The organism is Corynebacterium sp. MSK006, assembly GCF_030232385.1.
GTDB lineage: Bacteria > Actinomycetota > Actinomycetes > Mycobacteriales > Mycobacteriaceae > Corynebacterium > Corynebacterium frankenforstense_A.
This window is the reverse complement of the sequence record NZ_JASPJZ010000008.1, coordinates 1-57,671: the sequence shown is the minus strand read 5'-3', so window position 1 is coordinate 57,671 and position 57,671 is coordinate 1. Positions and strand designations below refer to the sequence as shown.

The 57,671-nt window shown below is 72.1% G+C and carries 45 protein-coding genes, 4 tRNA genes and 2 pseudogenes (1 of these 51 running past the window's edge); 18 read left to right on the top strand and 33 right to left on the bottom strand.

The features are described 5' to 3' along the window. The 12 genes and pseudogenes from QQA02_RS06355 to rplJ form a co-directional block, all read right to left on the bottom strand. A protein-coding gene (locus tag QQA02_RS06355; protein ID WP_284863712.1) for a hypothetical protein crosses the window boundary here: on the bottom strand, window positions 1-429 show its 5' portion. 228 nt of this gene lie to the left of the window's left edge; 429 of the gene's 657 nt are visible here — the first part of the coding sequence; its start codon is at window positions 427-429; its stop codon lies off the left edge, out of view. Window positions 430-441: 12 nt separating this feature from the next. Then, on the bottom strand, window positions 442-1,002 hold the full coding sequence (locus QQA02_RS06350; RefSeq protein WP_284863710.1) for a hypothetical protein: 561 nt from the start codon (window positions 1,000-1,002) through the stop codon (window positions 442-444). Window positions 1,003-1,111: 109 nt separating this feature from the next. Next, window positions 1,112-1,297 carry a hypothetical protein gene (locus QQA02_RS11670; RefSeq protein ID WP_350309453.1) on the bottom strand — a complete coding sequence of 62 codons (186 nt, stop codon included), beginning with the start codon at window positions 1,295-1,297 and terminating at the stop codon, window positions 1,112-1,114. A 112-nt stretch (window positions 1,298-1,409) separates the two neighbouring features. Then, a pseudogene (locus tag QQA02_RS06345) lies at window positions 1,410-2,739 on the bottom strand (choline/carnitine O-acyltransferase); the annotation flags it as partial. A gap of 56 nt (window positions 2,740-2,795) precedes the next feature. Next, the gene (locus tag QQA02_RS06340) at window positions 2,796-3,077 is read right to left on the bottom strand and encodes a hypothetical protein (protein WP_284863708.1); all 282 of its coding nucleotides are present in this window, start codon (window positions 3,075-3,077) and stop codon (window positions 2,796-2,798) included. 203 nt (window positions 3,078-3,280) lie between these two features. After that, the gene (locus QQA02_RS06335; RefSeq protein WP_284863706.1) at window positions 3,281-7,288 is read right to left on the bottom strand and encodes a DNA-directed RNA polymerase subunit beta'; all 4,008 of its coding nucleotides are present in this window, start codon (window positions 7,286-7,288) and stop codon (window positions 3,281-3,283) included. Between the two features lie 144 nt (window positions 7,289-7,432). Continuing rightward, complete coding sequence (gene rpoB / locus QQA02_RS06330; protein ID WP_284863704.1) at window positions 7,433-10,927, bottom strand: DNA-directed RNA polymerase subunit beta; 3,495 nt, start codon at window positions 10,925-10,927, stop codon at window positions 7,433-7,435. A gap of 331 nt (window positions 10,928-11,258) precedes the next feature. Then, complete coding sequence (gene pgfA / locus QQA02_RS06325; protein ID WP_284774304.1) at window positions 11,259-12,455, bottom strand: cell envelope lipid trafficking protein PgfA; 1,197 nt, start codon at window positions 12,453-12,455, stop codon at window positions 11,259-11,261. A 10-nt stretch (window positions 12,456-12,465) separates the two neighbouring features. Beyond that, window positions 12,466-13,821, bottom strand: coding sequence for a choice-of-anchor M domain-containing protein (locus tag QQA02_RS06320; protein WP_284863703.1), 1,356 nt, complete (start codon window positions 13,819-13,821; stop codon window positions 12,466-12,468). Beyond that, complete coding sequence (locus QQA02_RS06315; RefSeq protein WP_284863701.1) at window positions 13,755-15,377, bottom strand: choice-of-anchor M domain-containing protein; 1,623 nt, start codon at window positions 15,375-15,377, stop codon at window positions 13,755-13,757. Before QQA02_RS06315 ends, QQA02_RS06320 begins: the two co-directional genes overlap by 67 nt. A gap of 400 nt (window positions 15,378-15,777) precedes the next feature. Next, a complete protein-coding gene (gene rplL / locus QQA02_RS06310) occupies window positions 15,778-16,164 on the bottom strand; it encodes a 50S ribosomal protein L7/L12 (RefSeq protein ID WP_284774298.1) in 387 nt (128 codons plus the stop codon). A 105-nt stretch (window positions 16,165-16,269) separates the two neighbouring features. Next, on the bottom strand, window positions 16,270-16,785 hold the full coding sequence (gene rplJ, locus QQA02_RS06305; RefSeq protein ID WP_284774296.1) for a 50S ribosomal protein L10: 516 nt from the start codon (window positions 16,783-16,785) through the stop codon (window positions 16,270-16,272). A gap of 386 nt (window positions 16,786-17,171) precedes the next feature. Between rplJ and QQA02_RS06300 the strand changes: the two genes are divergently transcribed. The 6 genes from QQA02_RS06300 (at window position 17,172) to QQA02_RS06275 (ending at window position 23,640) form a co-directional block, all read left to right on the top strand. Continuing rightward, on the top strand, window positions 17,172-18,362 hold the full coding sequence (locus QQA02_RS06300) for an esterase/lipase family protein (protein ID WP_284863699.1): 1,191 nt from the start codon (window positions 17,172-17,174) through the stop codon (window positions 18,360-18,362). A gap of 430 nt (window positions 18,363-18,792) precedes the next feature. Continuing rightward, on the top strand, window positions 18,793-19,782 hold the full coding sequence (locus QQA02_RS06295; RefSeq protein ID WP_284863696.1) for a metal ABC transporter substrate-binding protein: 990 nt from the start codon (window positions 18,793-18,795) through the stop codon (window positions 19,780-19,782). Between the two features lie 155 nt (window positions 19,783-19,937). Then, the gene (locus tag QQA02_RS06290; RefSeq protein ID WP_502870980.1) at window positions 19,938-20,657 is read left to right on the top strand and encodes a metal ABC transporter ATP-binding protein; all 720 of its coding nucleotides are present in this window, start codon (window positions 19,938-19,940) and stop codon (window positions 20,655-20,657) included. Then, window positions 20,654-21,598: a metal ABC transporter permease gene (locus QQA02_RS06285; protein WP_284863692.1), complete on the top strand. Its 945-nt coding sequence runs from the start codon at window positions 20,654-20,656 to the stop codon at window positions 21,596-21,598. Before QQA02_RS06290 ends, QQA02_RS06285 begins: the two co-directional genes overlap by 4 nt. Then, window positions 21,595-22,506, top strand: coding sequence for a metal ABC transporter permease (locus tag QQA02_RS06280; RefSeq protein WP_284774286.1), 912 nt, complete (start codon window positions 21,595-21,597; stop codon window positions 22,504-22,506). Before QQA02_RS06285 ends, QQA02_RS06280 begins: the two co-directional genes overlap by 4 nt. Window positions 22,507-22,626: 120 nt before the next feature. Beyond that, window positions 22,627-23,640, top strand: a complete 1,014-nt coding sequence (locus tag QQA02_RS06275) for an Ldh family oxidoreductase (RefSeq protein WP_284863689.1) — start codon at window positions 22,627-22,629, stop codon at window positions 23,638-23,640. Between the two features lie 215 nt (window positions 23,641-23,855). Here QQA02_RS06275 and rplA read toward each other — a convergent pair whose 3' ends face one another. The 7 genes from rplA to QQA02_RS06240 form a co-directional block, all read right to left on the bottom strand. Then, on the bottom strand, window positions 23,856-24,566 hold the full coding sequence (gene rplA / locus QQA02_RS06270; RefSeq protein ID WP_284863688.1) for a 50S ribosomal protein L1: 711 nt from the start codon (window positions 24,564-24,566) through the stop codon (window positions 23,856-23,858). Between the two features lie 70 nt (window positions 24,567-24,636). Further along, entirely contained in the window at window positions 24,637-25,062 is a 426-nt protein-coding gene (gene rplK, locus QQA02_RS06265) for a 50S ribosomal protein L11 (protein ID WP_284774282.1), read from the bottom strand. A gap of 265 nt (window positions 25,063-25,327) precedes the next feature. After that, a complete protein-coding gene (gene nusG / locus QQA02_RS06260; RefSeq protein WP_502870979.1) occupies window positions 25,328-26,221 on the bottom strand; it encodes a transcription termination/antitermination protein NusG in 894 nt (297 codons plus the stop codon). 191 nt (window positions 26,222-26,412) lie between these two features. Then, complete coding sequence (gene secE / locus QQA02_RS06255; protein WP_284863686.1) at window positions 26,413-26,742, bottom strand: preprotein translocase subunit SecE; 330 nt, start codon at window positions 26,740-26,742, stop codon at window positions 26,413-26,415. Between the two features lie 110 nt (window positions 26,743-26,852). After that, a tRNA-Trp gene (locus tag QQA02_RS06250) sits at window positions 26,853-26,928 on the bottom strand. 172 nt (window positions 26,929-27,100) lie between these two features. After that, window positions 27,101-27,172, bottom strand: a tRNA-Met gene (locus tag QQA02_RS06245). 58 nt (window positions 27,173-27,230) lie between these two features. Then, window positions 27,231-27,303, bottom strand: a tRNA-Thr gene (locus tag QQA02_RS06240). A 291-nt stretch (window positions 27,304-27,594) separates the two neighbouring features. Between QQA02_RS06240 and QQA02_RS06235 the strand changes: the two genes are divergently transcribed. The 5 genes from QQA02_RS06235 (at window position 27,595) to QQA02_RS06215 (ending at window position 33,439) form a co-directional block, all read left to right on the top strand. Beyond that, complete coding sequence (locus tag QQA02_RS06235; protein WP_284863684.1) at window positions 27,595-28,536, top strand: sugar-binding transcriptional regulator; 942 nt, start codon at window positions 27,595-27,597, stop codon at window positions 28,534-28,536. Window positions 28,537-28,935: 399 nt separating this feature from the next. Then, window positions 28,936-29,649 (top strand): purine-nucleoside phosphorylase, encoded by a 714-nt coding sequence (deoD, locus tag QQA02_RS06230; RefSeq protein ID WP_284774275.1) that lies wholly within the window; start codon window positions 28,936-28,938, stop codon window positions 29,647-29,649. Between the two features lie 4 nt (window positions 29,650-29,653). After that, window positions 29,654-31,024, top strand: a complete 1,371-nt coding sequence (locus QQA02_RS06225; protein WP_284863682.1) for an MFS transporter — start codon at window positions 29,654-29,656, stop codon at window positions 31,022-31,024. 43 nt (window positions 31,025-31,067) lie between these two features. Then, a complete protein-coding gene (deoC, locus tag QQA02_RS06220) occupies window positions 31,068-31,730 on the top strand; it encodes a deoxyribose-phosphate aldolase (RefSeq protein WP_284863680.1) in 663 nt (220 codons plus the stop codon). A gap of 2 nt (window positions 31,731-31,732) precedes the next feature. Continuing rightward, window positions 31,733-33,439, top strand: coding sequence for a phospho-sugar mutase (locus QQA02_RS06215; RefSeq protein WP_284863678.1), 1,707 nt, complete (start codon window positions 31,733-31,735; stop codon window positions 33,437-33,439). 129 nt (window positions 33,440-33,568) lie between these two features. Here the strand turns inward: QQA02_RS06215 and QQA02_RS06210 are convergent. Then, window positions 33,569-33,653, bottom strand: a tRNA-Tyr gene (locus QQA02_RS06210). A 123-nt stretch (window positions 33,654-33,776) separates the two neighbouring features. After that, on the bottom strand, window positions 33,777-34,706 hold the full coding sequence (locus QQA02_RS06205; RefSeq protein ID WP_284774417.1) for a polyprenyl synthetase family protein: 930 nt from the start codon (window positions 34,704-34,706) through the stop codon (window positions 33,777-33,779). A 295-nt stretch (window positions 34,707-35,001) separates the two neighbouring features. On the opposite strand from QQA02_RS06205, the gene QQA02_RS06200 reads away from it, so the two are divergent. Then, window positions 35,002-36,390, top strand: a complete 1,389-nt coding sequence (locus QQA02_RS06200) for an FAD-dependent monooxygenase (RefSeq protein ID WP_284863676.1) — start codon at window positions 35,002-35,004, stop codon at window positions 36,388-36,390. Here the strand turns inward: QQA02_RS06200 and QQA02_RS06195 are convergent. From QQA02_RS06195 to QQA02_RS06165, 7 genes are all read right to left on the bottom strand, one after another. Next, the gene (locus QQA02_RS06195) at window positions 36,387-37,079 is read right to left on the bottom strand and encodes a demethylmenaquinone methyltransferase (protein ID WP_284774263.1); all 693 of its coding nucleotides are present in this window, start codon (window positions 37,077-37,079) and stop codon (window positions 36,387-36,389) included. The two genes, QQA02_RS06200 and QQA02_RS06195, sit on opposite strands and share 4 nt — an antisense overlap. 156 nt (window positions 37,080-37,235) lie before the next feature. Further along, window positions 37,236-38,504 (bottom strand): glycosyltransferase family 4 protein, encoded by a 1,269-nt coding sequence (locus QQA02_RS06190; RefSeq protein ID WP_284863674.1) that lies wholly within the window; start codon window positions 38,502-38,504, stop codon window positions 37,236-37,238. Window positions 38,505-38,592: 88 nt separating this feature from the next. Next, window positions 38,593-39,048, bottom strand: coding sequence for a DUF3592 domain-containing protein (locus QQA02_RS06185; RefSeq protein ID WP_284774258.1), 456 nt, complete (start codon window positions 39,046-39,048; stop codon window positions 38,593-38,595). Then, window positions 39,048-40,733 carry a 2-succinyl-5-enolpyruvyl-6-hydroxy-3-cyclohexene-1-carboxylic-acid synthase gene (gene menD / locus QQA02_RS06180; RefSeq protein WP_284774256.1) on the bottom strand — a complete coding sequence of 562 codons (1,686 nt, stop codon included), beginning with the start codon at window positions 40,731-40,733 and terminating at the stop codon, window positions 39,048-39,050. Before menD ends, QQA02_RS06185 begins: the two co-directional genes overlap by 1 nt. A gap of 59 nt (window positions 40,734-40,792) precedes the next feature. Further along, a complete protein-coding gene (locus tag QQA02_RS06175; RefSeq protein WP_284774255.1) occupies window positions 40,793-41,533 on the bottom strand; it encodes a hypothetical protein in 741 nt (246 codons plus the stop codon). Window positions 41,534-41,715: 182 nt separating this feature from the next. Further along, window positions 41,716-44,157 (bottom strand): ATP-binding cassette domain-containing protein, encoded by a 2,442-nt coding sequence (locus QQA02_RS06170; protein ID WP_284774415.1) that lies wholly within the window; start codon window positions 44,155-44,157, stop codon window positions 41,716-41,718. Between the two features lie 158 nt (window positions 44,158-44,315). Next, the gene (locus QQA02_RS06165; protein ID WP_284863672.1) at window positions 44,316-45,356 is read right to left on the bottom strand and encodes an o-succinylbenzoate synthase; all 1,041 of its coding nucleotides are present in this window, start codon (window positions 45,354-45,356) and stop codon (window positions 44,316-44,318) included. Between the two features lie 40 nt (window positions 45,357-45,396). Between QQA02_RS06165 and QQA02_RS06160 the strand changes: the two genes are divergently transcribed. Continuing rightward, the gene (locus QQA02_RS06160; RefSeq protein ID WP_284863670.1) at window positions 45,397-46,362 is read left to right on the top strand and encodes a 1,4-dihydroxy-2-naphthoyl-CoA synthase; all 966 of its coding nucleotides are present in this window, start codon (window positions 45,397-45,399) and stop codon (window positions 46,360-46,362) included. Between the two features lie 115 nt (window positions 46,363-46,477). Here the strand turns inward: QQA02_RS06160 and QQA02_RS06155 are convergent, their stop codons facing one another. The 4 genes from QQA02_RS06155 to QQA02_RS06140 all read right to left on the bottom strand — a co-directional run bounded on the left by QQA02_RS06155 (window position 46,478) and on the right by QQA02_RS06140 (window position 50,820). Further along, window positions 46,478-48,142, bottom strand: coding sequence for an ABC-2 family transporter permease (locus QQA02_RS06155; protein WP_284863668.1), 1,665 nt, complete (start codon window positions 48,140-48,142; stop codon window positions 46,478-46,480). After that, window positions 48,139-48,831: an ATP-binding cassette domain-containing protein gene (locus QQA02_RS06150; RefSeq protein ID WP_284774249.1), complete on the bottom strand. Its 693-nt coding sequence runs from the start codon at window positions 48,829-48,831 to the stop codon at window positions 48,139-48,141. Before QQA02_RS06150 ends, QQA02_RS06155 begins: the two co-directional genes overlap by 4 nt. A 196-nt stretch (window positions 48,832-49,027) precedes the next feature. Continuing rightward, on the bottom strand, window positions 49,028-49,696 hold the full coding sequence (locus QQA02_RS06145; protein ID WP_284863665.1) for a response regulator: 669 nt from the start codon (window positions 49,694-49,696) through the stop codon (window positions 49,028-49,030). Next, the gene (locus QQA02_RS06140) at window positions 49,693-50,820 is read right to left on the bottom strand and encodes a sensor histidine kinase (protein WP_284863663.1); all 1,128 of its coding nucleotides are present in this window, start codon (window positions 50,818-50,820) and stop codon (window positions 49,693-49,695) included. The genes QQA02_RS06145 and QQA02_RS06140 overlap by 4 nt, the downstream gene beginning before the upstream one ends. Before the next feature lie 178 nt (window positions 50,821-50,998). Here QQA02_RS06140 and QQA02_RS06135 point away from each other — a divergent pair, with 178 nt between their 5' ends. Beyond that, window positions 50,999-51,451, top strand: coding sequence for a DoxX family protein (locus tag QQA02_RS06135; RefSeq protein ID WP_284863661.1), 453 nt, complete (start codon window positions 50,999-51,001; stop codon window positions 51,449-51,451). Window positions 51,452-51,550: 99 nt separating this feature from the next. Next, the gene (menE, locus tag QQA02_RS06130) at window positions 51,551-52,690 is read left to right on the top strand and encodes an o-succinylbenzoate--CoA ligase (RefSeq protein ID WP_284863659.1); all 1,140 of its coding nucleotides are present in this window, start codon (window positions 51,551-51,553) and stop codon (window positions 52,688-52,690) included. A 19-nt stretch (window positions 52,691-52,709) separates the two neighbouring features. On the opposite strand, the gene QQA02_RS06125 is transcribed toward menE, so the two are convergent. Continuing rightward, the gene (locus QQA02_RS06125) at window positions 52,710-53,576 is read right to left on the bottom strand and encodes a glycosyltransferase (RefSeq protein WP_284774240.1); all 867 of its coding nucleotides are present in this window, start codon (window positions 53,574-53,576) and stop codon (window positions 52,710-52,712) included. Between the two features lie 139 nt (window positions 53,577-53,715). Between QQA02_RS06125 and QQA02_RS06120 the strand changes: the two genes are divergently transcribed. The 3 genes and pseudogenes from QQA02_RS06120 to QQA02_RS06110 all read left to right on the top strand — a co-directional run bounded on the left by QQA02_RS06120 (window position 53,716) and on the right by QQA02_RS06110 (window position 57,584). Then, on the top strand, window positions 53,716-54,672 hold the full coding sequence (locus tag QQA02_RS06120; RefSeq protein WP_284774239.1) for a 1,4-dihydroxy-2-naphthoate polyprenyltransferase: 957 nt from the start codon (window positions 53,716-53,718) through the stop codon (window positions 54,670-54,672). A gap of 4 nt (window positions 54,673-54,676) precedes the next feature. Continuing rightward, a pseudogene (locus QQA02_RS06115) lies at window positions 54,677-55,610 on the top strand (AEC family transporter). Window positions 55,611-55,613: 3 nt separating this feature from the next. Beyond that, window positions 55,614-57,584 carry a hypothetical protein gene (locus QQA02_RS06110; RefSeq protein ID WP_284863656.1) on the top strand — a complete coding sequence of 657 codons (1,971 nt, stop codon included), beginning with the start codon at window positions 55,614-55,616 and terminating at the stop codon, window positions 57,582-57,584. Window positions 57,585-57,671 lie beyond the last annotated feature (87 nt).

Below are 57,671 nucleotides of genomic sequence, written 5' to 3'. Positions count from 1 at the left end.
GTTCGCCCTCGGGTCACGCACCCCGACCCGATCGGCGACGTAGCGGATCGCCTCGTCACGGGCCATCCCGTTGGTGGCCTCCCAGTCCCGTAAGAGCCTCCCGTTGTGCGCGTTCACCTCGGCGCGGGCGGCGAGCTCGGCCTCTTCGTGGGCACGCCGTTGTGCGGCGTTGTACTCCTCGACCTCGTGCGCCCGGGCCTCCTTGCGTCGGCGCCGCAGCCACATCAGACCGAAGATGACCGGCAGCAGGATCAGCGCCACCGTGCTGATCGCCGGTATCGGGTCGATCACCCGCGGCTCGGTGGACAGGTAGGGGCCGTTGACCGCCTCGTCGTAGATCCGTATCGGCATCCCGACGAACGCGCAGACGCCGATGTACGCGGCGAACCAGCACACGAAGGTGAGCACCAGGACCCGCAGCATGGACATCCGGGGCGGCGGCTACTTCTGGACCGGGTCCGGCAGCGGCCCGGGCAGCGGCGTCTTTCTCGGCGGGGTGAAGAAGAGGCCCGTGCGCAGCGCGTCGTCGCGCCACTCGGGCCGCTTCCAGCGCGGGAAGTCCGCGACCACCCGCGCCACCCGCTCGGCCACCATGTCCAGCCAGTGTTCACAGGCCTCCTCGTAGTCCCGGAGGTAGTTCAGCGCCCGCGGCCGGAACTCCCTTGAGTACCCGCGCCCCACCCCGTCGCGCCACAGCGCGTAGTTGATGTGGCTCATGGTCTCGAAGCCGGCGTTCATGTCCGCGTGCATCGCGTCGACCGAGTCGCGGAGGTCCTGCAGCCCCTCGTCGACCCTGTCGAAGCCGTCGCGGACCACGTCCCTCGTCTCGGCGAGCAGTGTCTGGCTGCGCCGGGCGTTGCGGTTCGCGTTGACCGCCGCGGCCGCGTTGATCCCGTTGCCGATCACGCTGGAGGTGAGGAGCCACTTCTGCTTCGACGCCAGATCGCGGGTTGCGCCGGTCATGTCCGCGTAGTAACCGCTCATCTCTTCGTTGGTGGTCACCCTGTCACCTCCGGATCCTCACCGGCGCCCTGCCGGTTCACCTCGGATCATTGTCACACGTAACCGGCGGAACAACCGTCGGGTGCGGGGAACGCTCCCCTCGGACGGGTCAGGCCGCGTCGAGCCCGGTGATGAACCCCGCGAGCCGTCCGGCCGTCTCGCCCAGCGCGTCGAGGAACGCCTCCGGGCGCTCGGTGTCCGCGCTGAAGGTGACCGTGTACTCGACCGCGTCCGCCAGCGGCGTGTAGCAGATCCCGAAGCCGCCGGGCGTGGTCGGCGCGAAGGCGTAGCGCACCACCTGCACGTCCGAGCCGACGGAGGTCGTCGACAGGAAGTCGGTGCGCGGCGGCCAGCCTCGGATCCCGCAGGAACTCGGGGTCCTCCCCCAGCTCCTGCGCCGTCCAGCCGAGCGCCCACAGGTGCCGGTCCACGCCGCGGCCGGTCTTGCAGGCCTTGACCCAGTCACGGTGGGCGTCGAGGGCCGCCTGGAGCCCGGCACGGTCCGCCGAGCCCGCCGGCAGCGTGCGGGCAAACGTGACGGCGGCCGGGGTGACCAGGCGCAGGCACTCGGTGCGCCCGGCGGCGTACTCGCGCATGTCGACGGCCTCGTAGACCGCCCGCACCCGCCCGTAGGCGGCGAGCTGCGCGACGGTCATGACCAGCTGCGCGTAGGCGTCGGCGCTGAGCTTCATGTTCTTCGGCCGCGGCCGTGCCACCCGCCGGATCTCCAGGTCCGGCAGCGCGTGCTCCGGTGCGGCGAGGTCGCGGGTCCACGTCAGCTCCTGCGGCGCCCGATTGCCGACGTCGCGCCCCTCCCCCGCGGCGGTTCCCGCACCGTCGGTGTCGGTTGCGGCGAGCGCGTCTGCCCGGTCGCCGGCGTCGGCGCCGGCGAGCCCGGCCTGGATGTCGGCGACGGTCTGCACCAGCGTGGCGCCGTCGACGGTGGAGTGCTCGACGAGCAGTGCGGCCCAGCCGGAGTCGTCGGCGGCCAGCTCGTAGGTCAGGGGCTTATACGTCCAGTAGTGACCGGTGGCGAAGGCACCAGCGCGCAGCCGGCGGGCCTCATCGGTCACCCCGGCCATCGAGGCGTCTCCGGGGGCGGGCACCGAGACGCAGAAGAGCGCGCGGGAGAGCCGCTCGTGCACGTCCGTGTTGCCGGGTTCGGTGAGCCAGGCGCGGAACCTGTCGTCCCCGCTGCCACGGTAGGAGGCGTCGGTGAATCCGGGTTCCTCCCCCACCCCGTCCGGGGCGGAACCACCGGTGGCCGCCAGGATCCGGGCGAACCCGGCCGCCAGCTCGGCGCGCGGGACGGCCCGGCACGCGGATGCCGCCGCGCAGGCAGTCCCACTGCCCGGCGGCCAGCTCGTTGCCGCGCGCGTCGAAGCGGGCGCCGGTCTCACCGGCGGCCTCGGCGAGGTGGACGCGGGCCGCGGCGTGCACCACCTCGGCGAGACGCTCCACCCCGCGGGAGTCGGTCTCCAGGTTGATCTGGAACGAGACGTTCGAGCTCAGCGGCAGCGGCTCCCGGGTGACCAGGTAGCCGTCCAGCCAGCGCTCGGCGAGCCAGCTGGAGCCGGCGGCCGCGCGCTCGGCGGCGTAGTTCTCCAGGGCCTCCTGGATGCGGGGACCTGCGCCCACGGCGAAGTCGTGGGCCAGACGGTGGGTGGGCGCGGCGTCGTCAATTGCGGCGTCAACGCAGCTCAGGGTGCGTTCGAGCGTGTCGTTGAGGGGCGGCACGGGAAGTGGCTTCACCCGCGCCAGGCTACCGGTTCGAACCCGCGCCGTCCTGCCCGTCAGCGGTTCCGGGCTCCGGGTGCCCCCCAGCCATCCTGCGGGTGCTGCGGCCGGGCCGCGCCCGGGGCCGGACGCCCGTCGCCAGCGTACCAGGCGGCTATGCCGCCCAGCTGCGGGTCCCTCATGGCCGGGTCGTTCTCGCGAAAGCGGCGCTTGCCGGTGCGGCGGGGGTCGTAGCCGCGCGCCGACCAGAGCAGCACGAGCACCAGCACCACACCGCAGGCCGCCAGGAGCAGCAGCACCAGGCCGATCAGCGCGATCTCTCCCCAACCGATGTTCATGGCCGCGAGGGTACAAGGTGGCCGCGGACACTGCACTCTCCAAGCGTCACTCATGCACCACGGTTGTGTGTGGATGTGTATTTTGTGTGAACTTGTGTGGTTTGTGTGTAACGGCCCGGCGGCCCGCCAAACCGCAGGCAGACGCGACGACGCCCCGCCCTCCGCTGGGGAGGACGGGGCGCCGGGCGCGGCTCAGGCGCGGACTACATCTCGAACTCGTCGAGCGGCACGGAGGCGCCGGTGAACTCGCCACCGAAGTCGTCGCCGTAGATCGACTCGCCGAAGGTCGGGATCGGGTACGCGGCGTTGCGCGCCGCCTCGGTCGGCTTGACCGAGATGTTGCGGTAGCGCGAGATGCCGGTGCCGGCCGGGATCAGCTTGCCGATGATCACGTTCTCCTTCAGGCCGATCAGCTTGTCGGAGCGCTTGTTGATCGCGGCGTCCGTGAGCACGCGGGTGGTCTCCTGGAAGGAGGCCGCCGACAGCCAGGACTCCGTGGCCAGCGAGGCCTTGGTGATGCCCATGATCTCGCTGCGCAGCTCGGCCGGGTCGCCGTTGGAGGCCAGGGCCTCCGCGTTGGCGGCCTTCGCCTCCGAGAGGTCCACCAGGGTGCCCGGGAGGAACTCGGTGGAACCGGAATCGATGACGGTGCCACGACGCAGCATCTGGCGGATGATGATCTCGATGTGCTTGTCGTGGATGGACACACCCTGGGTGCGGTAGACCGCCTGGACCTCGTCGATCAGGTGCTTCTCCACACCGCGGCGGCCGAGGACCTCGAGCACGTCGTGCGGGTCGGCCGGGCCACGCAGCAGGCGGTCGCCCACCTCGACGTGGTCGCCCTCGCGCAGCGCGCGCTCGATGGTGGCCTGCGGGTTGGACTCCATCGGACGACGCACCTGGGCCAGGCCCTGGCGCTTCGACAGCTTCTCGTAGACAATGTCGTCGCCGCCGTCGTCCGGCGAGAGACGCAGGGTGTAGAAGTTGCCCTGGTCCTCGAGGTGCACCGTGCCGGCCGCCGAGGCGATCGGGGCGCAGTTCTTCGGCACGCGGGCCTCGAACAGCTCCTGGACACGCGGCAGACCACCGGTGATGTCGCCGCCGACGCCGCCCTGGTGGAACGTACGCATCGTCAGCTGGGTACCGGGCTCACCGATCGACTGGGCGGCGACGATGCCGACGGCCTCGCCGATCTCGACCAGCTTGCCGGTCGCCATCGACTTGCCGTAGCACTTCGCGCACACGCCGGCCGGGGTCTCACAGGTCAGCACGGAGCGGACCTTGATCTCGGTGACGCCACCGTCGACCAGCTTGTTGATGTTGGTCTCGTTGAGGTCGGAACCGGCCTCGAGGACGACCTCGCCGTCCGCGTTCGAGGCGTCGGTGGCCAGGACGCGGCCCGCGACCGTGGTCTCGTTGAGCGGGTGCGGCGCGTAGCCGGTGACGTTGCCCTCGGCGTCGAGGAGCTCCTCGGCGACCGGGACGCGCACGCCCTGGCGGGTGCCGCAGTCCTCCTCGCGGACGATGACGTCCTGGGCGACGTCGACCAGACGACGCGTCAGGTAACCGGAGTCGGCGGTACGCAGGGCGGTGTCGGCCAGGCCCTTACGGGAACCGTGGGAATTGTTGAAGTACTCCATCACCGACAGGCCCTCACGGAAGGAGGTCTTGATCGGGCGGGTGATGTACTCACCGCGCGAGTTCACGACCATGCCCTTCATGCCGGCCAGGGTCCAGATCTGACGCATGTTGCCGGCGGCGCCCGACTTCACGATCATCGGGATCGGGTTGTCGTCCGGGTACAGGGCCTCGACGGCCTCGCCGACCTCGTTGGTGGCGGTCTGCCACAGCTCGACCAGGCGGTCGTAGCGGTCGCGCTCGGTCAGGGCACCCTTGTCCCAGAACTTGCGCTCGATCTGGCGGGCCTCTTCCTCGTAGCGCTCGAGGATCTCGTGCTTGTTGGGCAGGACGAGCACGTCGGCGATGGAGATGGTCACACCCGACCGGGTGGCCCAGTAGAAGCCGGCGTCCTTCATCTTGTCCATCGTCTGCGCGACGGTGATCATCGGGTACTTCGCGGCGAGGTCGTTGATGACGTCGCCGAGCAGGATCTTGCCGGAGCCGCCGCCCTTACGGATCATGACGCCCTCGCGGTACGGGTAGTCCCACGGAAGCAGCTCGTTGAACATGATCCGGCCCAGCGTGGTCTCCGCCAGCCAGGTCTGGCCGCGCTGCCAGCCCTCCGGGAACTGCTCCTTCTCGATCTCCTCCGGCGGACGCAGGTGGGAGATGCGCACGTGGATCGGGGCCTGCAGGCCCAGCACGCCACGGTCGCGCGCCATGATCGCCTCGGCCATGTTGGTGTAGACACCCTCGGCCGGGTGGTCCTCGGACGGCTCGACGTAGCGGCCCTGGCCGCCGAGCTCGTCGGGGCCCTTGTCCATGGTCAGGAAGTACAGGCCGGTGACCATGTCCAGTCGCGGCATGGCCAGCGGCTTACCGGAGGCCGGCGACAGGATGTTGTTCGAGGCGAGCATCAGGATGCGGGCCTCGGCCTGCGCCTCCGCGGACAGCGGCAGGTGCACGGCCATCTGGTCGCCGTCGAAGTCGGCGTTGAAGGCCTCACAGGCCAGCGGGTGCAGCTGGATGGCCTTGCCCTCGACGAGCTTCGGCTCGAAGGCCTGGATGCCCAGGCGGTGCAGGGTCGGGGCGCGGTTGAGCATCACCGGGTGCTCGGAGATGGCCTCCTCGAGCACGTCCCACACCTCGGGGCGCTGACGCTCGACCATGCGCTTGGCGGACTTGATGTTCTGCGCGTAGTCGTGCTCGACCAGGCGCTTCATCACGAACGGCTTGAACAGCTCGAGGGCCATCAGCTTCGGCAGGCCACACTCGTGCAGCTTGAGCTGCGGGCCGACGATGATGACGGAACGGCCGGAGTAGTCGACACGCTTACCCAGCAGGTTCTGACGGAAGCGGCCCTGCTTGCCCTTGAGCAGGTCGGACAGCGACTTCAGCGGGCGGTTGCCCGGGCCGGTGACCGGACGGCCGCGACGGCCGTTGTCGAACAGCGCGTCGACGGACTCCTGCAGCATGCGCTTCTCGTTGTTCACGATGATCTCGGGGGCGCCGAGGTCGATCATGCGCTTGAGGCGGTTGTTGCGGTTGATCACGCGACGGTAGAGGTCGTTGAGGTCGGAGGTCGCGAAGCGGCCGCCGTCGAGCTGCACCATCGGGCGCAGCTCCGGCGGGATGACCGGGATCGCGTCCAGGACCATGCCGGCCGGGTCGTTGCCGGAGCGCTGGAAGGCGGCGACCACGCGCAGGCGCTTGAGGGCGCGCATCTTGCGCTGGCCCTTGCCGTTGGCGATGGTCTCGCGCAGGCTCTCGGCCTCGGCGTCGAGGTCGAAGTTGCGGATCAGGGTCTGGATGGCCTCCGCGCCCATGCCCCCGGTGAAGTAGTCCTCGTAGCGGTCGACGAGCTCCTCGTAGATGGACTCGTCGATGATCATCTGCTTCGGGGCGAGCTTGACGAAGGTGTTCCAGATCTCGTCGAGGCGCTCGATCTCGCGCTCGGAGCGCTCGCGGATGTGCTGCATCTCCTTGTCCGCGGCGTTCTGCACCTTGCGGCGGGCGTCGGCCTTGGCGCCGGCGGCCTCGAGCTCGGCGAGGTCCTCCTCGAGCTTCTTGGAGCGCTCGGCGATCTCGGAGTCGGCGTCGTGCTCGACGTCCTGCTTCTCCAGCAGCATCTCCGCCTCGAGGTCCTCGAGGTCCGCGTGGCGGGCCTCGTCGTCGACGCTGGTGATGATGTTGGCGGCGAAGTAGATGATGCGCTCGAGATCCTTGGGCGCCAGGTCCAGCAGGTAGCCCAGGCGCGAGGGCACGCCCTTGAAGTACCAGATGTGGGTGACCGGCGCGGCCAGCTCGATGTGGCCCATGCGCTCACGGCGCACCTTGGACTTGGTCACCTCGACGCCGCAGCGCTCACAGATGATGCCCTTGTAGCGGACGCGCTTGTACTTGCCGCACTGGCACTCCCAGTCGCGGGTCGGCCCGAAGATGCGCTCGCAGAACAGGCCGTCCTTCTCGGGCTTGAGGGTGCGGTAGTTGATGGTCTCCGGCTTCTTGACCTCGCCCTTGGACCAACGGCGGATGTCCTCGGCGGTGGCCAGGCCGATGCGAAGCTCGTCGAAGAGGTTTACGTCGAACACGTAACTCCCTTTCACCTCCCCTTGGGGGAGGGATTGAAATGGCGGTAAGAGAACTTGGCGGTGTGAGGCCCCTGCCCCGGGTGATTGCCGACGCCGCGTCGGTTGCGCGGTGCGGTTCTCACCCGTGGGCGGGGGTCGCCGTGGTTATGCGATGTCGGCGTCGGAACGCTCGTCGCGGGAGAGGTTGATGCCCAGCGACGAGCCCTCCAGGTCGTCGTCGTCGGAGCCGGAGAGCTCCATCGGCGTGCCGTCGGCGGAGAGTACCTCCACGTTCAGGCACAGCGACTGCAGCTCCTTGAGCAGCACCTTGAACGACTCGGGGATGCCCGGGTCCGGGATGTTGTCGCCCTTGACGATCGCCTCGTAGACCTTCACGCGGCCGACAACGTCGTCCGACTTGATGGTCAGCAGCTCCTGCAGGGTGTAGGCCGCGCCGTACGCCTGCATGGCCCACACCTCCATCTCGCCGAAGCGCTGGCCACCGAACTGGGCCTTACCACCGAGCGGCTGCTGGGTGATCATCGAGTACGGGCCGGTGGAGCGGGCGTGGATCTTCTCGTCGACCAGGTGGTGCAGCTTCAGCATGTACATGTAGCCGACCGAGACCGGGTACTGGAAGGGCTCGCCAGAGCGGCCGTCGAAGAGGCGGGTCTTGCCGTCGCCGTCGACCATGACGTCGCCGTCACGGTTGGGCAGCGAGTTCTGCAGCAGGCCGGCGATCTCGGTGTTGCTCGCGCCGTCGAAGACCGGGGTGGCCGTCAGCGAACCGGCGGGGACGTCGTAGAGGTCCTCCGGCAGCGTCTTGAGCAGCTCCTCGTTCTTCGGGTCGGCCGGGTCCACGTGCCAGCCGGCGGCGGCGAGCCAGCCGAGGTGGGTCTCGAGGACCTGACCGATGTTCATACGACGCGGGACACCGTGGGTGTTCAGGATGATGTCCATCGGGGTGCCGTCCTCCATGAACGGCATGTCCTCCGGCGGCAGGATCTTGCCGACGACACCCTTGTTGCCGTGGCGGCCGGCGAGCTTGTCGCCGTCCTGGATCTTGCGCTTCTGGGCGACGTAGACGCGGATCATCTCGTTGACGCCCGCGGCCAGGTCGTCGTCGTCCTCACGCGAGAAGCGGCGCACGCCGATGACCTTGCCGGTCTCGCCGTGGGGCACCTTCAGGGAGGTGTCGCGCACCTCGCGGGCCTTCTCACCGAAGATGGCGCGCAGCAGGCGCTCCTCCGGGGTCAGCTCGGTCTCGCCCTTCGGGGTGACCTTGCCGACGAGGATGTCACCGGCGCGCACGTCGGCGCCGATGCGCACGATGCCGTGCTCGTCGAGGTCGCTGAGCACGTCCTCGGAGACGTTCGGGATCTCGCGGGTGATCTCCTCGGCGCCCAGCTTGGTGTCGCGCGCGTCGATCTCGTGCTCCTCGATGTGGATCGAGGTGAGGATGTCCTCCTCGACGATGCGCTGGTTGAGGATGATGGCGTCCTCGTAGTTGTGGCCCTCCCACGGCATGAACGCGACCAGGAGGTTGCGGCCCAGCGACATCTCGCCCTGGTCGGTGCCGGGGCCGTCGGCCAGCACCTGGCCGACCTCGACGCGGTCACCGATGTTGACCAGCGGCGTCTGGTTGTAGCAGGTGCCCTGGTTGGTGCGCTCGAACTTGCGCAGGATGTAGGTGTGGCGGGAGCCCTCGTCGTCCATCACGGTGATGAAGTCGGCGGCGAGGTCCTCGACCACGCCGGCGTGCTTCGAGATGATGAGGTCGCCGGCGTCGTAGGCGGCCGGCTTCTCCATGCCGGTGCCCACGTACGGGGACTCGGAGCGCAGCAGCGGCACGGCCTGACGCTGCATGTTCGCGCCCATCAGGGCACGGTTGGCGTCGTCGTGCTCCAGGAACGGAATCATGGCGGTGGCCACGGAGACCATCTGGCGCGGCGAGACGTCGAGGTAGTCGACTCCCTGCGGGCCGGTGACCTGGATGTCGCCGTCCTTGACTCGGACCTCGATGCGCTCCTGGACGATCTCACCGTCGGCGTTGACCGCGGTGTTCGCCTCGGCGATGGCGTAGCGGTCCTCCTCGTCGGCGGTGAGGTACTCGACGGTGTCGGTGACCTTGCCGTCGACGACCTTGCGGTACGGCGTCTCGATGAAGCCGAAGGAGTTCACGCGGGCGTAGGTGGCCAGCGAGCCGATCAGGCCGATGTTCGGGCCCTCAGGGGTCTCGATCGGGCACATGCGGCCGTAGTGCGACGGGTGGACGTCGCGGACCTCGATGCCGGCGCGCTCACGCGACAGGCCGCCGGGGCCCAGGGCCGAGAGGCGGCGCTTGTGGGTCAGGCCCGACAGCGAGTTGTTCTGGTCCATGAACTGCGAGAGCTGGGAGGTGCCGAAGAACTCGCGAATGGCGGCGGAGACCGGGCGGACGTTGATCAGCGAGGTCGGCGTGATCGACTCCGCGTCCTGGGTGGTCATGCGCTCGCGCACGACGCGCTCCATGCGGGACAGGCCGACGCGGACCTGGTTCTGGATCAGCTCGCCGACGGTACGCAGACGACGGTTGCCGAAGTGGTCGATGTCGTCGGTCTCGACGCGGATGGTCTCGCCGTTGGGGGCGGTCATCTCGCGCTCGCCGGCGTGCAGCCGGACGAGGTACTCGAGGATGGTGGCGATGTCCTCCTCGGTCAGCGTCATCAGACCGTCGTGGTCGCCGCCCAGGCCGAGCTTGCGGTTGACCTTGTAACGGCCGACCTTGGCCAGGTCGTAGCGCTTCGGCTTGAAGAAGGCGTTGTCGAGCAGCGACTGGGCCAGCTCGCGGGTGGGCTGCTCGCCCGGACGCTGCTTACGGTAGATCTCGAGCAGGGCCTGGTCGGTGTTCTCCACGCCGTCGTTCTCGAGGGTGGACATCATCAGCTCGGAGAAGCCGAACCGCTCGGTGATCTGCTGGGTGGTCCAGCCGAGCGCCTTGAGCAGGACGGTCACCGGCTGGCGACGCTTGCGGTCGATGCGCACGCCGACGGTGTCCCGCTTGTCGACGTCGAACTCGAGCCACGCACCGCGCGACGGGATGACCTTCACGGAGTGCAGGGGGCGCTCCGTGGACTTGTCGATGGTCCGGTCGAAGTAGACGCCGGGCGAGCGGACCAGCTGCGAGACGACGACACGCTCGGTGCCGTTGACGATGAAGGTGCCCTTGTCGGTCATCATCGGGAAGTCACCGATGAAGACGGTCTGGGACTTGATCTCCTGCGTCTCGTTGTTGATGAACTCCGCGGTAACGTACAGCGGGGCCGCGTAGTTGATGTCCTTGTCCTTGCACTCCTCGATGGAGCACTTCACGTCCTCGAAACGCGGCTCGGACAGCGAGAGGGACATGTTGCCGGAGTAGTCCTCGATCGGCGAGAGCTCGTTGAGGATGTCCTCGAGGCCGCTGCCGACGACGGCGTCCTCGCCGCGCTCGGCCTGCTTGCGGGCACGCCAGTCCGGCGTTCCGATCAGCCAGGCGAAAGACTCGCGCTGCAGATCGAGGAGCCCCGGGATCTCGATGGGCTCCGTGTACTTAGCGAAAGAGTGGCGCTTGGGCGCGCCAGGGATGTCGGCCACTGACTTGGTCTGGCGGGAGACTGCCAAGATGGGTCCTTCCAGCACCTCGTGCGGAGAGCCTGGCCGCCTGGGCGCGGGCGGCGGCATATCCGCTGGTAGATTAGCATTTTTCTCTGCTTTGGAATCCCCGCCCCCGGATAGCACAAAATCACCTTGTCAAATCGCCTCGTAAATTTGAGGCGTCAGCAAGGCGGTGCGGCACCGGCGGCGGATTCCAGCGCAAAGAAATAGCCTATACCACGTATGGCGCTCACGCAAGGACTGTGTTAAGGGTCGTCGGCGCGCGCCCGTGCGCTCCCGGAATGCGAGGTTTTCCCTTCCGGGCGGCCAGCGGCGGTGCGCCGGGAGCGAAGCGCCGGGAGCAGCGCGCCGGCCGCTACTCGGAGCGGGTGACCCGGCGCGCGGCCGGGCGGTCCCCGTCGTCGGCGCTGCGCGCGGCCCGACGGTCCTCACCGTTCCGGCGTCGTCCGCCGAAGACGCCGAAGGAACCGAGGACGCCGAGGAGCGCGACCAGTGCGCCGATGATTCCGAGCGCCCAGGAGACCGGAACGGTCGCGCCGGCGGCGTCGGCCTCGGACGCGGCGTCGAGAAGCTCGGAGACCTGAGAGTCGTCCATGGTCCCGTCGAACTCGAGGACCTCCTGGACCTTCTGCCCGTCCGGGGTGCCGTAGTAGTCGTCGATCTTCTCGTCGATCTTGACCACCAGGCCCGTGGTCTGGTCGACATAGTAGTCACGCTCGGCGGAGTGGAAGAGGTACCCCTTCTCCCCCGTGTCGGCCGGGGCCGCAGGCGCCGGGGACTCACCGTCGGGGGCCTCGCCCTCCGGGTTCTCTCCCTCCGGCGCCTCGGGCTGGGCGCCCTCCTCCGGAGCCGGTGCCTCGCCCTCGGGGGTTTCGCCCTCAGCGGGCTCTCCCTCGGCGGGCGCGGCGGGCGGCTCGGGCGCGGGCAGACGCGTCTCGTTGAAGACGCCGGCGTAGCGCTCGCGCACGTTGGCCGGCTCGATGACCTGGTGGTAGCGGTAGACCTCGCGGCCGTCGATCTCGAGCTCCTCCTGGAACTCCGCCGGGTGGGCCTCACGCAGGGTCTCGTCGAAGACGTCGTAGGTGGTCTGCTGGGCGTCGGCGGGGAACTTCAGCCACACCCCGCCCATGTCGACCTCGGTGGTCGGGCTGGCCAGCTGGTCGCTGAGCAGCGCCGCTCCCTCGGGCCGGCCGGAGAGACGGTCCATCCGCCAGTTCCACACGCCGGCGGTGATCAGGCGGTCCGCGTCGTCCTGCAGGCTGTCGCGCGAGAGCGTCGAGCCGACGCGCACGGAGACGGTGTCATCATCCGAGGGCTCCTCGAGGGTGAGGTGGTACTGGCGCGAGACCGGCGAGTCGAGCACCCGCCCGTCAGGGTCGGTCATCAGCCGGGTGCGCGCGGAGTCGTCGTGCACGGTCCAGGTCTGCTGGCCGATGTCGAGGGGCAGGCGGGCGTCGGCGGGCAGCAGTCGCGGGGCGAGGAGCCCCGCGACCAGCAGCGCGACTCCAAGCCCCACCAGCAGGGCAGAGACGACTCGGGACTTCGGCAGCATGGCCGCGAGTCTACCCGGCGCCCCAGGGGCCCTGCGATGCGCCGCGCGCGGTGTCGGCGTAGCCCTCGCGGGCCTCCCGGGCGGCGCGACGGGCGTTGAACAGCATGATCAGCCCGGCGACGAGCGCCGCGACACCGAGTCCGAGGACCAGGCCGGACCACCAGTCCGGCGTTCCGAGGCTCCCGGTGGCCGCCGCCTCCGCCTCGGCGACACCGGGGCGTGTGCCGGCGCGGTCGACCCGGACGGAATTCGCGCCGCCGTCCTTGCTCTTGCGGTTCTTTCCGGCCGCGTCCTTGCCGTCCACGTCGTCCTCACCGAGGCGGCGCATCCCGCCACCGGAGCCGCTCGACTGCGATGCCTTCGACGCCTTCGGCGAGCTCGACGGCTTAGAGGACTTCGGGGACGCGGGGGACTTCGCCTGAGCCGGCGACTTGTCTGCCTCGGTGACTGAGCCCTTGGGCGCGGACTTCGCCTGCGGCTCCGACCTGGAACCGGTCTTGGCCCCGGAGCTCGACCCGCCGGCCGAGGCGGAACCACCGCCGGACGCGGGCTTTCCACCGGATGCCGGTTTCCCGGTCACCTTTCCGGATCCATTCGCGGATGTCGGGGCGGCGGTCTCGCCCAACACCTTCCCCTTCCGGTTCGTCGAGGTCGGCTCGGCGGCCTTCGACGTCGGCCGGGTCTTGGTGGTCCCGTCCCGGCGCGCGTCGCCCGAGCCGGCGCCGAAGAACGACCCGACCGCCTTGACCAGTGCGTCGCCGAGCTTCTCGATCGCCTTGTTCAGACCGCTGAAGGCCTGATCCAGGCCGTCGGCGTCGTCCGGGGCATCGTCCTTGGCTGCCGCGACCGCCTCGTCACCGACCGCGAAGTGCACCTCGAGGCGCTCGTCGAGATTCTCGCCGGCGAACGTGCCGGTGAAGCTGAAGGTGACCGTGTATTCGCCGGGCTCGGTGAAGACGAATGCCTGGTGGTCGTGTGCGTTGGGACCGTACGTGACACTCGAGTTCTTGTCGTCCGAGTCGAGCTCCACAGTGCTCTTGCCGAAGAGACTCGAGTGCGTGGTGACCATGCGGCCGGGGCCGGTGAACTCCGCGATGCGCACGGTCACCGGGTCGGACTCGCTGACGGCGTTGCCGGCGTCGGTCGTCGAGAAGCCGACCCAGGGCAGGTTGGGGTCCAGGACGTCCGGCAGGACCCAGGCTTTTCCGTCGATGCCCGGGATCTTGCCTCCGACATCTTTACGGGCGGTGTCCGGGACCAGGAAGGTGAAGGTGCCGGAGCCTCGGCGCTGCTCGTTGGTCACGTCCTCCTGGTCCTTGAGATAGACGGAGGGCCTGCCGCCCTCCGCGCCGAGCGCGAGGTCCATGTGCCCGGAGCTGATGGGGTGGCGCCAGCCGGCGGTCGCGTCACCGCTTCCCGGGTCACTCGGGCTCGGTTCCGTGGAGCCCGACTCCCCCGGCTTCTCCGGCTTGGTGGGCTCGCCGGTCTCCTCCGGTTTCTCGGCGCGCTCGGCTCCTCACTCTTGCCCGGTGCGCCGGTCTCCCCCGGCGTCCCGTTGTCGGACGGATCGGTCGACTCGGGTTCGACCGGCTCGGTGATCTCGTTGAGGTCCGTGGTGGTGCCCTCGGGCAGGCCGACCTGCTCGTCAGAGCCGACCAGCCACGTCTGGGTGACCTCCTCGGAGACCCCCTCGGTGCCGTCGGTGTGCCTGCCGCGCACCTTCCAGGTGAAGCTGTAGATGCCGGGTTTACTGAACGTCCAGTTGTAGTGGCCGTGCGAGCCGACCGGCGCGGTGAAGCTCTTCGCTCCCTCGGGCGCGCCGAACATCCGCTCCATCTCCGCGTCACCGAAGCGGCCGAAGAAGTTGTGCACCTGACCGCCCTCCGGCCCGGAGAAGTCGGTCAGCTCGAAGGTGACCTCGCCGTTCTCGAAGTCGGTGGGCACCTCGTACTCGTGAGCCGGGTCGAAGGCGCCGATGCCCGCCCACAGCGGGCGGAAGTTCTGCAGGAACGGCATCCGCTGCGGGCCGATCCAGAGCACGTCGCCGGGCCGGCCCAGGAATCTCAGCGCCGGGTTGTCGGGCAGGCGAAAGCGCGAGACCTCCGTGTCCGAGGTGTCCGCGTCGGGTGCCAGGCGCAGGCAGGATTCCTCGGCGGGCTCGACCTGCTGGCCGTTGACCACGGCCATCGTCAGTTTCCCGCCCTCGTCGCGCGGGTCAGCGGGCGCCTCCGTGGCATCGCCGACGAGCCAGGTGTAGGTCGCCGACTCCGAGGAGACGTCGCCCACGGTGGCCCGCACGGTCATCCGGTAGACGCCGGGCTCGGTGAAGACCCAGTTGGCGTGGGTGTGCGACGGGAAGCCCTGATGGATCACCGAGCCGCTCTCCAGGAGCGTCGACTCGGCGACGGGCCTGACCCCACCGAAGTCCTTCGTCTGGAAGAGGTGCACCTCGCCGGGGCCGTCGATCTCCTCGAACTCGATGTCGACCGCCTCGAAGCCGCCGGCGGCCACACCCAGCGTGTCCCAGCCGGGCCAGAGCGTGTTCTTCTTGGGGTCCGGAGTCTGCGGCAGGAAGTACGCCGGCTCGCCGATCTCCGGCACGTCGGCGACCTCCTCGCTGTAGACCTCGTCCTTCACCCGCAGGAGCACATCGGTCGGGTCGTGGGTGACGTGCGAGCCGGTGACGTCCTCCTTGAGGTTCAGGTGGAGCCCGCCGCCTTCGGCGGTGACGTTGAAGGCGTCCACGTGCCCCTCGGCGAGTTCGACGCGCTCCTGGGCCACCGGAGCGACTGGCGTCACCGGGGCGCCCGCACCCCCGCCCCCGAGGCGCGCCCCGGCGGTCCAGGTCCAGCCGGCGCAGGCGACCATCGCGAAGAGGACCGCCGCAGCCACGAACGCGGGGAGAGAGCGGACTCGGAGCATGGGACTGCCTTTCCGTGCGAGGATGGACGGCTCGTTGACAGTCCGAAGGTAGTCTATTGACACCTGTTTTCATTATTGAAAACCCACCGGTAATCCCCGAACGGGTGAAAACAATTTTCAATACAGTCCCAGAACCGACCCCGGCCCCGACAAAATGTGCACCAGGTTTCCGCGCCACCCGCGTTTCCCCAGGAGAATTTCTCCCCTTCCTCAACTTGGTCCACATTTTGTCGAGCCGGCCGACCCCACCCCGCTCCCCCGCTTACCGCCCACCCCCCCCCAGGCACACGAAAAACCCGCACCCGCCGCGCAATGCGGCGGGTGCGGGTAAAGCGCTCGGTCGGACACTAGGCCGACGCACGCGACGTCGGTAATTGAGCCCTACCGGCCCTGAAGTGGACTACTTCAGGGTGACGGTGGCGCCAGCCTCCTCAAGCTTGGTCTTGGCGGCCTCGGCGTCCTCCTTGTTGGCGCCCTCGAGGACGGCCTTCGGGGCGGCCTCGACGAGGTCCTTGGCGTCCTTCAGACCCAGGCCGGAGACGATCTCGCGGACAGCCTTGATCACGCCGATCTTCTTGGCGCCGGCATCCTCGAGCACGACGTCGAACTCGTCCTTCTCCTCGGCGGGGGCGCCGGCCTCGGCACCCGGGGCGGCGGCGACGGCGGCGACCGGCGCGGCGGCGGAGACCTCGAAGACCTCCTCGAACTCCTTGACGAACTCAGAGAGCTCGATGAGGGTCATTTCCTTGAAGGCCTCGATGAGCTCGTCCTTGGAAAGCTTAGCCATGGCGGGCTTCCTTTCTGTGTTGTTGCCCTCGGCGACCGGTGGCGCGGTGGCCGGTTCGGTAGCGGCGGCCGGGGGCGGAAGGTGTGTGGGGTTGTGAAAAGTGGGTTAGGCGTCCTGCTTGTCGCGGAGCGCACCAGCCAGGCGTGCGACCTGACCGGCGGGCTCGTTGAACAGGCGGGCGGCCTTGGCCAAGTTGCCCTTCATGGCACCGGCCAGCTTCGCCAGCGTGGTCTCGCGGTTGTCGAGGTCCGCGATGGCCTTCACCTGGTCGGGGGTCAGCGGGTTGCCATCCATGTAGCCACCCTTGACGATGAGCGCTTCGTTCGCCTCGGCGAACTTCTTCAGCGCCTTGGCGGCGTCGACGGCCTCACCCTTGATGAAGGCGATGGCGGTCGGGCCGTTGAGGTACTCGTCAAGACCCTCGACACCGGCGTCCTTGGCGGCCAGCTTGAGAAGGGTGTTCTTGGCGACGGAGTACTGGACGTCCGGGCCCAGCGAGCGACGCAGCTCGGTGGTCTGGGCGACGGTCAGCCCGCGGTACTCGGTGAGCACCACGCTGTCGGCCTCCGCGAAACGGTTCTGCAGGGCCTTGAGATCGGCCTCGTTCTTCGGGTTCGCCATGTACTTCGCCTCCTTCCTCGTGAACGTATGCGGTTTGTCCGCCCGGGGTCCTTCCCAAAGGAAAAACCCCGTGCAGGGAGCACGGGGCCACAGGATGTGGGCTCCAAGTGTCTCCTGCGTGGGCCGTCCCGGTCTCCCGGGAACCTTCGACCCGGTTGCCCGGGTGACCGACGGTCTTAGGTGAAACTTGAGCTCGGCGATTTCCGACGCCCGCGCGGGGCGACGCCGCCGTTCAAACTTCGGGTGTGAAGCGTACCCGGCGTTTGCCCCGCGACCAAATCGCGGTGCGGGACGGGGAGTGTGCGGGGTCGTTCCCCTGCCTCGGCGGATCGCCTTATGACCCCGCGCCGGGGCGGCCGGGGCGCTGCGGCGGTAGCTTGGCTGGCATGCAGCGAAGTGGAGACGCCGGAGCCGACGCGCAGGCCGCGGCGAGTTTCCTGGGCACCTGGATCCGCTCGTTCATCCACCCCGACCGCAGCCCGCGCGGCGTCAACCGCTGGGACGAGCCGCTCGAGGGGCGCGTGCCGGTGGTGCTCATCCACGGCACCTGGATGAACTCCTGGAACACCTGGGAGATGCTCGCCCCGCGGCTGGCGGCGGCCGGCCACGCGGTCTTCTGCTTCGACTACGGCCGCGACACCTCGAGCCTGGCCGGGCGGCTGCCCGGGGTGCACGGCACCCGCGGCCTGCTCGACTCGCGCGCCGAGGTCGCGGCCTTCATCGACGAGGTGCTCGATCGCACCGGGGCGCGGCAGGTCGACCTGGTCGCCCACTCGCAGGGCGTGGCGCAGGCGCGGATGTACCTGACGGACTCCGGCGGCGCGGACGCCGAGGACCCGGCCCGCAACCGGGTGCGCCGCGTGATCGGCCTGGGCGGGAGCAACCACGGCACCTACTCGTGGCTGCCCCGGATCCTGGGCCTCGGCCGGGCCGGCGTCGCCGACGCGGAGACCGTCGGCCCCGGCGCCGCGGACGTCGCCGGGCCCGGGGCTGAGCCCGGGCCCCATCCTCGGACCGGCGCCACCCGCACCCGGCGCGGCGAGCTCGGCACGCGGATCCTGCGCCTCATCGGCGGACAGGCCGCACTCGACCAGCTGGTCGGCTCGCCGGCGATGGCGCACCTCAACCGCTACGGCGACACCGTTCCCGGCGTCGAGTACACGATGCTGTGCACCCGCTACGACACCGTGGTGACCCCGTGGCGTACCCAGTTCCTCGAGGCCGGCCCCGGCGCGCGGGTGCGCAATGTGGTGGTCCAGCAGGGCGCGCTGGCCGACTTCAGCGACCACCTGGCCATGCTCTACTCCCCGCACGTCATCGACCTGGTCCTCGAGGCGCTCTCCGATGACGCCGAGGACTACCGGGCCGCCCATCCCGCCGCGGCCGGCACCGTCCTGCCCTTCTTCGGGGCACTCCCCCGCCGCCTGCCGCGGGTACGCCTCCCCCGCCACCTGCCGCGGGTACGCCTCCCCCGCCGCCTGCCGCGCGTGCGCCTCCCCCACCGCCTGCCGCAGGTCCGCCTCCCCCGCCGACGTAGAGCACGTCAGAGTGTGCGACGAGGGGATCGCACAAACTGACGGCCCGATTTTCGACACCCCGCTGACCTGCGCCTTTTCACATAACGGTCGCGGGACCGTCAGAGTGTGCGCCCGCGGCGTCGCACAATCTGACGCTGAGCCAGCACGCCACCGAGCCAGCACGCCACCATCCCAGTGCCCCGCACCACCGAGCCGGCCCGCCACCACCCCAGTGCCCCGCACCACCGAGTCGGCCCACGACCGAGCCGGCCCGCCGCTGGCTGAGGCGGAGCCATCGGCCCAAGCCCACCACCGGCCCAGATCCACCACCGGCCCACGCCCACCACTGACCCAGGTCCACCAGACCCCGCCCCCACCCCAGAGACACACACCACACAGCCCGCTCTTGCCCCACACACAAGAGTTCTTTATATTGAACTTTAGTTTCCTTGGAACTGATTTTCAGTACGCTTTCAGTAGAAAGGCTACCGTGTCTCCCTCACTCACCAGCGAGAACAACCGCAACCGCCACTCCCGCAACCCCCTGCGTGCCCTGGCCGCCGTCCTCGGCGCCGCCGCGATCACGCTGACCGGCTGCGCCGGCGGCGACGCCACCTCCGACGGGGACTCCGACGCTCCCCTGTCCGTCTACGCCACCACCGGCTACCTCGCCGACGCCGTGGCCACGATCGACCCGACCGCGGAGATCACCACCATGGTCGGCCCCGGCGGCGACCCGCACACCTACCAGCCGTCCACCAAGGACATCGAGAAGCTGCGCGACTCCGACCTCGTCTTCTGGAACGGCCTGCACCTCGAGGCCCAGATGGACGACCAGCTGGCCTCCCTCGGTGACAAGCAGCTCGCCGTCGGCGACCAGCTGCCGAAGGACCTGCTGCTCGACTGGCCGGAGACCGACGACGAGGGCAACGCCCTGCACGACCCGCACGTCTGGAACAGCCCGGAGGCCTGGAGCCTGGTCGTCGACGAGGTCGCCGACAAGCTCGCCGAGACCGTCCCGGACCGCGCCGACGAGTTCCACGCCAACGCCGACAAGTACAAGGCCGACATCGACGCCGCCGTCCAGCGCGCCCACGAGCGCCTCGACGACCTGCCCGAGCCGCGGGTGCTGATCACCGGCCACGACGCCTTCAACTACTTCGGCCGCACCTTCAACCTGGACATCCACGCCACCGACTTCGTCTCCACCGAGGCGAAGCTCTCCGCCGCCGAGATCTCCGATCTGGCCGACCTCATCGCCGAGAAGAAGGTCCCGGCCATCTTCCAGGACAACCAGGCGAACCCGCAGGCCATCACCTCGCTGAAGGAGGCCGTCCACGCCCGCGGCTGGGACGTGCGCGTCTCCGACCGCGAGCTGTTCGCGGACTCCCTGGGCGCCGACGCGGGCGTCGACACCTATCTGGGCGCGTTCAACCACAACGTCGACGCCGTCGCCGACGAGCTCGAGGCCGCCCGGTGATTGACGACGCCCGCGCACACGACGCAGCTGCATCCGTCACCGCCGCCGGACGCTCCGGCACATCCGCCTCCCCCACCGACCAGGTCTCGCCCGCGCCCGGCGAGCAGGCCTCGCCCACGCCCGGTACGGCCACCCCGGCCTGCCGGGCCGTCGGCCTGACCGTGGCCTACCGCGCGGAGCCGGTGCTCCGCGACGTCCACCTCGACGTCCCCGAGGGCGTGGTCATGGGGGTCGTCGGCCCCAACGGTGCGGGAAAGTCGACGCTGATCAAGGCGATGCTCGGCCTGGTCACCCCGCTGGCCGGCCACGCGGAGTTCTTCGGCGGCCGGCTCCACGACAACCGGCTGCGGGTCGGCTACATGCCGCAGTCGGCGGGCGTGGACTGGGACTTCCCCGCCACCGTCCACGACGTGGTCACGATGGGCACCTTCGGCGCGCTCGGGCTGTTCCGCCGCCCGGGGCGGCGCCAGCGCGCCGCGGCCGACGACGCCCTCGAGCTGACCGGTATCACCGACCTGGCCGGCCGCCAGATCGGCGAGCTCTCCGGCGGCCAGCGCCAGCGGGTCTTCCTGGCCCGCGCGCTGGTCCAGGAGCCGGACCTGTACTTCATGGACGAGCCGTTCCAGGGAGTCGACGCCCGCAGCCAGGACGCGATCGTCGCGGTGCTGCACCGCCTGCGCGCGGCCGGCCGCACCGTCGTGATGGTCCACCACGACCTGGCCACGGTGCGTCGCTACTGCGACCACGTCACCCTGATCAACCGCGGCGTGGTCGCCTCGGGCCCGGCGGAGGAGTCCTTCACCGCCGCCAACATCCGCGCCACCTACGGCATCGACGACGACTCGGACTCGACGTTCCTGGAGGCGGTGCTGTGACCGTCACGCTCGCCGCGGGGCTGACCCCGCCGGCCGAATTCCTCGCCGACCACACCTTCCGCACGGTGCTGGTGGGCACGACGGTCATCGGCGTGGTCGCCGGCGCCCTGGGCACCTTCGCCTACCTGCGCCGCCAGTCGCTGCTCTCGGACGTGGTGTCCCACTCGGCGCTGCCGGGCACCCTGATCGCGTTCTTGGTCGCCGTGGGTCTGGGTCTCGACGGCCGCAACATGGCCCTGCTCATCCTGGGCGCGGTCGTCGTCGGCACGCTGGCGGTTTTCTGCACGGAGACGATCGTGCGCACCACCAAGCTCGCCGTCGACTCGGCCATGGCGGTCACCCTGACCTCGTTCTTCGGCCTGGGCATGCTGCTGATGCGGGTGATCTCGGACGCGCCGCTGCCCGGCAAGGGCGGCATCCAGGACTACCTGTTCGGCAACGCCTCGGTGATCACGCGCGCGGACCTGGCCGTCTCGCTGTCGGTTGGCGCGGTGGCGCTGCTCGTCGTGGTGCTGCTCTGGAAGGAGTTCGCGCTGCGGACCTTCGACCCGGCCCAGGCCGAGGTCACCGGACTACCCACCCGCGCGATCGACACCGCCCTGTTCGCCTGCATCGTGGTGGCCACGGTCATCGGGGTCAAGGCGGTCGGGCTGGTGCTCATGGTGGCCTTCGTGGTCACCCCGCCGGCCACGGCGCGGCAGTGGACCAACCGGCTGTCGACCACGGTGATCCTCGCCGGCGCGGTCGGCGGGCTGGGCAGCGCGGTGGGCAGCTACCTGTCCATCGCGCTGGGCGACGTGCCCACCGGCCCGCTGATCGTGCTGGTGCTCTTCGCCTTCTTCCTGGTGTCGCTGCTGTGCGCGCCGCACCGCGGCCTCATCGCCCGCGGGGTGGGCCGCGCCCGTGCCCGGCGTCGACTGCTCGCGGAGGTGGCGGCATGAGCTTCTTCCTCGGAACCGCCCTTCTCGCGGTGGTCACGGCCGTGGCCTGCGCGCTGCCCGGCGCCTTCGTCGTGCTGCGCAAGAACTCGATGCTCGTCGACGCCATCGGCCACTCGGTCTTCCCCGGCATCGTCGTCGGCTACTTCTTCACCCGCGACCTGGACTCCCCGCTGCTCATCCTGGGCGCGGCGCTGGCCGGCCTCATCGTGGTCCTGGGCAGCGAGTGGCTCGCGCGCACGGGGCTGCTCTCCGGCGACGCGCCGCAGGGCCTGGTCTTCCCGGCGCTGTTCTCCGCGGGCGTCATCCTGGTCACGCTGAACTTCGGCAACGTCCACCTGGACACCCACGCCGTCCTCGTCGGCGACCTCAACCTCGCCGCCTTCGAGCAGCTGACCGTCGGCGGGGTGCACCTGGGCCCGCGCTATCTCTACGTGATGCTGGCGGTGCTGCTTGTCGACGCCGCGTTCATCGTCGCGTTCCTGCCCCAGCTCACCGTGTCCACGTTCGACCCGCAGTTCGCGCGCACGATCGGCGTGCGTGCCGGCCTGCTGCAGGCGTCGTTCATGTTCCTGGTCTCGCTGACGGTCACCGCGGCGTTCAACGCCGCAGGCGCGATCCTGGTCGTGGCCCTCGTCGTCGTCCCGGCGGCGACGGCGCACCTGGTCACCCGCCGCCTGCCGGCGATGCTGGCGCTGACGGTGCTCATCGCCGCCGGCGGCGCGGTCGCCGGCTTCGGGGTGGCCTACCGGCTGGGTACGGCGACCTCGGCGTCGATGGCGGTCTTCTACGGCCTGCTCTTCGCCGGCGTCGCCGTCGTCGCCCGCCGCCGCGCCCGCGGGCGGGGCCGCAGGGGGCTGCCCGAGGAGCGCACGGGGGCGCTCCTGGAGGAGAAGGCCGTCCGGGCCTGACGGCCGGGCCGGTCGCCGGCTTTGGGGCGAGACACCGGCCGGGCCGGGGTCCCCGTCCGGGTGACCCCGGCCTCCCGGAATCCGCGGCGGAGGGGGCGCGCGCCACGTAGCGTGAGGCGCATGCAGATCTCAGCCGCCGACCTGACCGAACTGTGCCGCGCCGCCGCCCGCGCCCGCGGCGCCGACGAGCCGACCGCCGCCGTCCTCGCGCGCGCCGCCGTGCGCGCCGAGGCGCTGGGCAAGACCTCCCACGGGGTCAGCCACATCTTCGACTACTTCGACGGCATCGCCAACGGCTCATTCATCGCCGACGCCGCGCCCGAGGTCACCCGGCGCGGCGCGATCACGCTCACCGACGCCCGCGGCAACACCGCCGCGGTCGCCTTCGACGCCGAGCTGGACAACTTCGTGCGCTGCGCGCACGAACACGGCGTGGCGGTCTTCGCCGCGCGCAACACCTTCACCGTCGGCGAGCTGGGCGTCTACGCCCACGACCTCGCCGAGCGCGGGCTCGTCGCCCTCGCGGCGGCCAACTGCCGCGCGCTGGCCGGCTGGGGGAAGGCCGAGGGCAAGGTGCTGGGCACCAACCCGCACGCCTTCGGGGTGCCGGCCGAGCCGCGGCCGGTGGTCATCGACCAGGCGATCAGCCAGATCGCCTACATGACCATCCGGGAGCGCGCCGCCCGCAGCGAGGAGATCCCCGAGGGCTGGGCGCTCGACGCTTCCGGCGAGCCGACGCGCTCGGCGCAGGAGGCCGTCGAGGGCGCGCTGCTGCCGGCCGGCTACAAGATGGGCAACATCGGCCTGATGGTCGAGTTCCTCTCCGGCATGGCCGGAGGCAACTGGTCGATGGACGCGCCGTCCTTCCGCGCCGGTGAGCGCCCGGACGTCGGCTTCTTCGTCGTCGCCTTCGACCCGCGGGCCTTCGAGTCGGGCACGGGCGCCGAGGCCTCCTGCGCGGCCGCCGGGGCGCGCGGCGGGCGGGCGAGCTTCGCCGAGCGCAGCCGCGACCTGGTCGCCCGCCTCGAGGAGCTGGCCGGTCCCCTGCCCGGGCGCCGGCACGCCCCGGCCGACCCGGTGGAGATCGACGACGCCCTGCACGCCCGCCTGCTCGAGGCCGCCGGGCGCGACTAGCCGGTTCCGTCCCCTCACGCCGGCGAACACCCTCCCGGATCGCCACGCGGGCACGGACCTGGTTGCACAACAGGTCACCCACCTGCACCCACGCGCGACGCCGGGCGGGCGCAGGCGGGGTGGGGCGGGACGTCGTCAAGCAATAGAGAGCGCCCCCGCCGCCGGAAACGGCGACGGGGGCGCTGAGCGGTGGTCAGCTCACCGCACGAGAGGCGTTAGGCCTGCTCGGTGAAGTCCTTCTGGACGGAGGTGTCGACCGGGACACCCGGGCCCATGGTGGCGGACATCGTGATCTTCTTCATGTAGATGCCCTTGGAAGCGGAGGGCTTCAGGCGGTTGAGCTCGTCGATCAGCGCGCCGTAGTTCTCGGCCAGCTGCTCCGGGGTGAAGGAGGCCTTGCCGATGATGGCGTGCAGGTTCGAGGCCTTGTCGACGCGGAAGGTGATCTTGCCGCCCTTGATCTCCTTGACGGCCTTGGCCACGTCGGTGGTCACGGTGCCGGACTTCGGGTTCGGCATCAGACCACGGGGACCCAGGACGCGGGCCACGCGGCCGACGCGGGCCATCTGGTCCGGGGTGGCGATCGCGGCGTCGAAGTCGGTCCAGCCGCCCTGGATGCGCTCGAGCAGCTCGTCGGTGCCCACGAGGTCGGCACCGGCCTCCTCGGCGGCGGTGGCGTTGGGGCCCTCGGCGAAGACGACGACGCGGACGATCTTACCGGTGCCGTTCGGCAGGGAGACGGTGCCGCGGACCAGCTGGTCGGCCTTGCGCGGGTCGACGCCCAGGCGCACGGCGACGTCGACGGTGGCGTCGAACTTGCCGGTGGCGGTCTCCTTGACCAGCTTGGCGGCCTCGAGCGGGTGGTAGAAACGGTTGCGGTCGACCTTCTCGGCCGCGGCCTGGTAGGCCTTGGAACGCTTGCTCATGGTTGAAAATCCTCTTTCGGATCGTGTGGTCGAATGTGGGCCCTGAGCAGGCCCTGCCACGTGGGTGTACTTACTCCTGGACGGTGATGCCCATGGAGCGGGCGGTGCCGGCGATGATCTTCGCGGCGGCGTCGATGTCGTTGGCGTTGAGATCCGGCTTCTTCTGGGTGGCGATCTCCTTGACCTGCTCCATGGTCACGGAGCCGACCTTCTGGGTGTGCGGGACGCCCGAGCCCTTCTGCAGGCCGGCGGCCTTGAGCAGGAGCTTGGCGGCCGGCGGGGTCTTCAGCTTGAAGGTGAAGGAGCGGTCCTCGTAGACTGTGATCTCGACCGGCACGACGTTGCCGCGCTGGTTCTCGGTCGCGGCGTTGTACGCCTTGCAGAACTCCATGATGTTGACACCGTGGGCACCGAGCGCCGGGCCGACCGGCGGAGCCGGGTTGGCGGCGCCGGCCTCGATCTGCAGCTTGATGAAGCCAGTGACCTTCTTGGCCATCGAAAATCCTCTTTCCTGGTTACCGGGCCGGGCGCGGTTCGATGGTCCGCACCCCACCCGTCCGGATGCCGGGGTGACGCGTACCCGGGCCGGCACCGCGGGCGCCGTTCGGGTGGCGCATGTTCCGGCCACCGGGGAGATGAATAAAGTTCTGGTCGCGCCCGTCGATCCGACCCCCTGCGGGGCGGCGACACGCGCGACCAGTCAGAGTACCGCAGGAGGGGGCGCTCCCCCAAACCGCGGCGGCTGCTGTGGGGCAGGTCGGCTACATGATCTTCTCGACCTGATCCGCAGTGAGCTCCACCGGGGTCTCGCGGCCGAAGATGGAGACCAGGGCCTGCAGCTTGCCGGTCTCGTAGTCGATGTCGGAGATGGTGGCCGAGACACTGGCCAGCGCGCCGGTGAGGATGGTGACGGCCTCGCCGACCTCGAAGTCGATCTGCTGGACCGGCTTCTTCTCCGGCTCCGGCATGGCCACGACCTGCTCGCCGTCCTTGTCGACGGTCTTCTCGCCCTCGGAGGTCTCCTTGGGCATGAGGAACTTGGCCACCTCGCGGTGCTTGACCTTGGTGGCGTTGCCCTCGTTGCCGACGAAGCTGGTCACACCCGGGGTCTCGCGGACGACGGACCAGGCGCGGTCGTTCATGTCCATGCGCACGAGCACGTAGCCGGGGAGCAGCTTGCGCTTGATCTGCTTGCGCTTGCCGTCGCGCAGCTCGGTGACCTGCTCGATGGGCACGACGACCTCGTAGAGCGAGTCCTCGACCTCGAGGGTCTGGGCGCGCATGTCCAGGTTGGTCTTCACCTTGTTCTCGTAGCCCGAGTAGGTCTGGATGATGTACCAGTCGCCCGGCTGCTTCTTCAGCTCGCGGGTGAACTGGCGCAGGCGCTTGCGGTAGGCGGCCTCGGCGTCCTCCTCCTCGTCGGCGCCCTCGGCCAGCTCCGCGGCGGCGGCCTCGGAGGGGGTCGGCTCGGCGGCGTCGCCCTCGCCGGCGGCAGCAGCGTCGGCGTCGACGCCCGCAGCGGCGTCGGCGCCCTCCGCCTCGGCGCCCTCGGCACCCGCGGCCACGTCGGCCTCGGTCGGGGTCGCCTCGGCCTGCTCGGCGGCGGCGTCGACCTCGGGGGTGCTCTCCTTCTGCGCGGTGGTGGCGGCCTCCATCATCGCCTCCTCCATCGCGGTGCGCGGGGCGTCGGCGGAGGGCTCCTGCGTGGGATCGACGGGGTTGACGGAATCAGAGTCGCTCATGTGGAACCACTTTCTTCGCTGCGGATCAGGGGTGGGGGTACAAAAATTTATCCCGCCCTCCCCCAGGTTAGCGGGGGCGGCGGGAGAAGCTGACGGGCTCGATCCTACTTCGAGGTCAGCGCCCACTCAACTCCGGCTCCGGCGAGGAAGTCCACGCCCGCGACCAGCACGGTCAGCACGATCAGGAAGGCGAAGACGACCAGCGTGTAGGTGATCATCTGCTGCGCGGTCGGCCAGATGACCTTGCGCATCTCGGTGACGACCTCGGGCAGGTAGCTGGCCGCGCCGCCGCCGGGGCCGTCCTGCTCCGGGCTCGGCTCGGCACGCTTGGCCACGTAGGAGTCGCCGGTCACGGGGCCGGCACCGGTCAGCTGACGCTTGCCGGTGGGGCGCGCCGGCTGAGCCGGCTTCTGGTTCTCGCGGTCCTCGCTCAAGGCTCTCCTCCTGGACAGGACTCGGTGGACGGATCCAACCAACTATAACAAAGGCGACGGCGCCGACCGCGGGCCAACTTAGTGGTCCTCACGGTCGGCGCCGTCTCACCTGGCAGGGGCGACAGGACTCGAACCTGCAACCTACGGTTTTGGAGACCGTTGCGCTACCAATTGCGCCACGCCCCTATGGCGTGTGCCGTCGCCACGCGGCGACTCGCAACACCCTAGCAGAACCGCCCGGCACGAACCTAACCGGCCCCCGACCCGCACATACGCACCCACGTCGGGCGGCGCGGCGTCGGCGAGCGAAGACGGCGAACGGGCCGACCGGAACTTCCCGGCCGACCCGTTCATTTCGTAGCGATGGCGGGAATTGAACCCGCGACACAGCGATTATGAGTCGCTTGCTCTACCACTGAGCTACACCGCCGCGACGGCGCTGCCCGTTCCCGCACTCACGCGTGGGTCGAGCGGGAGACAAGCAACAGAGCCCCCTGACAGAATCGAACTGTCGACCTTTTCCTTACCATGGAAACGCTCTGCCGACTGAGCTAAGGGGGCACAGCTTCTCGCTTCGGCCTTGGCCGCTGCGTTGAAGCCTGGACCAGGTTAACCCGCGGCGCGCACGATACACAAATCAGCACCTCAACCGACATTTTGACGCCTTCCACCCCGTCGATTTCCGACGTCCCGTCGCACGCCGCGAGCGGTTCCGTGCGCCGCAGTGCGTGGGGCGCGCCCTGCGGGCGCGGGCGCCGTGCGGGCGCCGTGCAACCCCTTGCGGGCCACGCGCACGGGTGCGACTCGGGCGCCGATGCGGGCCGCGGGGCCCGTGGGTGGGACAATGGACGCATGTTGAACGAGCGGGACGCACAGGCGGTCGACACGGCGAAGCTGTACTACGCCGGCGGCCTGAGCCAGGCGCAGGTGGCGGAGCGCCTCGGCGTCTCGCGACCCACCGTGTCCAAGCTGCTCAGCCGGGCCCACGAGCGCGGCTTCGTCACCATCACGCTGCACGACCCGCGCGAGCGCGGCGACGAGCTGGTCCAGCGGCTGCGCGAGCGCTTCGGGCTCGTCGACGCCCGCGTGGTGCGCCCGCCGGCCGGGGCGCCGCTGCTCAACGAGCTCGGCGGGGCCGGGGCGGGGCTCATCGAGGAGCTCGTCACCGACGACACGACGCTGGGCGTCTCGTGGGGGACGACGATGGCGGCCGTCGCCGAGCACCTGCGCCCACAGAACCGCGTCGGGGTCAAGGTGGTCCAGCTCAAGGGCGGCCACTCGCACTCGGAGCGCTCGACGAAGGACATGGCGACCCTCGCCGGCTTCGCGCGCGCCTTCCGGGCCGAGACGTTCATGCTGCCGCTGCCGGTCATCTTCGACTCGGTCGAGGCCAAGGAGTGGGTCGTGCGCGACCGGCACATCGCCCACATGCTCGAGCTGGGCGCGAACGTCGACGTCGCTGTGTTCACCGCGGGCTCGGCGGACCCGGAGTCGCTGGTGCTCAACCTCGGCTACCTGTCCGAGGAGGAGACCGCGGAGCTGTCCGCGCACGCCGTCGGCGACGTCTGCTCGCGGTTCTTCACCGCCGACGGCTCGCCGGCCGCCCCCGAGGTCGACGCCCGCACCGTGGGCATCACGCTCTCCGACCTGGCGAAGCGGCCCACCCGCGTGCTCGTCGCCGGCGGCGCGCGCAAGGCGGCGGCGATCCGCACCGCGCTGGACATGGGCCTGGCCACGCACCTGGTCATCGACCACGACACGGCCTCGCGCATCCTCGACGAGCCCGGCGACTGAGGCGCGCGGCCGCGGCACCGTCCCGCTGAACCTAGCCGCCACCGGACCCACCGGCCACGAGCCTTTCGACGCCACCGCCGCCCACACTTCCGCGGCGCACGCACTTCCCCGCCGCCCGCACTTCCCCGCCGCCCGCACTTCTCCGGCGCGCGCACTTCCGCGGCGCACGCACTTCCCCGCCGCCCGCACTTCCCCGGCGCACGGCGCCCTTCACCCAGACCCCGCCTGACGCCGTTCGGCGCACCAGGAACCGCCGACGGCCCGAAACCCACCACCGGGAGTGCATAATCTCACACCAAAAGGCCGAACATTTGCAAATTTACTCGTTGACATCTGTTCGCACGGGGGCTTACGCTGGGACCCGGCAACACCGCCACCGCCAGACAGGAGGGTCAGACAATGACCACCAGCACCCCCCACATCAACCCGCAGGGCGTCGAGATCGCCGAGACGGTCCTGCTGCCCGGCGACCCGCTGCGGGCGAAGTTCATCGCCGAGACCTACCTGGACAACCCGCGTCAGTTCAACGCCGTGCGCAACATGCTCGGCTACACCGGAACGTACAACGGAACGCCGGTCTCCGTGATGGGTTCCGGCATGGGGATCCCCTCGATCGGCATCTACTCCTGGGAGCTGATCCACCGCTTCGGCGTCCGCAAGGTCATCCGCGTCGGCTCCATCGGCGCCATGCAGGAGGACATCGACCTCTACGACGTCATCGTCGCCTCGTCGGCCTCGACCGACTCGAACTTCCTGAAGCAGTACAACCTGCCGGGCACCTACGCCCCCACCGCCTCCTGGAAGCTGCTCAAGGCGGTCACCGACCTCGCCGAGGAGCGCGAGGTGCCCCTGCACGTGGGCAACATCCTCAGCTCCGACGTCTTCTACAACTTCGACGAGACCGTCAACTCCCGGTGGGCGCACATGGGCGTGCTCGGCGTCGAGATGGAGTCCGCCGCGCTCTACGCCATCGCCGCCGAGGCCGGCGTCGACGCGCTCGGCGTGTTCACCGTCTCCGACAACCTGGTCACCGGCGGCGCCACCACCGCGGAGGAGCGCCAGACCGCGTTCACCCAGATGATGGAGCTCGCGCTCCCGCTGGCGGAGGTCTAGGGCCGTGAACAAGACACAGACCGCCAAGCAGGGCGAGAAGAACGCCGCCGCGCTCAACCCGAAGCGCGCCGTCCCGATCCTCCTGTTCACCTTCGTCTTCTGCCTCGTCATCGACAACGCCTTCAAGACGATGACGATGCCGATCGCCGAGGGCCTGGGCATCGACGACAACACCGCCTCCCTGCAGGCCTCCCTGGCCGGCGTGATCATCGGCATCGGCGCGGTGGTCTACGCCGCGCTCGCCGACTCGATCTCGATCCGCAAGCTGATGCTCGCCGGTGTCGGCCTGATCGTGGTCGGCTCCGCGATCGGCTGGATCTTCTCCGGCTCCTGGGCGATGGTGCTCACCGGCCGCCTGGTCCAGACCACGGGCCTGGCCGCCGCCGAGACCCTCTACGTCATCTACGTGACCAAGCACCTCAGCGAGGCGGACCAGAAGACCTACCTGGGCTTCTCCACCGCCGCCTTCCAGGCCGGCCTCCTCATCGGCGCGCTGACCAGTGGGTTCGTGTCCACGCACATCTCGTGGACCGCGATGTTCCTCATCCCGCTGATCCTCATCCTCGCCGTCCCGGCCATCTACAAGATGGTCCCCGAGGACGAGGCCGTCGAGGGCCACCTCGACGCCGTGGGGCTCGTGCTCATCGCCGTGTTCGCCACCTCGCTGACGATGTTCATGCAGGCGTTCAACTTCCTGTGGCTCATCCCGGCCGTCCTGGGTGTCGCCGGCTTCGCCTGGCACATCCAGCGCGCCCAGCACCCCGTGGTCAAGCCGGAGTTCTTCAGCAACGGCCGCTACGTCTGGACCCTGGTGATGGTCTTCCTGGTCTACTCCACGCAGCTCGGCTTCATCTTCCTGCTGCCGTACGCCGCGCAGGACCTGCACGGCATGTCCATCGACCGCGCCAGCCTGCTGATGGTGCCCGGCTACATCTGCGCGATCCTCGTCGGCGTCTTCTCGGGCCGCATCGGCAAGGTGCTGACGAGCCGGACGACCATCTACATCGCCTTCGGCATGATCGTCGGCGCCCTGGTCCTGTGCGCCCTGTTCATGAACCTGCACGTCGCGGTGCTCATCGTCGCGATCATCGCCTTCGCCTCCGGCTTCGCGCTCTTCTACGCGCCGCTGGTCAACACGGCCCTGAGCAACATCCCGGCGCAGAAGTCCGGCATCGCCATCGGCTTCTACAACCTGACGATCAACATCGCGGTCCCGCTGGGCATCGCCTACTCCGCCAAGCTCAACGACATCACGGATAACTATTCGGTGATCCTGTGGGTCCTCGCGGCCGTCGCCGCCGCCGGCAGCACGATCTACGTGGTCGCCGACCTGGCCATGGCCCGCAGGGAGCAGGCCCCCGCCCGCGTCGCCTGAACCCCGCCCCGAGCCCGAACAACACCACCTCCAAGGAGAGAAAATGACTGACCCCAAGACCGTCGCGGACATGATCGACCACACCCTGCTCAAGCCGGAGTCCACCCCGGACGACGTCACCGAGCTGATCGCCGAGGCTGCGAAGCTGGGCACCTACTCCGTGTGCGTCTCCCCGTCGCAGCTGCCCGTCGAGACCCCCGAGGGCGTCCACGTCGCCACCGTCGTCGGCTTCCCCTCCGGCGCCGTCAAGGCCGAGATCAAGGCCGCCGAGGCCGCCCGTGCCGTCGAGGACGGCGCAGAGGAGGTCGACATGGTCATCAACATCGCCTTCGCGCTGACCGGCCACTTCGACGAGCTCGAGTCCGAGATCCGCACCGTGCGCGAGGCGATCCCCGGCGTCGTGCTCAAGGTGATCCTTGAGACTGCAGTGCTTGACGACGCCGCGGTGGTCACCGCCTGCCGCGCCGCCGAGGCGGCGGGCGCCGACTTCGTGAAGACCTCCACCGGTTTCCACCCCGCCGGCGGCGCGAGCGTGCACGCGGTGAAGCTGATGGCCGACACCGTGGGCGGGCGCCTGGGTGTGAAGGCCTCCGGCGGGATCCGCACCGGCGCCGACGCGCTGGCGATGATCGAGGCGGGCGCGACCCGGCTGGGCCTGTCCTCCTCGGCGAAGGTGCTGGCCGACATCGAGAACGAGGCGAAGTAGCCGTGGACACCGATTCTGAACTGACGACGCCGGCCGCGGGCGACGAGGCGCTCCTCGCGCACGCCCGCCGGTGGGCCGAGCACGACCCGGACCCGGCCACCGCCGCCGAGGTGCGCGGCTGGATCGACTCCGGTGACACCGAGGCGCTGGCGGCGGCCTTCGCCGGGCCGCTGGCCTTCGGCACCGCCGGGCTGCGCGCCGCGGTCGGCGCCGGGGAGTCCCGGATGAACCGCGCCGTGGTCATCCGCACCACCTACGGTCTCATGCGCTGGCTGCGCCGCACGGTCGCGGACCCGGTCGTGGTCGTCGGCTGCGACGCCCGCCACGGCTCGGCGCAGTTCCAGAAGGACGTCGCGAAGGTCGTGGCGGCGGGCGGCGGCACGGCGCTGGTGCTGCCGGCGGAGAACCCGACGCCGCTGACCGCGTTCACGGTGCGCCACGCAGGTGCCGACGCCGGCGTGATGGTCACCGCCTCGCACAACCCGCCGGCCGACAACGGCTACAAGGTCTACCTGGGCGGGCGCGTGGTCACCGGCGACGGCCAGGGCTCGCAGCTGATCTCGCTGGCTGACAAGGAGATCGCCGGGGAGATCGCGGCCGCCCCCGCGGCCGACGAGATCCTCGCCGCCGCCTCCGACGGCCGTTCCGCGGACGGTGACCACTCCGCGCACGCCGCCGGTGAGACCACCCGCGCCAACGCCGCCGGTGAGATCCGTGACGTGGACACCCGCGCCGAGTACATCGGCCGCGCACTCCAGCTGACCGGCCCGGTCACCGACCTGACGATCGCGCTGACCGCCATGCACGGCGTGGGCGCGGCCATCGGCGAGGAGCTGCTCAACCGCGCCGGGTTCACCGTCTCGCTGGTGCCCGAGCAGGCCGAGCCGGACCCGGACTTCCCCACCGTGGAGTTCCCCAACCCGGAGGAGCCCGGTGCGCTGGACCTGGGCAAGACCCACGCGGAGAAGATCGGCGCGGACGTGCTCATCGCCTACGACCCGGACGCCGACCGCTGCGCCGTCGCTGTGCCCGGCGACTCCGGCTGGCGCCAGCTGACCGGTGACGAGACCGGCGTCCTGCTGGGCGACTACCTCGCTCGCCGCGCCGCGGCCGGCGCCGAGAACGACGCCGCGGACGCGAAGGGCACCTTCGCCAACTCGATCGTCTCCTCGCGCCTACTCGGGCGCATCGCGGAGCACTACGGCTACGGCCACGAGGAGACCCTGACGGGCTTCAAGTGGATCTCGCGGGTGCCGGGACTGGTCTTCGGCTACGAGGAGGCCATCGGCTTCTGCCCGGACCCGGACGCCGTGCACGACAAGGACGGCATCTCTACCTCGGTGGTGCTGGCCAGCCTGGCCGCGGAGCTGAAGGCCGAGGGCAAAACGCTGGTGGACCGGCTCGCGGAGATCCACGCGATGGTCGGCCCGCTGACCACCCGCCCGCTGACCTTCCGCGTGGCGGACACCTCGCTGATCGGCAAGGCGATGGAGAAGGTCGCCACCGAGCCGCCGACGCAGTTCGCCGGCTCCCCGGTCGCGGAGACGAAGGAGTTCTCGCAGGGCTTCATCTTCTTCACCGAGGCCGACGACCGCGTCGTGGTCCGCCCCTCGGGCACGGAGCCGAAACTGAAGTGCTACCTCGAGTCGCCCGACCCGGAGCGCCTGGCGCCGATCTCGGAGGGCCTGCGCGCCTACTTCGGCCTCTGACGGGCCCGGGCCGCGCAGGCGCCGGCTCGTGGCCGCCTGCGGCCCCCGGCTCCGCTGGCCCCGGGCGGCGCCCCGACCACCCGACGCAGAAATAACCCCGCCGCACCTCTCGGTGCGACGGGGTTTTCGTGGTGCCGGGTAGAAGATTCGAACTTCTGAAGGCAATGCCGGCGGATTTACAGTCCGCTCCCTTTGGCCGCTCGGGCAACCCGGCAGACGTCACGTACTGGAACCGTGGACCGGCTCCGTGGCGCGGGTTCATACTCTACTACGACGGCCCGGCCGCACACCAAATCATTGCGCTCAACTGCACAGATGCCCCGCCCGGGCCCCGGACCTAACCGACGCGGCTAGCGGTGTACTCGGCCAGCTGCCGCAGCGCCGCCGTCACCGGCCCGTCGGGCAGGTGGGTCAGGCACTCCTCGGCCTCGTCGACCCAGGCGCGCACGTCGACCAGCGCGCGCTCGCGCCCGCCGGAGCGCTCCAGCAGCCCGAGCACCTCGGCCAGCACGGCGTCGTCGGTGACGGGGCCGTCGAGCAGCTCGCGCAGCCGCGCGCCGGTCTCGTTGTCCTCGGCCATCGCGTAGAGCACCGGCAGCGTGAACACGCCCTCGCGCAGGTCGGTGCCGCGCTCCTTGCCGGACTCCTCCGGGTCGGAGAAGACGTCGATGATGTCGTCGACGATCTGGAAGACCATGCCGATCGCGCGCCCGTAGCCGTGCAGCGCGGAGATCCGCTCGGTGTCCGCGCCGCCGTGCAGGCCGCCCAGGTAGCCGGCCGAGGCGATGAGCACACCGGTCTTCTCGCGGATGACCTGCGTGTAGTGCTCGATCGGGTCGCCGCCACGGGCGCCGACGGTCTCGCGCATCTGGCCGGTGACCAGCTCGCCGAAGGTCTCGGAGAAGTGGCGCACGGTGGCCACGCCCAGGTCCGCCATCAGCCCGGAGGCCAGGGCCAGCAGCCGGTCGCCAGCGAGGATCGCCACGGAGTTGCCCCAGCGCGCGTTCGCCGACTCCACGCCGCGGCGCCGCTGCGCCTCGTCCATGACGTCGTCGTGGTACAGCGTCGCCAGGTGCGTCATCTCGACCAGCGCAGCGGCCTTGACCACGTCGTCGCACATCGGGCGGTCGCCGTACTCGCTGGCCAAAAGCGCGAACATCGGCCGGAAGCGCTTGCCGCCCGCCTTGGCGAGGTGCAGCACCTTCTCCGAGACGATCTCGTCGCCCTCGGACAGCTTGCGCTCGAGCAGGTCCTCCACGCGTGCCATGGCGTCGTTCAGCCGGGCGGCGAGGGCCTCGTCGCTCAAGGGGAGGGACCCGGAGACTACGTCCGGGGTGCCTTCACCGTGGATCTTCAAAATTGGTGTCCTTACCGTTCACAGGCCTGTGCGTGCGTGGCCGGGCGCGGCCGCGCACCTCGGTTGTCGACGCGCCAACAGCGCGTCGGAGCTCGCCCACAACCGTAGCCCACGCACCCGTCGAAAGTGCACCCGGGCCGCATGCGTCGCCGCAGGGGACGCACCCGGGGGTGCCACGCGGGCGTCGTCAAGCGTCGATGGGACAATGACGGGCGTGGTTGAGCAAGTGCACACGGACGTCCTCGTCGTCGGCGCCGGGCCCGCGGGCTCCGCGGCGGCGATCCATGCCGCGCGCGCCGGACGCGGGGTGATCCTCGCCGACGCCGCGCGGTTCCCGCGCGACAAGACCTGCGGCGACGGGCTGACCCCGCGCGCGATGCACCAGCTGCGCCGGCTCGGCGTCGCGGGCGAGGTGCTCGGCGCCTACCGCAACCGCGGCCTGAAGCTGCACGGCTTCGGCGACTCGGTGACGGTGCCGTGGCCCGACAGCCGCTTCGGGGCTGAGGGTTCCGCGGTGCCGCGCACGCTTTTCGACGCCGCGCTGGTCCGGGCCGCCGCCGACGCCGACGCCGAGCTGTGGGGCGGGGCGCGCGCGAGCGCGGTCGAGCGCGACGCCGCCGGGGCGGTCCGGGAGGTCACGTTCGTGCGCGACGGGGCCGAGCGGCGCGTGCGCTGCCGGCACCTGATCGTCGCCGACGGCGTGCGCTCGGAGCTCGGGCGGCGCCTGGGCCGGAAGTGGCACCGCGGCGAGGTCTACGGCATCGCGGCGCGCTCGTACTGTCGCAGCCCGCGCGCCCGGGAGGAGTGGATCCACTCGCACCTGGAGCTGCGCGACGCCGACGGCGTGGTGCAGCCCGGTTACGGGTGGATCTTCCCGCTTGGCGACGCCCCGGTGGGCGGCGACCCCGACGCCGCTGCGGCGCGGCTGCGTGGCGGCGCTGATGCGGGCGCTGACGCGCCCGGCGCAGGCGGTTCCGCTGCGGGCTGGGTGAACCTGGGCTGCGGGGCGCTGTCGACGGCGGCGCGCCCGGCGAAGGTCAACACGAAGAAGCTGCTGTCGCACTACGCCGCCGCGCGCAGCGAGGCGTGGACGCTCGGCGAGGAGCAGCACGTGACCTCGGCGATGCTGCCGATGGGCGGCGCGGTCAGCGGTGTCGCAGGCCCGAACTGGGCGCTGATCGGCGACGCGGCAGCCTGTGTCAACCCGCTCAACGGCGAGGGCATCGACTACGCCCTGGAGACCGCCGAGCAGGTCGTCGCGCTGATCTGCGCGGCCGGCGGCGACGGCGGGGATCTCACGGCCGCCTGGCCAGCGCTGCTCAACGAGCACTACGGCGAGGCGTTCCTGCTGGCGCGCACGCTGGCCCGCGCGCTGACGCACCCGCGGTTCCTGCCGGCGGTGGGCCCGCTGGGGCTGCGCGGCCCGGCGGCGCGGGTGATCATGCCGGCGGCGGCGCGGCTGATGGGCAACCTCGTCACCGACGAGGACCGCGACCTGGTCGCGCGCGTGTGGCGGGCGGCCGGCGCGGTCACGAAGGCCGCCCGCGCGGGCTCGCCGCTCTGGGCGCCCGCGGAAGTCGCCCCGGCGAGCTAGGCGCCGGGCTTGACGGCGGAGTGGATCGCGACGATGCCGAGGGTCAGGTTCTGCCACCCGGCGTCGGTCCACCCGTTGCGGTTGATCTCGCGGGCGAGCCCGACCTGGTCGGGCCACTGGCGGATCGAGTCGGCGAGGTACTCGTAGGCCTCGGGGTTCGAGGAGACCAGCCGCGCGATCTGCGGCAGCAGGCGCATCAGGTACTCCTTGTAGACCGTCGCGAAGACGGGCACCACGGGCGTGGAGAACTCGTTGACCAGCAGGCGTCCGCCCGGCTTGGTCACGCGCGCCATCTCGCGCAGCGCGGCGCGGAAGTCGTGGACGTTGCGCAGCCCGTAGGAGATGGTCACCGCGTCGAAGGTCTCGTCGGCGAAGGGCAGGCGCATCGCGTCGCCGCACACCTTGGGCACGTCGCGGTCGCGGCCGGCCTTGAGCATGCCGCGCGAGAAGTCGCAGGCCACGCACCAGGCGCCGGAGCGGGAGAGCTCCACGGTCGACACGGCGGTGCCGGCGGCCAGGTCGAGGACCTTCTCGCCGGGCTTCAGGTCGAGGCGCTCGCGCGTGCGGCGCCGCCAGTAGCGGTCCTGCCCGAAGGACAGGACGGTGTTCGTGATGTCGTAACGCTTGCCGACGTCGTCGAACATCCCCGCGACGTCGAGCGGCTTCTTGTCCAGGTCTGCCTTAGCCACGTCGGCCGAGTCTACCGTCCATCCGCTTGCCGACGTCGCGCGGAGCACGTCGGCGGTCCCCCACGGCCTGGTGCGTGGCGGCGCACGCACTCGGCTGCCCGGGTGAAGCGCCGCTCAGGGAAGGCGCAACCGGACCGGCCCGCGCCCGAAGGCCTTTTAAGCGGCGCCGGCGTTGCGGGCGTCGCCGGCGAGATGGCCCGCACGCCCGGCGCGCCCGGCGCGGGCGCCTCGCACCGCGTGGCCGGCCGCCAGGTCCGCGGTCCACAGCGGGCGGTAGGCCGCCTTGAGCGCCGCCAGGCCGGTCGGCCGGAACCGGCCGATGACCTCCCGGTAGTGCCCCAGCAACTTCTCGCCCTGCGCGTACCAGGTGCGGTTCTCCACGGTCTCCCGGCAGGTACGCGCCATGGTGTCGTGCACGGCGTCGTCAAGCAGCCGCTCCACGGCTGCGGGCAGGTCGCGGGAGAAGGTCGCGACGTCGAGGAGCTCGCCGGTGACGGACTGCTCGATGAGGTCGACGGGGCCGCCGGCGCGCGGGCCGATGGTGGGCACGCCCGAGGCCTGCGCCTCCTGGACGGCCTGGCAGAAGGTCTCGAACTCACCGGGGTGGACGAACAGGTCGAGCGAGGCGTAGGCCTCGGCGAGCCGGTCGCCGCCGAGTTGGCCGGTGAACACGGCGTCGGGCATCAGTTCGCGCAGGCGGTCGCACTCGGGGCCGTCGCCGACGATGACCAGCTGGATGTCCGGGCGCCCGGAGAGCACGGCGAGGCGGTGCACTCCCTTCTCCGCGGCGAGGCGGCCGACGAAGCCGACGACGCGCTTGCGGCCCGTCGGTTCCCAGCTGCGACGCAGCTCGGCGGAGCGCTTGGCCGGGTTGAAGCGCTCCGCGTCGACGCCGCGGCCCCAGCGGTAGACGTTGCGCACGCCGTGGGCGGTCAGCGCGGCGATCGTCGGCGAGGACGGCGCCAGGGTGCGCGCGCACGCGTTGTGCACCAGGCGGGTCCACTCCCAGGCGGCGGTGGCCAGGGGGCCGAGGTGGTAGCGCCCGGAGAAGCCGGCGACGTCGGTCTGGTAGACGCCGACGGCCGGCACGCCCAGCTGCGCGGCCGAGTAGGCGCCCGCCGCGCCGAGGACGAAGGGGCTGGCCAGGTGGACCACGTCCGGCTCGAAGTCGCGCAGCACGGCCGTCACGGTCGGGGTGGGCACGCCGACGGGCAGCGAGTCGACGAGCGGGACGCGCACGGTGGGCACGCGGTGGATCGGGAAGCCGCGGTACTCGGGGATCTCCTCTTCGAAGCCGCGGGCGCCGGGGGCGACCACGACGGCCTCGTGACCGGTGGCCTCGAGGTGCTCGAGGACGCGCAGCACCGAGTTGGTCACGCCGTTGACGTTGGGCAGGAATGACTCCGTGACGATACCGATCCGCATGCCTGTCATCCTTTCCGTGCGCCACTGCCGGGTGTTGTCCACCGGTGGTACTTAGTTTGAAGCTTAAGAGAAGTCGCGGTGAACTGTGTCACCCGCGCGGGCCGCGTCCCACCCGCGCCTGCCGTTGCCGACGGTTGCCGACGCTGCCCGCCAGCCACCACAGCAGCCCCGCGACCACGGTGCACACCAGCCACGAGGAGGCCGCCGGGGTCAGCGCCAGCGTCCACCCGCGGCCCTCGATCTTGACCAGGGCGGGGTCGTCGACGGCGTAGGTGACCCAGACGCGCTGGCCCTCCTGCAGCCCGCCCGGGTAGGCCACCCCGCCCGGCGGGGAGTGGAAGATGCCCTCGGCGTCCTGGTAGTCGACGGTGGTGCGCCGCCAGCCGACGTCGGTGACCTCGGCCAGGGCGCGCCCCGGGTCGGCGGCGATGGTGCGGTCGTTGAGCGCGGGCCCGATGACCATCGCCGCGCAGCCCAGGCACGCCAGCGTGTAGAGCGCCACGATGAACTGGCGCACGCGCTTGCGCAGCCCGCCGCTGTCCACTACGCGCCCTCCCCGACAGCGCGCACGGCGACCTTCTGCACGGTCTCCGTCAGCGCGCGCCGCGTGGCGCGCGTCGTGCGCGCCTCGATGACGTGGAAGCGCGGGTGCCCGGCGGCGTCGACGAGGGCGTCGACGAGTTCCCCGAGATTTCCGACGCGTGCGTGCTCCACCCCGTAGGCTGCACAGAGCTCGCCCAGGTCGACGCCGGTCGGCGTGGCGAAGGCGCGCTCGAAGCCCGGGCGCAGGCCAGGCGCGCCGATCTCGAGGGACTCGAAGATGCCGCCGCCGTCGTCGTTGGCGACCACGACCGTCAGGTTGTCCGGGCGCGGTTCGTCGGCGCCGATGAGCAGGCCGCCGACGTCGTGCAGGAAGGCCAGGTCGCCGAGCAGGGCGACGGTGCGCGGGGCCGTCGGCAGTTCGGGGTGCTCGGCCTGGGCTGCCAGGGCCGCGCCGACCGCCTGGGAGACCGAGCCGTCGATGCCGGCCGCCCCGCGCGGGGTCAGCGTGCGCACGCCGGCGAACGGCAGGCCGACCCAGGAGAGGTCGCGCACCGGGTTCGACGCCGCGGCGAAGAGCGTGTCGCCGTCGCCGAGCTCGTCGGCCACCGCGGCGGCCACGTGCAGGCCGGTGAAGCCGTACTCGGAGTCGGCCAGCCCGGCGCGCACGGCCTCGGCGGCCAGCTGGGAGGCGCGCTCGCAGGCGGCCAACCACTCCCGGCGCGGGGCGCCCGAGGCCCTGACCCGGGAGCCGACGCGGGAGGCAGCGCCCTCCGGGTCGGTGACCGTCTCCGTGCGGCTGAGCACGATCACCTCCGGCGGCGTCGCAGGCGCCGCCGCGGAACCGCCGGCGCCGGCGGGCGCGACGTCGTCAAGCACACCCGCGGCAAGCCGCAGCACGGCGCGGTGCAGGGTGGGGTGACCTACGACGATGACCTGCTCGGGGCGCAGCGCGGCGGCGGCCAACGGGTGGACGGGGTTGAGCGGGGCGGGCGCGCTGGGCTCGGCGATGGTGGGCGCCTCCTCGAGGCCGGGGACCTCCCAGGCCTCGTCGCCGGCGATGACGAGGGTGTCGCGCGTGAGGTCGACAGCGACCTCGCCGTGGTCGACGCCCGGGGTGACCGGGCGCGGGCGCGTGGTACGGGCCCCACCGACCGGCTCGGGCGCGACCGGCGGCACCAGCGGGTTGTCCAGCGCGACGTTGAGGTGGGCCTGCGCGTGGGCGGCGAGGAACGCGTCGATCTGCGCGGCCGCCCCCTCGCCGGTCCCGACGTGGTCGACCTGCAGGGTCGGCGCGTAGCCGCCGAAGAGGCCGCGCTGCACGATCGTCTGCGAGGCGCCGGTGCCCACCAGGCGGGCGGGGCGGTCGGCGGCGAGGACGACCAGCGGGGTGTGCGACTGGGCGGCCTCGACGACGGCGGGCAGGCAGTTGGCCACGGCCGTGCCGGAGGTCATGCACACCGCCACGCGGCGGCGCTGCGCGCGGGCCAGGCCCAGGGCGAGGAAGGCGGCGGAGCGCTCGTCGACGCGCACGTGCACGCGCAGGTCGCGCCGGGCGGTCAGCGCCAGGGTCAGGGGCGTGTTGCGCGAGCCGGGGCAGACGACGACGTCGGTGACGAAGCCGGCGAGCCGGTCGACCACCTCGGCGGCCAGTGCGGTCGAGGGTGCGGCATCACGGGAATCGCTCATGGCCCCCGATTCTAGAGCCCCGGCGCGCGGCACCCGGCGGGCGTGCGGCGCGCCCCGCCTCAGCCCGCGGTGTCCGGCGCCGGCTCGCCGCCGGGCTGCGCGCCGTCCCCACCGGTGAGCCTGCCGAGGAAGTCGTCCCACAGCTCGCGCAGCTGCGCCTCGTCGGTCGGCGCCTCCTCCGGCAGCTCGGGCAGCTGCGAGGTGTCGAAGCTCGGCAGCTCGCTGGGCAGCTCGAAGCGCGGCCCGGTCGGCTCCTCGGTGACGGTGGTGCGCTCGGTGGAGGTGACCTCCTCGGTGGTGGTCACCTCGGTCGACTCGCCGTCGCCGCCGGTGGTGCGTCCGAGCAGGAAGAGCAGCGCGCCGGCCAGCAGCACCGCCAGCGTCACCCCGATGACCTTGCCGGTGCCCGACCCCGAGCCGCCCGAGCGGCGCGGGCGCTCCTCGAAGTGGCGTAGGTCGCGGCCGCGCTCGTCGCGGTTGTCGTAGTCGTCGTAGCCGTCGTCGTAGTAGGCGTCGTCGTAGTAGGCGTCGTCGTAACCGTCGTCGTAGCGCGCGTCGCGCGGCGGGATGTACTGGCGCGGCTGCTGCGGCCCCGGCTCGCCGGCCGCGCCCAGGTAGCGCGTCGAGTCCGCGCCCGGGCGGCCGCGGTAGTTGCTTTCCGACGCCGCGCCCAAGTACCGCGTGCCCTCCCCGTCGCCGTAGGCGTCGCGACGTCCCCCCGGTTCCCGTCCCGACGAGGGGCCGAGGTAGCGCGTGGAGTCGTCGTCGGAACCGCCGTAGCGGTAGTTGTCGTTGGCCATCTCGCTCCTCCGGGGTCGTTCTCGACGGTGGCGCATGGACGCACGCCGTGCTTGCGGGCACTCTACCGCCGCAGCCTGGCAGTCCGCGGCCGGTCGGCGTAGCCGCGGCTGCACAACGGCGTCGGGTCCGCTGTCCGGGGAGCTGGCTTTTCACCCGACCCCGGCGCGCACCGGGCCGCGCGCTACTCCGCGCGACGCTCCCGCCCCGCTGCCGCGAGCGCCCGCCCGGTCGCGGTGTCGCCGGCCGCCAGCTGCGCCGGGGTGGCGTCGGCGATGATGCGCCCGCCGCGCTCGCCGGCGCCCGGCCCGGTCTCGAGCACGCGGTCGGCCGCGGCGATCACCCGCGGGTCGTGCTCGACGACGATGACCGTCCCGCCGGCGTCGGCGAGCCCCTCGAGCACGGCGAGCAGCCGGTCGACGTCGGCCGGGTGCAGCCCGGTGGTCGGCTCGTCGAGCAGGTAGACGGTGCGCCCGCGCCGCGCCTTGGTCAGCTCGGTGGCCAGCTTGATGCGCTGGGCCTCGCCGCCGGACAGCGTCGGCGCGCCCTGCCCGAGCCGCAGGTAGCCCAGCCCCATCGACTGCAGCGTGGTGATCACGGGCTGGTCCTCGAAGACCTCGGCGGCCTCGTCGACGGTCATGGCGAGCACGTCGGCGATGGTGTGGCCGTTCCAGGTCACCTCGAGGGTCTCGTCGTTGTAGCGCCGCCCGCCGCAGTCGGGGCACGTCGTGTACGAACCCGGCAGGAAGACCAGCTCGACTTCGATCTCGCCCTCGCCGCGGCAGGTCGGGCACTGGCCCTGCTTGACGTTGTAGGAGAACCGCGAGACGGTCCAGCCGCGCCTCTTGGCCTCCTCGGTGCCGGCGAACAGGCGGCGCACCGTGTCGAAGAAGCCGGTGTAGGTCGCCAGGCACGAGCGCGGCGTGCGCCCGATCGGCTTCTGCGAGATCGGCAGCACGCGCCCGGCCTGCTCCTCGGCGGCGTCGGTGAGCATGTCGAGCAGCGTCGTCTTGCCCGAGCCCGACACGCCCGCGATCACCGTGAACTGCCCGAAGCCGACCTCCAGGTCCAGGTCGCGCACCGTCCTTGACGACGCCTGGTGCAGCTCCAACATTCCCGACGCGGCCCGCGGTGCGTCGTTGAGGCGCGGCGCGCCCACGGCCAGGGCCGCGGCCGTCGGAGAGGGTACGGCGTGCGTGCCGCCCTGCGCACCGGTGCCCGGCGTGTTCCCGGCGCGCTCGGTCCGTCCGGCGGAGTCCGTGCCCGGCGCGTCGCTGCTCCCCGCAGCGCCCTGCGAAGCGACGGCCGCTTCGAGATAGTCCGCGGTGGGGCCGGAGTAGACGATGCGCCCGCCGCCGGTGCCGGCGCCCGGGCCGACGTCGACGATCCAGTCCGAGGCCGCCACCAGGTCCATGTCGTGCTCGACGAGCATGACCGTGTTGCCCTGGGCGATGAAGCGCCGCGCGATGTCGAGCACCGCCCGCCGCTCCACCGGGTGCAGCCCCGCCGAGGGCTCGTCGAGGACGTACATCACCCCGAACAGGCCCGTCTTGAGCTGCGAGGCCAGCCGCACGCGCTGCAGCTCGCCGGCCGAGAGCGTGCGCGCCGGGCGGTCCAGCGAGAGGTGGCCCAGCCCCAGCTCGAGGGCGGAGTCCAGGATGGGGCGCAGGGCACCCAGCAGCAGGCGCTCGGCCTCGGAGGAGGCGTACGCGACGTCGGCAAGCATGTCGGCGAGCCGCTCCAGCGGCACCTGCCCCAGCTCGTCGATGGGCAGGCCGGCGTACGTCACGGACAGCGCGTCGCGGCCGAGGCGGCGGCCGTCGCAGGTCGGGCAGACGGACTCCTCCATGAAGGAGATGGTGCGCTTGCGCAGCGTGTCCGACTCGGTCTCGGCCAGGGTCTTGCGCAGGTAGTTCGCCGTCGAACGCCAGGTGCCCTGGTACTGCTTCTCCACCTGGTCGGCGCGGCGGTCGGGGGTCACGGTGACCACGGGGGTCTCGTCGGTGAACAGGATCCAGTCGCGCGTAGCCTGGTCGATGTCGCGCCACGGGGTGTCCATGGGCATGCCCAGGGTGTCGAGGATGTCGCGGAAGTTCTTGCCCGCCCACGCGCCGGGCCAGGCCTTGATCGCGCCGTCGTTGATGCTCAGCGAGGGGTCCGGGACCATCGAGGCCTCGGTGGGCTCGTAGTGCACACCCGTGCCCTGGCAGTCCGGGCACATGCCCACGGCCGTGTTCGGCGAGAAGTGGTCGCTGTCGAGGCGGGTGAGGCCCGCCGGGTAGTCGCCGACGCGCGAGTAGAGCAGGCGCACCGTGTTCGACATCGTCGAGACGGTGCCCACCGTCGAGCGCGCCCCGCCGGCCGAGGTGTTCTGCTGCAGCGCCACCGACGGCGGCAGGCCCTCGACGGCCTCGACCTGCGGGTCCGTCGCCGAGCCGATGAGGCGGCGGGCGAACGGGGCGACCGACTCGAAGTAGCGGCGCTGCGCCTCGCCGTGGACGGTGCCGAAGGCCAGGGAGGACTTGCCCGAGCCCGAGATGCCGGTGACCGCGACCAGCTGACCGCGCGGCACGTCGACGTCCACGCCGGCGAGGTTGTGCAGGTGCGCGCCGCGCACGTGGATCATGCCGTCGTCGTTCGGGTCCGTCGGCGTGTTGGCGGTGCTCTGGGTGGTCTCAGCGCTCATGGGCCCCACTGTAGGGGGCCGCCCCGCGGCGGGCCCGGCCGGGCCGGGCGCCGGCGACGCCGACGCCGACCACCTGACCTCCGGGGGTTCAGCCCGCCCTACTCCCCCGCCCCAGTCTCCCGGTGCGCCTCGGCCAGGCAGGCGTGCGCGGCGCGGATGCGCTCGAACCACCAGTCCCGCCGCTCCGGCGCGGCCGCCAGCTCCGCCAGCCGCTCCGGCTCCGGCACCGCGGGCGCGGTGGGCAGCCGCCCGCCGACGAGCTCGCGCGGGGCGGCGACGTCGGCGGCGAACAGCGACTGCGTGGCCAGCCCCGCCGGCGCCTCGGAGAGCAGCGACGCCGCGACCAGCCCCGCGTTCATGCCCACCGCCGTGTCCAGCGCGCTGGCGACGGTGACGTGCATGCCGGCGCCGCGCAGGTGCTCCGCGATCGCGGCGAGGCGGCGCACCCCGCCCAGCGGGGCGACCTTGAGCACCGCCCAGCCGCACGCCCCGGACCCGGCGACCAGGTAGGGGTCGGCGGCGCGCCGGATCGACTCGTCGGCGGCGATCGGCGTCGCGATCCCCCGCCGGTCCAGCTCCGCGCGCAGCTGCCTAAGCTCCGCGACGCTCGCGCACGGCTGCTCCAGGTAGGCCAGCTCCCCCAGCACCTCGGCCGCGCGCACCGCCTCGGAAACACTCCAGCCCCGGTTGGCGTCCACGCGCACCACCGCGCCCGGGCGCGCGGCGCGCACGGCGGCGACGCGCGCCCGGTCGTCGTCAAGCGTCTGACCGCGCTCGGCGACCTTGACCTTGACGGTGGTGCAGCCGGGGTAGCGCTCGAGCAGCCCGGGCACGCCGGCGGGGTCCATGGCGGGCACGGTGGCGTTGACCTCGACGGACCCGGACGCCGGCGCGGGCAGGCCCAACCAGGCGGTCTCGAGGCCGGCCGCCAGCCACGCGGCGGCCTCGGCGGGCGGGTACTCGAGAAACGGCGCGAACTCGCCCCAGCCGGCCGGCCCCTCGATGAGCGCGGCCTCGCGGACGGTCACCCCGCGGAAGCGCACGCGCATCGGCAGGGCGACGACGTGGGTACGCGCGAGGATCTCCTCGACGGCGGGCAGCGGCGAGGGCAGGACGGGCGGCGGCGGTTGGACGATCATGCCCGCCAGCGTAGGCGGGCGCGCCCTAGACTGGGCGGGCATGAAGCAGCCGAGCTACAGCACCGACCAGCCCTTCGACGCCGCGCAGTGGCGGCCCGTGGCGGGCTTCGAGGACCTGACCGACATCACCTACCACCGCCACGTGGGCGAGACCCGCGCCGACGGGATCGTGCGCATCGCCTTCGACCGCCCCGAGGTGCGCAACGCCTTCCGCCCGCACACCGTCGACGAGCTCTACCACGCGCTCGACCACGCGCGGCGCACCCCGGACGTCGGCTGCGTGCTGCTGACCGGCAACGGGCCGAGCGCCAAGGACGGCGGCTGGGCGTTCTGCTCGGGCGGCGACCAGCGCATCCGCGGCCGCTCCGGATACCAGTACGCCACCGAGCACCGCCACGACGACGCCACCGCCGACGCCTCGACCGTCGACGCCGCGCGAGCCAAGGCCGAGGGCGGCCGGCTGCACATCCTCGAGGTGCAGCGCCTGATCCGCACGATGCCGAAGGTCGTCATCGCCGTGGTCAACGGCTGGGCGGCCGGCGGCGGGCACTCGCTGCACGTGGTCTGCGACCTGACGATCGCCTCGCGCCAGGAGGCCCGCTTCAAGCAGACGGACGCCGACGTCGGCTCCTTCGACGCGGGCTTCGGCTCGGCGCTGCTGGCCCGGCAGGTCGGCCAGAAGTTCGCCCGCGAGATCTTCTTTTTGGGCCGCACCTACGACGCCGAGACGATGCAGCGCATGGGCGCGGTCAACATCGTCGCCGACCACGGCCAGCTGGAGGACGAGGCCGTGCGCGCCGCCCGCGAGATCAACGGCAAGTCGCCGACGGCGCAGCGCATGCTCAAGTTCGCGTTCAACATGGCCGACGACGGCATGATGGGCCAGCAGGTATTCGCCGGCGAGGCGACCCGCCTGGCCTACATGACCGACGAGGCCGTCGAGGGCCGCAACTCCTTCCTGGAGAAGCGCGAGCCGGACTGGTCGCAGTTCCCCTACTACTACTGACCGTCGATTGACGACGTCCCGGTGGGCGCCGTCGGCGCGCACGTGCGGCGTGGGTGCGTGGGGCGGGCACCGTAGCCCGGGTCCCCGGCCGGCCGCCGCCATCCGGCAACCCGCGTCAGCGCACGCTGAGCAGCGCGCGGCGGGCGGCCCAGGTCGCGGCGGCGAGCAGCGGCAGGCCGAGCGCGGCCGCCGTGGTGAGGCGTGCGGCGGTGTCGGCGGTCTGCGCCCAGGACGGCAGGGCGGGCAGCCACAGCGGGGTCTGGGCGAGGACGTCACCGCCGAGGGTCGCCGAGACCACCGTCCACACCACGGCCGCGGCGACGGCCCACGCGGTGCCGAGGCGCACGGTCAGCGCCAGCGCGACGGCCGCGAGCACGCACCCGCTCAGGCAGGCCACGGCCGCCCAGCGGACCAGGGCGGCGAACGCGGTCGCGGTGCCGGAACCCGTCGCGGTGATCACCTGGACCGCTGCTGCGGTATCCACACCCGCGGCGGACAATCCCGCGCCCTCGCCGGCTCCGGCGAAAACCACGGCGAGCGCGGCGACAACGCACATGCCGGCGACGACCAGGAAGATCCAGGCCACGAGCGCCCCCGGCACGCGGGGGTTCTCCACCCGGACCAGCGGCCAGGCCCCCGCCAGGGCGGGCCAGACCAGTACGGGCAGCACCCCGGCGCCCAGCGGCAGGACCGCGAAGATGAACAGCCCACGCACGTACGAGGCGTCGTAGACCGCGGCCGCGACCGCCAGCGCGAGCACGCTGAGACCCACCGCGACGAGCACCGCCGGGGTGGCGGCCACCCGCGCGGTCGCCCGCAGCGCCGCCAGGGCTGAACCCGCGGCCGACAGCGCCGGGCGGCGCGCTGACCGCACCGGGTCTCGCGGCGCGTGCCGCACACCAGACCCAACCCCGAACGAGTCCGGAGCACCCTCGGCACCCGCACCGCGCCGGGCGGTGGTCGGTACCGCGCCCGTGGGGGCAGGCGGGACGTCGGCAATTGGACGACGCGGGCGGCGCCCGCGGGGCGGCACCGTGACCGCGGCGGCGGCGCCGAACAGCGCGAGCAGGCCGCACAGCGCGGCGGGCCACCACGGCGTCTGGGCGGCCAGCGGCGAGCCCGGCTCGAGCGGCAGCAGGTTGAACTGCACGCCGAGCAGCGGCAGGACCAGGCGCAACGGCCACGTCGGCGGCAGCGTCCACCACCACGGCGCGGCGACCGCGGCGCCCAGGATCTGCCAGACGACGCCGGCGACGAGGACCGCGACGGTGCCGCGGCGCCGGGCCAGGGCGGCCGCGAGCCCCGCCACGCCGAGCGCGCCGAGCAGCGCCGCCGCGCCGACCGCCGCGACCAGCCACGCCCGGGCCATGCCGAACAGCACTGCGGCGAGGAAGGTCACCCCGAAGTTGAGGACGTGGAAGGCGGCGACGGCCAGCCAGACCACCACCAGACGCGCGGCGCGCTGCCGGCGCACCGGGACCGGCCGCCACGCCGTGCCGCCGGCGCGGGCGGTGCGTTCGCGGGACTCGGCGACGGCGGCGAAGAGGCCGACGAGCGGGGCGGCCATGCCGGTCAGGTAGAGGCCCTGCCAGTTGAGGACGGTGGCGGCGTCGGCACCCGGGGGCGCCGAGAGCGGGCCGAAGAGCGCGGTGACCGCGCCGAGCAGCAGCCCGAGCAGCGGCAGGCGGGCCAGCGCGGAGCCGCGGGCGCGGATCAGCTCGGCACGCAGGTGGCCGGGCCGGTGCGGGCGGCGCGCGGCGGCCGGGCGCGCGGCGCTCATCGGGCGTCCTCGGCGGTCAGGCGGAGGAAGGCGGCCTCGAGGTCGCCGTCGGCGCCGTCGGCGCCGGGGGCGAGTTCGGTGAGCGGGCCGGAGTAGCGCACCCGCCCGCCGGCGAGCACGGTGGCGTCGTCGGCGAGGTGGCGGACCTCGCCGAGCTGGTGCGAGCTGACCAGCACGGTGCCGCCGCGGGCCGCGCGCTCGCGCAGGAAGCCGCGCAGGTCGGCGATGCCCTGCGGGTCCAGCCCGTTCTGCGGCTCGTCGAGCACGAGGATCTCCGGCTCGCCGAGCAGCGCCTGGGCCAGCGCCAGGCGCGCCTTCATGCCCGTGGAGAAGTTCCTCGCCTTCTTCTTTCCGACGTCGCCGAGCCCCACGAGCGCCTGCACCCGCTCGACCTCCGCGTCGGGCAGGCCGAGCAGCGTGGTGTGCACGCGCAGGTTGTCGCGCGCCGAGAGGTGGCCGTAGCAGGCGGGGCCGTTGACGGAGGCGCCGATGTGGCGCAGGGAGTCGCGGGTGAAGGGGGAGCCTGCGACGGTGACGGTGCCGGCGTCGGGTGCGAGCAGGCCCAGCAGCACGGAGAAGAGGGTGGACTTGCCGGCGCCGTTGCGGCCGAGCAGGGCGTGCACGCGGCCCGGGCGGGCAGCGAGGGCGACGTCGTCGAGGACGCGGCGGCCGCCGAAGGAGACGGTCACGCCCTCGCAGGCGAGAGCCGCCGTACCCGGTGATGCGGAAGCGACGTCTTCTGGGCGCCCCGTGCGCCCGGGCTGCGCGGCGCGCCGGGGGCTGTCGGTCGGTACGGGGTCACTGTGTGCGTTCATGGGGCCGATGCTCCCCGGCCGGGCGGGGTGCGCACATCGGGCCGCGGGACCGTTTCCGCGCGGGCGTCTCCTACCGCGGTAGGAGCCCGGCGCGCTGCACGAGGAGCACCAGCGCGACCCGGTCGCGCGCGCCGAGCTTGGCCAGCAGGTTCGACACGTGGGTCTTGACGGTCGTCTCGGCGATGTGCAGCGACTCCGCGATCTCCGGGTTGGTGGCCCCGCGCCCGATCTCGGCGAGCACCTCCAGCTCGCGGGCGGTCAGCAGGCTGAGGCCCTGGCGTTCCTCGGGCCGCAACGCACTGCGTGCGGCCACCGCCTGCCGGTAGCCCTCCAGCACGGGGCCGGTCACCCCGCTGGCCAGCACGGACTCGCCCCGGGCGACGGTACGCACGGCGTCGGCAAGCACGTCCGGCTCGGCGTCCTTGAGCAGGAAGCCGTGCACCCCGGCGGCGATGGCGGAGCGCACGAGCGCGGGGTCGCGGAAGGTGGTCAGCATCATCACGGCCGGCGCCTCCGGCAGCGCGAGGATCTCGCGGGCGGCGGCGATGCCGTCGAGGCCTGGCATGCGGATGTCGAGCACGGCGACGTCGACGCCGCCGGCGGCGTCCCGGACGGCGCGCACGGCCGCCGCACCGTCGGCCGCGGTGGCGGTGACCCGGATGTCGTCCTGGGCGTTGAGGATCGTGGTCAGGGCGCCGAGCAGCAGCGTCTGGTCGTCGGCGAGCAGCACGCGGATCACGGGCGCCTCCCCAGTTCGGCGCGGAGGGTGAAGACGTCGCCCACGTGCTCCGTGCGCAACGAGCCGCCGACGGCGCGGGCGCGCTCCGCCAGGCCGAGCAGCCCCTTGCCGCCGACCTCGCCGCGCCCGCCGGAGCTGGGCCGGTCCGGGCCCGTGGAGGCGACGGTGACGGTCAGCGCGGCGTCGGCACCCGGCACGGCGGCCAGGGTGACCACGGCGCGGGCGTCGACCTGGTGGCGCACGGCGTTGGTCAGCGCCTCGGAGATGATGCGCACCGCGGCGAGCTGGACCACGGCGGGCAGCCCGGTCAGCCGCGCCGGCGGCGTGCCGCGGTACTCGACGTCGAGCCCGGCGGCGCGGAAGGAGTCGAGCAGCCCGTCGAGCCCGGCCAGCTGCGCGGTCGGCTCGAGGCCGGCGTCGTGGCCGCGCAGCGCGTCGACCATCCCGCGCACCTCGCCGAGCGCCTCGGAGCTCAGGTCGCGCACCTGCGTCAGCGCCGCGCGCTCCTCGCCTGCGACGAGCCCCGCGTTGGCCTGCACCTTGATCAGCACCAGCGAGTGGGCGAGCACGTCGTGCAGCTCTCGGGCGAGGGTGAGGCGCTCTTCCTCGCGCAGCGCGGCGAGGTGGTCCTCGCGCGCCCGGGCGCGGGTGCGCTGCTCGGCGGCGAGCAGGTGCGCGACGACGAGCAGCGCCCAGTGCGCGGTCAGGGTCACGGCCCAGTCGACGCCGGTGCGGTAGCGCCAGTCGAGGTTCGTGTCGAGGGTCCACATCACCGGCGAGACCAGCGCGCCGGCCAGCGCGACGCCGAGCACCGCGCGGCCGAAGACGCGCGAGCCGACGTAGCGCTCGGCGCCGTAGACGGCCAGCAGCGCGAAGACGAGCCACGGGGTCACGCCGAGGCTCACGGGCGCGGTCAGCCACACCGCCGCCCACAGGCCGAGCAGCACGAGGACCGCCTCCGCCGAGGCGCGCGGGCGCGTGCGGTAGACGGCGGCCGCGGCGACGAACCCCCAGGACAGCACGGCCTGCGCCGCGGTGTGCGGCGAGTTCACGCCGAGGGCGTAGACCGCCGCGAGCAGCGCGGCGGCCCCGGCGAGGATCAGGTCACCCCTGCGGAAGTGCATGGGTACAACATATCCGCGCGCGCTTGACGACGCCCCGGTGGTGCGCGTCGGCGCGCACGTGCCGCGCGTTGAGCAGGGCCGGCCCAACGGTCCCCGCGTCCAGCTCCGATTCACGCAGGCGCGAAAAATCCGCCCCAGCTATTGCCCCGGGAAACCGCGGCCGCTACTTTTTGGTGTCATGTCAGCATTTAAGAACGTCGCACTGCTTCTCGCCCGCGTCATCCTGGGCGTCATCCTCATCTACCACGGCTGGGACAAGTTCGGTCACCTCGCCGACTACTCCGACAACTTCGCCGCCATGGGCGTGCCGGCCTCCTCGGTCGCCACCGTGGTCGCCGCGGTCATCGAGCTCGGCGGCGGCATCCTGCTGCTGATCGGCCTGATGACCCCGATCGCCGGTTCCCTGGTCTTCCTGGTCATGCTCGGCGCCTACTTCTTCGCCCACATGGGCAACGGCGTCGCCGCGGCCGACGGCGGCTTCGAGCTGGTCGGCGCCATCGGTGCCGCCGCGCTCGCCCTGGCCGGCGCCGGGGCTGGCGTCTTCAGCGTCGACGCCGTGCTCAACCGCCGCCGCGTGACCACCGCCGACGCCGACGGCGCCGTCGCCGCCCGCACCACCACGACCGCCTAAAGACCCCCGGGACCGCCGGAGCGCACCTTCCCCGGGGCGCTCCCGGAGTACCCGAACCACCCGGGCCGCACCCGCGCGCCCCGCGTAACATCGACCGTCATGGCCCTCCGTAACCTCGACGTTCTCCCCGTCGACGCGCACGACCCCGCCGCGATCCTGCCCGACCTCGAGCAGGCGATCAGCGGCGGGGTCTCGCTGTTGCCGGTGCCCGCGGACGACCCCGGCCGCGCCGAGCTGCTGCGCTCCTCCCAGGGCGCCGGCCGCCCCATCGACCCCGCCGTCGCCCTGGTGGTGGGCACCTCGGGCTCCACGGGCACCCCGAAGGGCGCGCAGCTGACCCCGGCCAACCTCGTCGCCGGCGCCGACGCAACCCACCGCGTCCTCGGCGGCGAGGGCCAGTGGCTGCTGGCCATGCCCGCCCACTACATCGCCGGCCTGCAGGTGCTGGTGCGCGCCCTGGTCGCGGGCGTGGACCCGTACTGCCTCGACCTCTCGAGAGGCTTCGACGTCTCCGCCTTCGCCCGCGGCGCCGCCGAGCTGGCCGCCACCGGCGACCGCGTCTACACCTCGCTGACCCCGATGCAGCTGATGAAGGCCATGGACACCCTCGAGGGCATCGACGCGCTGCGCACCTTCGACGCGGTCCTCGTCGGCGGCGCCGCGCTCGACCCCGACACCCGCGCCGCCGCCGGCCGCCTGAACATCCACGTCGTGGCCACCTACGGCGCCTCCGAGACCTCCGGCGGCTGCATTTACGACGGTCGTCCCATCCCCGGCGCGCGCGTCAAGCTCGACGTCTCCGGGCGCATCCACTTGGGCGGCGCCACGATCGCGCACGGCTACCGCAACCGCCCCGGCCACGAGTCCTTCGCCGAGGAGGGCTGGTGGGCAACCTCGGACGCCGGCGCCTTCGACGCCGAGGGCCGCCTGGTGGTCAAGGGCCGCCTCGACGCGGTCATCGACACCGGCGGGCTCAAGCTGCACCCCGAGGTCGTGGAGACGGAACTGCTGCGCGTGCCGGGTGTCGACGCCGCGTGCGTGGCCGGCGTGGCGCACCCGCGCCAGGGCCAGGCGGCGGTCGCCGCCTACACCGGCACGGCCTCGCCGGCCGAGATCTACGAGGCGCTCGCCGAGCTGCCGCGCTGGCAGTGGCCCAAGGAGCTGCGCCGCGTGGCGGCGCTGCCGCTGACGGCCACCGGCAAGGTCGACCGCCCCGCCGTCGCCGCCCTCTTCAGCTAGGAAACGTGGGGGACGCGCCCTAGTCCTCGGCCGCCGCGGCGGCGGCGAGCACCGCGACGTCGTCAATCGTGTAGGCACGCGCGATCTGCGCGTCGTTGCCGCCGCCCGGCCCGTTGCGGCGCACGAGGGCGCCGCGCTGGGTCAGCGGCACGATCGCGAAGTTGCGCGGCTTGGCGAAGACCTGGCGGACGCGGAAACCGGAACGCAGGGCGCACAGGTGCAGCCAGACGTCGTCGGCACGCGGGGCCACGCCGCGGAACTCCTCGCCGCGCGCGGCGACGTAGTCCACGAACGCCGGGGCGTAGCACACGCCCGAGACGCCCGTGGCGAAGTGCAACACGCTGGCCCGGCACGTGTCCGCCGCCGTCCAGCGCATGTACGGCAGCAGGCGGCCGTCGCGCAGCTCGACGCGGTGCGCGCGGTAGGCCACCACCGTGTCCGGGCGCAGGCCGCCGACCTCGAGCAGCTTCTCCAGGAACCACTCGGGGTAGATGATGTCGTCGTCGACGGTGACCACGCGGGTGTCCGTGCCCGCCAGCGCGCGGAACATGTCGAAGTACTTCGCGTGCGGGCCCAGGTTCCCGCTGCCGCGGCGGACCTGCAGGCCGCGGTCGACCAGGCGCTTCAGGCACGGCGGCCACGGCCCGTCGTAGTCCTCGGGGTCCAGCCACAGCACGATCGGCGCCGGGCGGCTGCCGCGCGCGACCGACTCGACCGCGTAGAACGCCGAGGCCAGGCGGCGACCGTGCGTGGTCAGCGAGACCACCACGTCACCCTCGGCCGGGATGCGCGCGCCGCCAACGCGGTTCGCCCACGCCAGCGGGATCAGGCGGAAGAGCGTGAAGACGAAGGAGACCACCTGGCCGGCGACGTAGCTGACCCACATCCGGCGGCTCCTCTCTGGCTGCTGACTGTCGCTGATCGCGTCGGACGCGCGCGGCCGTGCGCCGCGACTCCCAAGATTCTTACCACCGCCACGGCCCCGGCGTGGGCGGGGCGCACCCGGGTGCGGGACAATGGCAGCCATGTCCGACGTTCCCGAAACCCCCACCGGCCCCGCGGCCGGCGCCCCCGGCGGTGCGCGACGCACCGCCACCTTCGCCGACTGGAAGGAGGGCGCACGCCCGCACACCTGGGCCAACGCCATCTCCCCCGTCGTCGTCGGCTCGGGCGCGGCCGCCTACCTCGGCGGGTTCAGCTGGTGGCGCGCGCTGCTCGCGCTCGTCGTCGCCTGGGCCCTGATCGTGGGGGTGAACTTCGCCAACGACTACTCCGACGGCATCCGCGGCACCGACGACGACCGCTCCGGCCCGCTGCGGCTGACCGGCTCCGGGCTCGTCGAGCCCCGGAAGGTCAAGGCCGCGGCGTTCGGCTGCTTCGGGGTGGCGGCGGTGGCCGGCATCGCGCTGTCGCTGGCCAGCGCGTGGTGGTTTATCCTCGTCGGCGTGGCCTGCATCGCCGGCGCCTGGTTCTACACCGGCGGCAAGAACCCCTACGGCTACCGGGGCCTCGGCGAGGCCGCCGTCTTCGTCTTCTTCGGCCTGGTCGCCGTGCTGGGCACCCAGTTCACCCAGGCCGGCCGCGTCGACTGGACCGGTGTGGTGTGCGCGGTGGCGGTCGGCTCGATCTCCGCGTCGGTGAACCTGGCCAACAACCTGCGCGACATCCCCTCCGACTCCGCGACCGGCAAGATCACGCTCGCGGTGCGCCTGGGCGACGCCGGCTCGCGCCGGATGTTCGTCGCGCTGGCGTGCATGCCGCTGGTCGCCTCGGTGGCGCTGGCGTTCGCCACCTGGCCGACGCTGGCCGGGCTGGTCGCCGCGCCGCTGGTCCTCGCCGGGGCGCGCCCGGTCGTCGGCGGGGCGCTCGGCAAGGACCTCATCCCGGTGTTGGGCGCCACGGGCCGCGCGATGCTGGTGTGGGCGCTGCTGACCGCCGCCGCCCTGGCCCTGGCGCCGACCGGCTGGCTGCCCGGGGTGTGACGCCGTGATCGGGGTGGTCACCGGCTTCGCCATCATCTTCACGGTGGTCGGGGCGGGCTTCGCGCTGGGCCGGGCCGGCGTCTTCGGCGGCCACGGCGGGCGCCTGGTGCTCAACCGCGTCGCCTTCCACGCGGCCACCCCGGCGCTGCTGTTCACGGTGGTGGCCAAGTCGGACCAGGCAGAGCTGTTCTCCCCGGTCATCCTGGTCAGCCTGCTGGCGGCGGTCGTGACGGCGCTGATCTACGCGGCCGTCTCGACGGTGTTCTTCCGCCGCGACCTGACCACCACGACGATGGGCGCGGCGGCGGCGAGCTACGTCAACTCCAACAACATCGGCCTGCCCGTGGGCATCTACGTGCTGGGCACGGGCGCCTACGTCGCACCGGTGATCGTGCTGCAGGTGGTGCTGTTCACCCCGCTGATCCTGGCGCTGATCACCGCCGAGGACCACCGCGGCGCCTCCCGCGCGCCGCGTCGGCCACTCGCTCCGCGCGGTCTTGGCCACTCCCCTGGTGCTCGGCTCGATCGCGGGCCTGGTCGTCTGCCTGACCGGCTGGGAGATCCCGCAGCCGGTCATGGCGCCGCTGGAGCTGCTCGGCGGGGCGTCGATCCCGCTGATCCTGATGAGCTTCGGCGCCTCGCTTACCGAGCAGAAGATGCTCGACTCCCCCGCCGACCGCCCGACCGCGCTGGTGGCCACGGCGATGAAGCTGGTGCTGATGCCGGCCGTCGCACTGGTGCTCAGCCTCGCCCTGGGGCTGTCGGGCACGCAGCTCTACGCCGCGCTGATCCTCGCCGCACTGCCGACGGCGCAGAACGTCTACAACTACGCGGCGACCTACCGCAAGGACGAAATCGTCGCGCGCGACGCCGTGTTCCTGTCCACCTTCCTGGCGCTGCCCGTGATGCTGGGCATCGCCGCGCTGTTCGGGGGTTGAGCCATGATTGACGACGTCGCGCCCACCTCCCGCACCGCGCGGACCACCGTGGCGTGGTTGGCGGTGGTCGCCGTCGCCGGTGTCGTGCTGCGCACGGCCGTGGCGGCGCGCGGGTGGTTCTACTGGGACGACCTGACGCTCTTCGCCCAGGCAACGGACGCCGGCGGCGGGCTGGCCGGGCTGCTGGCCACGCCGCACGACGGGCACTTGATGCCCGGGGCGTGGCTCGTCGAGTACGCTCTCGCCCACTCCGCGGGGCTGAGCTGGCCGGTGGCCGTCGGCACGCTCACGATGCTGCAGCTGTGCGCGGCGGCCGCGGTGGCGTGGCTGTGCGCGGAGCTGTGCCCGGGGCGCCGGGCGGCGGTGCCGCTGGCGGCCTACCTGCTCACCCCGCTGACGCTGACGTCGACGACGTGGCTGGCCAACGCGGTCAACGTGCTGCCGCTGCACGCGGCGCTGGCGGCCGCGCTCGCGCTCTCGGTGCGCACCCTCAAACGCGCCGCACACTCCAGCCCCGGCCCTCGGCCCAGCGCCCGCACCAACAGACACGCAGGGCCCCCGACCCGGGCACGATCCGGAGCCGCCGACCGTGCCCTCGAGGAGACCACAGCGACCAGATTGCGCACCACGACATCACTCGGTCCCATGCTGCGGCCCGTGCTGATGCCCGCGCTGGGGGTCGCGGCGATCGTGCTGGCCGGCTGCCTGTTCAGCGAGCGGGCGATGGCCGCCGCCGTCGTCGTGCCCGGCTTCCTCGTCTGCTGCCTGGCCTGCCAACGGGGACGGACTCCCGCCCAGCCGTCAAGGTCGCCCTCGCCGAGATCTGCGGCGCCGGAGGCGCTTGACGCTCCAGCGCCCCTGCACCACACGCGCCGCAAGCACTCGCTCACGGCGGTGGTTGCGCTGAGCGCGGGGGCAGGCGTGGCGTCGGCAATCTGGGCCGTCGTCTACGCGCTCGCCGTCGGGGACCCGCGGGGGTGGGGCACGGGGCCGTCGGCAAGTGAGCTGACCTGGCACGGCTGGGTGCACGGGCTGCTGCCGACGCTCGCCGGCGGGCCATGGGCGTGGCCGCGGTGGCAGCCGGGCCCGCCGTTCGCAGACGCCGGGCTCGCGGGCGTGGTCGCGGGCGGCGTGGTGCTGGTGGCGGTGCTCGTGTGGTCCGGGCGGCGCGCCCTGGCGTGGGTGCCCGGGCTGGTCTACCCGGTGCTACCGCTACTCGCGCTCGGCGTGGCGCGCGGCGGGCCCGACACCGCGCTCGAGATCACGCAGACGCTGCGGCACTTCTCCGAGGCCGCCGTGTTGCTCGCCGCCGGGCTCGCCGTGACGTTGGCGGGGCCGGGTGCGCTGCGGTGGCGGCGCGCGGCCGGGATGCTGGGCGTGGTGCTGGCCGTCTCGGCCGGGGTGTCGACGCTCGCGTACGCGCGGTCGTGGGCACAGCAGCCGACGCGCGAGTACGTGACGACGCTGCGCGGCGAGCTCGCCGGCCACGACGGGCCGGTCCTCGACCAGGACCTGCCCGCCGACGTGCTGCTGCCGGTGGTGCACCCGTACAACCGCCTCTCGGCGATCGCGCCGGGACTCGGCGGCGACGAGGTGGTGGCGGACTGGACGCGGGAGCCCACGCTCGTCGACGCCGACGGGCGGCTCGTGCCCGCGGGGCTGGTGACGATGCGCGCGACGGTGCCCGGAGACGAACCCGGCTGCGGGGTGCGGGTGACCGGCAGTGAGGCGCTCGCACTGGACGGGCCGCTGATGGACGCCGAGTGGGTCGTGGAGTTCAACTACTTCGCCGACCGCGACGGCGAGTTCGCGCTGCGGCTCGACGGGCGGGAGGTCGCGGTACCGGCGCGCGCGGGGCTGAACCAGGTGTGGGTGCAGCTCGAGGGCGGCGGCGAGCGGCTCGAGGTCAGCGCGCGCGACGGGCTGGAGCTGTGCGTGGGGCGCTCCCCCGTCGGGCGGCTCGCTGTGCGGTGACGCGGGCGGCCTGCGGTTTCGCGCATGCCGAATCGCCCGGCCAGTGGGCCGGGTTGTGTGATTCGGCGACGTGCCGGCAGCAGCGAG

Coding starts and splice junctions, on each gene's coding strand:
- QQA02_RS06340 (WP_284863708.1), bottom strand. CDS start 3,077: ATGAACATCGGTTGGGGAGAGATCGCGCTGATCGGCCTGGTGCTGCTG.
- pgfA (WP_284774304.1), bottom strand. CDS start 12,455: ATGCTGCCGAAGTCCCGAGTCGTCTCTGCCCTGCTGGTGGGGCTTGGA.
- QQA02_RS06320 (WP_284863703.1), bottom strand. CDS start 13,821: ATGGACCTCGCGCTCGGCGCGGAGGGCGGCAGGCCCTCCGTCTATCTC.
- QQA02_RS06315 (WP_284863701.1), bottom strand. CDS start 15,377: ATGCTCCGAGTCCGCTCTCTCCCCGCGTTCGTGGCTGCGGCGGTCCTC.
- rplL (WP_284774298.1), bottom strand. CDS start 16,164: ATGGCTAAGCTTTCCAAGGACGAGCTCATCGAGGCCTTCAAGGAAATG.
- rplJ (WP_284774296.1), bottom strand. CDS start 16,785: ATGGCGAACCCGAAGAACGAGGCCGATCTCAAGGCCCTGCAGAACCGT.
- QQA02_RS06300 (WP_284863699.1), top strand. CDS start 17,172: ATGCAGCGAAGTGGAGACGCCGGAGCCGACGCGCAGGCCGCGGCGAGT.
- QQA02_RS06280 (WP_284774286.1), top strand. CDS start 21,595: ATGAGCTTCTTCCTCGGAACCGCCCTTCTCGCGGTGGTCACGGCCGTG.
- QQA02_RS06275 (WP_284863689.1), top strand. CDS start 22,627: ATGCAGATCTCAGCCGCCGACCTGACCGAACTGTGCCGCGCCGCCGCC.
- rplA (WP_284863688.1), bottom strand. CDS start 24,566: ATGAGCAAGCGTTCCAAGGCCTACCAGGCCGCGGCCGAGAAGGTCGAC.
- rplK (WP_284774282.1), bottom strand. CDS start 25,062: ATGGCCAAGAAGGTCACTGGCTTCATCAAGCTGCAGATCGAGGCCGGC.
- nusG (WP_502870979.1), bottom strand. CDS start 26,221: ATGGAGGCCGCCACCACCGCGCAGAAGGAGAGCACCCCCGAGGTCGAC.
- QQA02_RS06235 (WP_284863684.1), top strand. CDS start 27,595: ATGTTGAACGAGCGGGACGCACAGGCGGTCGACACGGCGAAGCTGTAC.
- deoD (WP_284774275.1), top strand. CDS start 28,936: ATGACCACCAGCACCCCCCACATCAACCCGCAGGGCGTCGAGATCGCC.
- deoC (WP_284863680.1), top strand. CDS start 31,068: ATGACTGACCCCAAGACCGTCGCGGACATGATCGACCACACCCTGCTC.
- QQA02_RS06205 (WP_284774417.1), bottom strand. CDS start 34,706: ATGGCACGCGTGGAGGACCTGCTCGAGCGCAAGCTGTCCGAGGGCGAC.
- QQA02_RS06200 (WP_284863676.1), top strand. CDS start 35,002: ATGACGGGCGTGGTTGAGCAAGTGCACACGGACGTCCTCGTCGTCGGC.
- QQA02_RS06190 (WP_284863674.1), bottom strand. CDS start 38,504: ATGCGGATCGGTATCGTCACGGAGTCATTCCTGCCCAACGTCAACGGC.
- menD (WP_284774256.1), bottom strand. CDS start 40,733: ATGAGCGATTCCCGTGATGCCGCACCCTCGACCGCACTGGCCGCCGAG.
- QQA02_RS06175 (WP_284774255.1), bottom strand. CDS start 41,533: ATGGCCAACGACAACTACCGCTACGGCGGTTCCGACGACGACTCCACG.
- QQA02_RS06170 (WP_284774415.1), bottom strand. CDS start 44,157: ATGATCCACGTGCGCGGCGCGCACCTGCACAACCTCGCCGGCGTGGAC.
- QQA02_RS06165 (WP_284863672.1), bottom strand. CDS start 45,356: ATGATCGTCCAACCGCCGCCGCCCGTCCTGCCCTCGCCGCTGCCCGCC.
- QQA02_RS06160 (WP_284863670.1), top strand. CDS start 45,397: ATGAAGCAGCCGAGCTACAGCACCGACCAGCCCTTCGACGCCGCGCAG.
- QQA02_RS06155 (WP_284863668.1), bottom strand. CDS start 48,142: ATGAGCGCCGCGCGCCCGGCCGCCGCGCGCCGCCCGCACCGGCCCGGC.
- QQA02_RS06140 (WP_284863663.1), bottom strand. CDS start 50,820: ATGCACTTCCGCAGGGGTGACCTGATCCTCGCCGGGGCCGCCGCGCTG.
- QQA02_RS06135 (WP_284863661.1), top strand. CDS start 50,999: ATGTCAGCATTTAAGAACGTCGCACTGCTTCTCGCCCGCGTCATCCTG.
- menE (WP_284863659.1), top strand. CDS start 51,551: ATGGCCCTCCGTAACCTCGACGTTCTCCCCGTCGACGCGCACGACCCC.
- QQA02_RS06125 (WP_284774240.1), bottom strand. CDS start 53,576: ATGTGGGTCAGCTACGTCGCCGGCCAGGTGGTCTCCTTCGTCTTCACG.
- QQA02_RS06120 (WP_284774239.1), top strand. CDS start 53,716: ATGTCCGACGTTCCCGAAACCCCCACCGGCCCCGCGGCCGGCGCCCCC.
- QQA02_RS06110 (WP_284863656.1), top strand. CDS start 55,614: ATGATTGACGACGTCGCGCCCACCTCCCGCACCGCGCGGACCACCGTG.